This window comes from Stenotrophomonas tumulicola (assembly GCF_014117215.1).
Taxonomy (GTDB): Bacteria; Pseudomonadota; Gammaproteobacteria; order Xanthomonadales; family Xanthomonadaceae; genus Stenotrophomonas; species Stenotrophomonas tumulicola.
This window is the reverse complement of sequence record NZ_JACGXS010000005.1, coordinates 230,040-287,202: the sequence shown is the minus strand read 5'-3', so window position 1 is coordinate 287,202 and position 57,163 is coordinate 230,040. Positions and strand designations below refer to the sequence as shown.

Genomic DNA, 57,163 nt, shown 5'->3' with positions numbered 1-57,163 from the left:
AAGCCGAGCTACCAGCGTGGCACGCCGCGCAAGCTGCCGGTGCACGCCCTGACCAAGGGCCAGCTGAACATCCCGCCGCCGGCCGTCACCCAGGTCCAGCACAATTCACCGGCGCCGATCCGCGAGGAAGCAGCCGCACCTCCGGCTCCTGCTCCGGTGGCGGCGCCGGCAGCGGCTCCCGCCGCCAGCGGCGGCGTGGTCGGCTGGTTCAAGCGCGTCTTCGGTGGCGAGCCGGCCGCTGCGCCAGCCCCCGCGCCGGCCGCACGCACGCCGCAGAACGACGGCGGCCGCAAGGACCGCAACAAGGATCGCAACAAGGACCGCAAGGGCCGCGGTGACGAAAGCCGTAACGCCGGCAACGGCAATGCACAGGGCCAGGGTCGCAACAAGGAACGTGGCGAGCGTCGTGAACGCGACGAGCGCCGCCAGGGCACTGCACAGGGCGGCAACGCACAGGGCAATGCTGCGGCAGCCACGGGCGGCAATGCCAATGCGCAGCAGCCGAAGCAACGCCAGGAACCCGGCCAGCAGGCGGGCAAGCAGCGCAACGAGCGCGGCGAGCAGGGCCAGCAGCAACCGAAGGTGAAGCAACCGCGCCAGCCGCGGCAGCAGGATGCCGACAAGCCGGCAGCAGAGAAACCGCAGCGCAATGACGTCGAGCAGCTTGATGGCGCTGCAGCAGCCGGCGTGGCCGCCGCGGTGGTAGCCCGTCCTGGGCGGGAGCCCGAAGACAAGGTGGTTGCGCCAGTCGCGGCGGCAGTGGCCGAAGCGGCCACCACGCAGGAAACTGCTGCCCCGGCCAGCGCGGATGCTGCCAGCAGCACGGATGAAACCGTGGCCGTGACCACCGCCGAAACCGAAGCCACCGCAGGTGGTGACGAAAGCACCGGCGAAGGCGCTTCGCGTCGTCGCCGCGGCCGCCGTGGTGGTCGTCGTCGTCGTCGCGGCAATACCGAAGGCACGGCGTCCGATTCGCTGGGCCAGGATGAGTCCGATGAGGACGAAGGCGAAGACAACGCCACTGCCTCCGGTACCGACACGCAGGACGCAGGCGGTACGGAAAAGAACGAGGCCAAGGCATCACGCCCGCAGCCGGAGTTCGATTTCGATGACGACGGCGACGCGCCTGCTCCAGCCGCGCGCGAACGGCAGGCTGCTGCCGCGCTGACGACTGCAGCGATCGTGCCGGTTGCCGCCAGCACCGTGGTAGCCTCGCCGGCACCCGTCGTGGACGCACCGAAGGTGGAAGCACCGGTCGCTGCTGCTCCGGTGCAGGCTGTGCCGGTCGAGAAACCGGCTGTTGCGGCACCGGTTGTTTCGGCTCCGGCGGCCGCTCCGGCTCCCGCTCCCGCTGCACCCGCTGCACCCGCCGCGGTGGTCGAAGCGGCTGCCGCACCGTCCGTCGCCAGTATCCAGCAGGCGCCTGAGGCAGCGGCACCGGTACAGGCCAGCATGCTCGATGCGATCGATGCCGCCACGCCACGGCAGCCGCCGCAGCAGGTCGCCCCGAGCGTTGCCGAGACGCCTGCCGTCGTTCCGGTCGTTGAAACAACCGCCCGGGTTGAACCGGTTCCGGCAACAGAGGCTCCGGCCGTGACGGAAACCCCGGTCAAGGTGGAGGCACCGGCAGCGGTCGTGCAGGCACCCGCAGTGACCGAGGCAGCGGCTCCGGCCGAGGTGGTGGTTGCCGAGCCGGCAGTCCAGGCCGGCGGCACCGACGCCGCCGGACAGGCAGCGGTCGCCGCCCAGCCTGAAGCCGTCGAAGCCGGGACCAAGGTCACCGAAGACGAGGACGAGGACGCCAAGGCCGGCAACCCGCCGCAGGGCTGATTCCAGCGCCAGCGGAAAAAAAGACAGCGGCCTTCGGGCCGCTGTTTTTTTATTGTCCTGAAGGTCCGGTAGAGCGGGGCCATGCCCCCTGCCCTGCACGCCCCCCGCAAGGTCCGGTAGAGCGGGGCCATGCCCCGCTGCCGTGCACGCCCCCCGCAACGAAGATCAGCGGGGCATGGCCCCCGGAGCCGGAGCAAACTGCAGGCGCGTCCACACGCCGTAGTGGTCCGACGCCCAGCGTCCGCCTTCATCGGGCGTATCGAACAGCAGCCGCGCTTCACGCGCCACCATCGCATCCTGCTGGAAGAAGATGTGGTCGATGCGCGAAGGCGCCTGGTAGTAATGGCTGTTGAGCGTACTGACCGAATCCAGGTCATTGTTGACGTGCACGCTACCGTAACTGTCACCGTAGCGGCTACGCAGTTCGCTCAGGTCGCCCGCATCCACCAGCGCATTGAAATCGCCTGCGATCACCACCGGCTCCCCACCCGACGTGGCGCTGACGAAGCGCAGCAGGTCCTCGACCTGTATGCGCCGGGTGCGCTTGCCGGCGTCATCGGACCGTTCATTGAGATGCGTCGCGTATACGTTCACCGGGCGCCCATCGACATCGATGCGCAGGTGGCCGACGGTACGGTAATCCCGCAGGGGCTGCAGCAGGTGCTGGTTCCGGGCCACTACCGGACGCCGGGTCAACAGCGCGTTGCCATATCGCTTGGTGACGCCCAACGGATCGGTGGAAACGAACAGGTATGAGTAGCCGAGCTGGGTGGCCAGCCATTCGGCCTGGTTGCGCACGTTGCGCTTCTGGATCACTTCCTGCAACGCGATCGCGTCCGGCTGCAGCCGCTGGAGCTCGGCGAGGATGGTCTTGCGCCGCTCCGGCCAGTTCTCGCGGTCGTGGTGCAGGTTGAAGGTGACCATGGTCATGCCGGCCCCGGCCGCCAGCGCGTTCCCGCCATCGGCAACCTGCCCCGGCTCGGCGGCCGCCACGCTGGCCTGCAGCATGGTGGCGGGTACCAGCAGCACCAAGCCCATCGCACAGGCAAGCCTTCGCCCGAGTGCACTCCCTGCACGCATTCCTTCCCTCACCCGCACCCTCATGGTTACTGTCCCTTGCGCTCGGCCCGGCGCACGCTGGCGGGGACTTCCATCACGACCGTTGCCGGTACCTGGTGCACATGCAGCTCGCCGCCGATCCATTCGACAGGCTCACCATCCACCGTTGCCGCGCCAGGCTCTCCGGCATAAGGCCACGGCAGCACCAGGCCACCCGCGGGCGGCACCACGCCGGCATTGACCTGCAGCATCAATTGCTTGTCGCTACGCTGCAGCCGGTAATCCAGCTGGCCCTGCGGCGTGCGCAGCCCCTGCACGGCGATGCCCTCCCCTTCGAACCAGCGCACCGGCACGCCGGCGGCCAACACCAGCGCCTGGTCCAGGTCGCGGTTGTAGGCGAACATGTCCAGCGCCGAGCGCACGAAATCCGAGGCCACCCATGCGTGCGGCAAGTCACCGACGAAGAACGGCGTGCGCGGCGTGCGCGAAACCACTTCGGCCCACTGGTTCCAGGCCTGCGGCGAGCGGTCCTTGAAGAAGAACTCCGTTGCCTGCCACGCCCGGTCGCGCCAGCCCAGGCGGACAAAGGCGGCGACGTTGCGCCACTCATAAGGCGTGTAGTCCTTCCAGTCACGCGTGCCATCCCGGCGCGCCACGAACTCGGTCCAGTAGCGCTGGAAGGTGTTGTCCAGCTGCGGTTGCGGCAGCCGGCCCTGCTCGCCGCCGGGGGCCAGCGCGATGGTGGTGGACGTCGCGTCGAAATCGCCGAGTTCGGCCGAACCGGGCAGGAAATCGATGCGGTGCTGGTCCATCGCCGAATACAGCGATGCCTGCAGGTCGCTGCGGAACTCGTCGCGCGCGCCAGTGATCGCCAGCACTTCCATCTTCTGCAGGCGCTCGGCGATGATCGCTGCGTCCTTGTAGCCGCGCAATGCCCAGAAATTGTCCCAGTACGAATGCATCGGCTTGGCCGAATAGCCTTCATGGCTGATCGAAGCCGGCATCATCCCGTAGAAAGCCGGATTGCGTGCGCGGTTCTCCTCGGTGCGCTCGCTGGCACGCAGGCGTTCCATGTAATGGAATGCACCCGCCACGTGCGGCCACATCGCCTCCAGGAAGGCATCGTCGCCGGTATAACGCCAGTACTCGGCGATGTTGTAGATCAGCTCGCCATGGCTGTCATTCTCCGGCACCGGGTCGCTGCCACGGTCGTCCACGCAGCACGGCACCTTGCCGTTGTCGAACTGGTAGGGCGCATACCACTGCACGTATTCGCGTACTGCATCGCTACGTCCCATGCGCAGCAGCCCCTCGGAAATCATCGCGCCGTCGCGGATCCAGCTGCGTCCATAGGAACGCGTGCCTGGCTGCAGGCGCGGGCCGACGCGCGAGATCAGCATGTGTGCCAATGCCGTGCGCAGCGTATCCGCCAGCGCTTGTCCTTCGCGCGGCAACTGCAGCTGCATGCCATCCAGCTTCTGCCGCCACATCGCCGCGACCTGTGCCTGCGCCTTGCCGGCATCGAATCCACGTGGATTGAAACTGCCGACCTGCGGGAACACCAGGTCGACCTCACGGCTCTGGCCAGGTTCCAGGCGCATCGTATACAGCAGTGCGCCCGATGCCATGCCGGTCGGGTCCTTCACCGCCGTGGTCGTCGGCAGCATGCCGCTGGCCAGGTGCATCACCTCCAGCTTGCCGTCGAACGGCGTGGCGAAGCGGGCATCCGGCGCCTGGACCGGATACAGCCGTGGCTCGCCGTTGACACGCACCAGCCCGTCGCCCAGGTCCAGGCTGTCGATGCGGCTGAAGCCACCGACGGTATTGAGGAACTGGGTGGGCGGGTTCACCTGCCACGGCCGGATGGCCAGGGCCAGCGTGTAATCGTGTGCCACCTTGTCCGGGTTCTTCAGCGAATAGCGCGCCACCAGCTGCGCCTTGTCCGGCGTGCCCTGCACGAAACCCGTCACCGCCAGCGACGCCTTGTCGTGCTGCCAGTCGACGCTGGCAATGGGCAGGTAGCTGTCCTGCAACGACTGGATCGGGCTGACGTCCGCCCAGCTCAGCAGCGCGCCGTCCAGCTTCACGAACGGTTCGACGCTGAAGCTGCCGCGCGCCATCTCCAGCGCGCCATCCTCGCTGATGAGCGCCTGCTGGCGCCCACCGTCCAGGCCCAGCAGGGTCCAGCTAGGCTGTTCTCCCACATAGGCGCGTGGCAGCGAACCGCGCGGCAGGTCGGCGGCCACCGACGACAGGAAGGCATTCGGCGTGGCCGCGAAGGCCAGCGGCTTCAAGGAGATATCGCGGATGCCATAGCGCCAGTTGGGGCCGCCTTCCAGGTCGAAACGCAGGTAGCGCGCATCGGTCTCCGGCAATGCAAGCCAGTCGCGGCCTCCGCTACCGGCCGTCACCTCGCGCACGGTGCGCCAATCGCGTCCATCCTGCGACGCACGCACGGTGTAGCGCGTTGCCTCCAGCCCCGGCAGCCAGTCGACCACCGCACCGCCCACTTCGCGCGGCTTGCCCAGGTCCAGGCTCACGGTCTGTTGCTTGACCCCGCCGCTTACCCAGAACGTGTCGGACTTGCCATCGACCATGCGGTCCTGCAGCGCGGTAGCCGTGTCAGCCAGCACGCTGGCCTGCAGCGGCGAATCATCCTGGGCCGGCAACCCCTGCAGGGTGAGCTTGTCGAAACATACCGTGCCGCGGCCGCCAACCTTGCTGTAGATCGTGAACTCCATCGCCGCACTGCGCTTGAGCTCCTTCTCCGGCGAGGGACCCCATGCCTTGTCGATGTGCCGCTTGCGGAACTCCACCGGTGTCCAGTTCTTCGGGAAATCGTACCCGGGCCGGTTCACCCACCACACGTTGTCGCCGCTGGCATCGAGCAGCTTGAACTGCAGGTCGTTGCCCGGCGAATCCCCGCGCAACTGGAAGCCGAAGCGATAGTTGGCCGGGTACTGGATGTCCAGCGCGCGGCGCACGCCGACATAGCCGGAGACATCATGGAAGTCGTAATCCAGGCACATCGCGCGGCCGCCGCCGGCACCGGCCACTGGCCGCAGCGAACCACTGACCTGGTCGGAGAGCACCAGCTTCCATTGCGCAAGGTCGTCGAAGTCGTCGATGACCTTCGGCGCCGGTGCGACAGGAGGCGTGGCAGCTGCTGCCATGCAGGACCACGACAACGCCAGCCCGGCGACGATTCGACGATTCACCCTTTGACACTCCCCAGCAGAAGACCCTGGATGTAATAGCGTTGCAGCACGAGGAAAAGCAACAGCACCGGGACCACGGTGACCACCGCGCCGGCCATCATCATCTCCACGTCCATGATGTGCTCGCGTGACAGCGTGGCCAGCGCTACCGGCAGGGTGTAATGCTCCTGGTCGGTCAGCACGATCAACGGCCACATGAAATCGTTCCAGGCGCCCATGAAGGTGAAGATCGACAGGGTGACCAGCACCGGCTTGAGCATCGGCAGCACGATCTGGAAGAAGATGCGCATCTCCCCCGCCCCATCGATGCGCGCGGCTTCCAGCAGTTCATCGGGAATGGAACGCGCGTACTGGCGCACCAGGAAGATGCCGAACACGGTGGCCAGCGCCGGCACGATCACCCCGCCGAAACTGTTCACCAGGCCCAGCTGCTTCATCAGCAGGAACAGCGGCAGCATCGCCACCTGCGCCGGGATCACCAGCGCGGCCATCAACACCTGGAACAGGCGCTCGCGGCCGACGAAACGCAGCTTGGCGAACGCATAGCCGGCCATCGTGTTGAGCAGCAGCGAGCCCAGCGTGATCGCCAGCGATACCAGCAGGCTGTTGGCGAAATTTCCCCCCATGCCGGTGCGCGCGAACAGCTCGTGGTAGTTGGCGAAGGTGACGTGCGAGGGGGTCAGCGGCGGCGGGAACTGCGTGGCTTCGCCGGCCGGCATCACCGATACCGACACCATCCACAGCAGCGGGGCTAGGCTGACCAGCGCCAGCACCAGCAACGCGCCGTTGATCCACCACGGGTGCCAACGCGACTGGCCGATTTCGCGACTCATACCATCTGCCTTTTGCGCCCGAAGCGCAGCATCACCGAGGTCACCGCCAGGATGATCAGGAACAACAGGAACGCCACGGCCGATGCGCGGCCCAGGTTCCACCACTTGAAGCCTTCTTCGAACATGAAGTACAGCACGCTGACGGTGCTCTGCAGCGGGTCGCCACGGGTCATGACGTAAGGTTCCGCGAACAGCTGGAAGTAGCCGGACACCGTGATCACCCCGACCACCAGCAGCACCGGGCCAAGCATCGGCAGGGTGATGTGCAGGAACTGCTTCCAGCGCGATGCGCCGTCGATGCGCGCGGCCTCGTACAGGTCATGCGGGATCGCCTGCAGGCCGGCCAGGAAGATCACCATGTTGTAGCCAAAGTTCTTCCAGACCGCGAACAGCATGATGGTCGGCATGGCCCAGTTGGGATCGCCCAGCCAGTCCACCGGGTCGATGCCGATGTGCCCCAGGCCATAGTTCACCAATCCATAGCTGGTATGGAACAGGTAGCGCCAGATCACCGCGACCGCCACCAGCGTGGTCACCACCGGCGCGAACAAGGCGGTGCGGAACACGGCCTTGAAGCGTGCGGCCGGGGCATTGAGCAGCATCGCCGCGCCCAGCGACACCGCGATCGACAGCGGCACGCCGATCACCACGAAATACGTGGTGTTCCACAGCGACTTCCAGAACATCGGCGTCTGCAGCAGGTCGATGTAGTTGCCCAGCCCGACGAAACGCAGGTTGCTGCCGTCGGCCAGCGAGTACAGATCGAAATCGGTGACGCTCAGCGCCAGCGCCGATGCCACCGGCAGGCCGAAGAACACTCCCAGCACGATGATCGCCGGCGCAGCGAAGATCCAGCCGGCCAGCGAAGAGGAGTAACGGTTCATGGCTGGCCTCCTTCGGCCATTTCGGCGCTGCCATCGGAACGTGCCGGAACCTGCCGCGATGCCTGCTGGCCAAGGGCCTGCTCATGCAACCAGCGGCGCTTGGCCAGCACCTTGTCCACGCGATGGTCCAGCTCGGCCACCGCCGCATCCTGCGACTGGCCACCGCGCACCACCTTTTCAGTGACGATGCGCATTTCCTGCACGATGCGCTCCCACTCCAGCACCTTCGGCGTTGGCTTCACGCGTTCGAGCTGGTCGCGGAAGGCGGCCGCAAGCGGATCATTGGCCAACGACGGCGCCTGCCAGGTGCTGCGGCGCGGTGGCAGGTCGCCGATGATCGAATGGAAGCGCGCCTGGATATCCGGGCGGGACAGGAACTCGATCAGCTTCCAGGACGCCTCTTTCTGCCGCGACTTGCGGAAGATCACCAGGCTGGTGCCGCCAGCGATGCCGGCACCCGGGCCATCCGGCCCTGGCAGCGGCGCGGTACCCCATTGCCCGGCCAGTTCCTTCGGCTCCAGTTTCTTGAACTCACGGATGTTCCAGGGGCCGGAGATGTAGAACACGTTGAAGCCACGGAAGAACTCATCCCAGACGTTGGAGATCTGCGTCTCGGACATTTTCGGCGCCCAGCCCTGCTCGAACATGTTGGCGTAGAACCCCAACGTGCGGCGGAAGCCGGGGCTGCGGAAATTGCCTCGGGTATCGTCGTCGCGCAGCAACGGATCGGGCTGCTGCAGGGCAAAGGACAACTGCTGCTCGAACTCGTTGATCGGCATCAGTACCGCATAGCGGTTCGGGCCCTGCATCTTCTTGATGTCGGCCATCTGCTGGTCCCACTCCGCCCAGGTCCGGGGCGGCGCCGCATGCCCGGCCTTGGCCAGCAGGTCCTTGCGGTAGTACAGCAGGCGGGTGTCGACATACCACGGCACGCCGACCACCTCGCCATGGATGACGTTGGTGTCCCATATGCCCTGGAAATAATCCTCCGGCTGCACCACCGTCGAGGCATCCACGTATGGCTGCAGCGGCGTCAAGGTATCGAGCTCGGCGAACTCCGGGATCCAGGTATTGCCGAGCTGGCAAACATCGGGCAGCCCATCGGCGGCGAACGCGGTCAGCAGCTTTTCGTGCGCGGCCGTCCAGGGGATGTTCTGCACCTCCACGCTGATGCCCGGATTCTCGGCTTCGAACTCGGTGATGAGGTCGGCCACCACTTCGGCCTCGCGGCCCATCGCCCAGAAACGCACGACGGTGCCCTCGTCCTGCCGGGCACAGCCCGCCAGCGCGAGAAGCGCCAGCAGCGGCACGGCCCAGCAGCGCAGGGCCTTGCTGGACTTCCCTGCTGTCCCCGGCTTACTTGCCGGCGTTGTTGTTGCGGCTTGCATTCTTCTGTTCCTGTGCGGCAGCGGCGCGCGATTCTGCGATACCGACCGCGCGTGCGCCGGCGGCCTTCTCGTCCTTCTCCAGCTGCAGCGGCTGCTGCTCGCCTTCGGGGGTCAGCCAGCCACCGGAGAACCCGGCGCGTTCCAGCCCCTTGCGGATGTGCGGGTTCTTCTTCATCACCTCCCACACGAAATCATTGCGGTAGTTGGCGATCATGGTGAGGATCGGCCCCTGGTCGATGCCGATGTAATCACTGGCGACCCAGCCACGGCCGGGCACGGTCCGCCCGGTCTTGATGGGAATGTCATAGTTGAAGCTGGGATTGAACGAATCCAGGAAGCCGTAGCTGGAATAGATGTAATCACCAAAACGCTTGTGCATTTCCTGGGTGGCCGGGATCACTTCCTCCGGTGCAAACACGATCGAAGAGATCGCCGCGGTCGGTGCGATGGTGCCATCGTCGAAATTCTCGCGCAGGCCGGCGCCGCGCGAAGAGTAATGGCGGAACTGGCGCTGCTCCCCCCGGTATTCCTGGGTGGTGTTCTGCGGCCCGTCGCTGGCGGTCAGGCCCCATACGTTCTGCCCGTACTCCTTCCAGTTCATCGGATTGTCGATCGCATATTCGCGCTGCGCCAACGCCGCCGAACGGCTGTTGAGGAAATAGGTGCTGCCCCGCTCGCGCATGTAGGCATCCTGGATGTCACGGAAGTCGATCCAGACATGGCTGTACTGATGGCCGAACAGCGGACCGAACGACAGGTATTCCTGGCCCTGGAAAACGCCCCAGTCGTTGTCGTAGGTGCGCGTCCATACCGTCCACGCATCCGGGCTCACCGGGTGTGTCGGCGAACCCAGCGCGAGGATGTAGACGATCATTGCTTCGTTGTAGCCCATCCAGTCGTGCTCGATGGTGCCGCTCTCCGGGAACCAACCCATCGAGATCAACGGCGAACGCTCCTGCAGCCACGGCCAGTCCACGCGCTTGTACAGGGTGTCGGCGATGCTGCGTATTTCCTTCTCGCGCGCATCGTCGCCGTCGTAGTACGACTGCGCGAACAGCACGCCCATCATCAGCAGCGCGGTATCGACCGAAGAGAGCTCCACCCAGCTGTCGTAGCGGCGGCCTTCCTGCATGTCCAGGAAGTGGTAGTAGAACCCCTTGTAACCGGCCTTGCCGGTACGCTGCGGGCCCATCGGCACGTCACGCAGGAACTTCAGCGTGGTCAGGGTGCGGTCGATCGCCTGGGTCCGGCTGACCCAGCCGTTTTCGATGCCGATCGGATAAGCGGTCAGCGCGAAACCGACCGAGGCGATGCTGGCGAACGGGCGCGAGGGATAGCGGTCCGGGGTCAGCCCGTTGATTTCATTGGACGTATCCCAGAAAAACTGGAACGTGCGGCGTTGGATGTCATCGAACAGCGGCGGCAGTTCAGGTTTCATCGGCCGCGGCGGCACATCGGCCTCGACCAGGATCACCGGCGGCTTCGGTTTGGCCGGCTCCGGCTGTGCCTGCGGTTTGCAACCGGCCATCGCCACGGACAGCAAAGCCAGCGACATCACCCAACGTGAATTCATCGACTACCACCTCTTGCGCATATGCGTACTGGAGAGCATAGCCTCAACCAGACTGAAATCGTTTACAGAAGCCCATATAAAAATCCCGCTGTCGTGTAGCGGGTATGGATGCCCTGCGTTCATCACTGCCCCGACACTTGCCATCGGCCACGCGACAAGGGGCCGTGCCGTCCACCGGCCTGCCAAGGCAAGCCGGCGTGCGGCCCCGGCACCGCCCGAGGGGACGGTGCCGGATATCACGATCAGAAGCGGAAGCCGACTTCCGCCTTGACCTGGCGCGGCGTACCGACGATATCGCCGGTCTCGTTGTAGCTGGCGAGCAGCTTGCCGTCGGGCTTGGTGTAGTTGTAGGTGGAGAAGTTGTCGAAGTTGAACACGTTGATGATGTCGATACGGGCGTACAGCTCGGTGTCGTGTGCCATCTTGAACGTCTTCGTTGCCTGCAGGTCGACCGAACGGTAGCCGAAGATCTTGCCACCGAGCAGGAACTTGCCATTGCCGTTGGGCACGGCGGCGCCCGGGGTCGGCAGGTTGTAGCCACTGGCCTGCATCACGTTGTACCAGTCGTTCGCCGCCGTCGGCGTGGCCAGGGTGACCTTGCCGCCGAAGGTGATGCCCCAGAAGCCGGCATAGGAACCGGTGACCACCAGGCGGTGGCGCGGCGCACCGTTGGAACGGATGGTCGGGTAGTCGCCGATCAGGCCACGGTCAAAGGCGTAATGCTCGTTGATGTCGCGGTTATGACGCGCGTTGGTCCAGGTGTAGGCAATCGACGTGCCCCAGCCGCTTTCCTGGGTGAACGGTTTCTGCGCAGACAGCAGCACCTGGGTTGCACGGGTCTTGATGCCCTGCTGGCCGATGATCAGGCTGCCGAAGCCCGGCACGTTGCAGCTCCAGGCCTGGCCCAGGCCCGCCTCGGTGCCACCGCACAGGCGCGGGTCATCGAAGAACTGGCCGGTCGGGTAGCGGTTGCCGAGGGTGAAGGCGAAGCCGTCGTAGCTCAGCGTGCGGGCGATGGTGGCATCGGTCAGCCAGTCACCGAACTGGTTGCTCATGCCGAGGCTGAACTGGTCGGAGTACGGCACTTTCAGGTTGTTGTTGAGCAGGTCCACTTCCAGGCCGGCATTGCTGGTGGCACCCACCAGGGCCTGCAGGTTGCCGATGCCGTTGAGCAGGTTCGGGTCCCAGTCGTAGCAGGCCGCCTGGCCATTGAGACAGCCGCCGGTGGCCGGGTTGCGGAAGTAGATGGTCGGCTGCGGCAGGGCCAGCTTGGTGGTTTCCAGCTGCAGGTTGTCGAACAGATCGCGGTCATACGAGCGGCCGGCACCACCGTGGAACACGTGCTGCTCGTCGGCGTTGATGTCATACGAGAAGCCCACGCGCGGCTGCCAGGCATCCTTGAACGCCTTGCGGTTGTGCCCGTTGCTGATGTAATCGTTGATGTCCAGGCCGCCCAGCGCCAGCGAATCGGCATAGGACTGGCCGGCGGCGGCGCGCGGATCCTGCGAGTACAGCGCGTCGACCACTTCGGTCGGGGTCACGAAGTCCAGGTAGGACGGAGTCTTTTCGTAGTCCCAGCGCAGGCCGAGGTTCAGCTGCAGGTGATCGTTCACCTGCCAGTCGTCCTGGATGAAGATGCCGATCTGCTTGGACTTCGAGCGCACTTCCGAGCTCACGCCGCCGATGCCGGTCACCGGCTTGACGAACTGCGCCTTGTACGGGATGTCGGACGGGAAGTCCGGATCACCCAGGGTATAGGTGAAAGCCGGATTGATCTGCGCCGCATCCGAGGCGTACAGGTCGATTTCCTTGTACTTCACGCCCATCTTGATGGTGTGGTCACCGGCCCACTGGATGCCATCCAGGGTCAGATTGTCTTCGATCGACCAGCCCTTCTGGCCCTTCACCTGCGAATCCAGCGCCGATGCGCCACCGACCTTCACCACGGTGCGGTCTTCGGTGCCGTCCGGAGCGGTGTAGATGATGCCGTTGGCCAAGGTGATCGGCGTCGGGTTGTTGAACGAATCTTCGTGGGTGACCATCATTTCGTTGTAGTAACGCTCACCGCTGTGGTTCCAGCGCAGTGCGTAACGACGGTCGGTATTGACCACTTCCCTGCCGGCTTCCGGCGAGGTCTGGCCACTGAACTGCTGCTGGGTTTCGTCGCGGTCCTGGAAGGTCAGCTCGATGCGATCGTTGTCGGTCGGCTCGAAGTCGATCTTGGCGAAGATCAGATCCTGCTGGAATGGCTGGCTGGCCGGGCCGAGGCCAGCGGCACCGTCGGCCGGCAGCTGGCCGGCGCTGCCGGTGACCGCGCCATCCGGGGCGATGGTGACCGGCAGGTCGAAGCGCTTGGCTTCGTAGGTCACGAAGAAATGCGCCTTGTCCTGGATGATCGGGCCGCCCAGGGCAAAGCCGTATTCCTTCTCCGCCGAGACCATCTTGGTCTGGCCGGCCTGGCGCTCGGCGGGGGTCTTGGCACGCATGTCTTCGTTGGTATAACGGTAGAAGGTCTCACCCTTGAACTCGTTGGTACCCGACTTGGTCGCCGCAGTCACCGCCGCACTGGACACCTGGCCATACTCGGCCTTGTAGTTGCCACTGATGACCTTGTATTCGCCGATCGCCAGCTGCGGGAACGGGTTGCCGGCGCTGCCGGACTGCCCCGCCACGCCGCCGCCCTTGACGTAGCTCTTCTGGCCCACGCCATCGATGTAGACGTTGGTGCCATCGGAGTTGGTTGCACCACCGCGCAGCGAGGTGTTGCCCTTGGCATCACGGGTGAAGATCATGCCCGGCACCGCGTCGGCGAACTCCAGGAAGTTGCGCGATACCTGCGGGGTGGTCTGGATCTGCTGCAGGCTGACGGTCTTGCCGACTTCGGACGTGCGTACTTCCTGCAGCAGGGTCGGCGCGACCACGGTGACCGCATCGAGTGTGGTCGCATCGCCGGCCGGTGCGGCCGCGCTGCCGCCAGCGAAGTTCAACGTCGATGTCGAGGCCACCGTCACGGTCACTTTCTGGGTCTGGCCATTGGCCACCACGTTGTAGGTGCCAGGGTCCAGGCCCATCAGCGAGTAACTGCCATCAGCGCGGACGGTGCTGCGACGCACGGTACCGGTGGCGATGTTGGTGGCGACCACTTCGCTGCCGGCTTCGGCCTGTGCGACCTGTCCACGCAGCGAAGCATTGGCCGACTGGGCCATCAGATCGGGGGCCGCGCCCAGCATCAGGCAGCTTGCCAGTGCGACGGTAAGCAACCGGCGTGCCGGCGTGCGGTAGCTGGTATTGAACTGCGTCATGAAAATCTCCGGGGGTGGTGGCGGCCGTGTTGGCGGCCCCTTTCATGTCAAACAAAAAAAAAGAATGTCTCCGGCTTCAACGGCCGGATGACGTGTCGGTGCTGGACCTGCCTGGCTTGCTCCTGCTCGAATCACGCACGATCAGTCGTGGCACCAGCGTCTGCTTGTCACCTGCTCCTTCGGTGATCTTTGAATCCATCAACTGCATCAGGCGCGTCATGGCCATGTCACCCAGTCCAGCGATACTCACCTGCATCGTCGTCAACGACGGGTGAACGAAGCGCGCAAGCGGAATGTCATCGAAACCGGCAAGCGCGATATCGTCCGGCACCCGCAGCCCTGCCTGCGCGAATGCGTACAGGCAACCCAGGGCCATCATGTCGTTGGCGGCGAATACCGCATCAGGCAGCGTCCCGGCTGCCAGTAACTCCTGTCCGGCGCGATGTCCGGAAGCCTCGTCGAAATCGCCGGGCAACTCGATGCCTTGTGCATCGCCGCCGAACGCAGCCAGTGCGTCACGGAAGCCACGCAGGCGCTCGCGCGCATCGTAGTTGGAATCCGGGCCTGAAATGAACGCGATGCGGCGATGGCCGACGTCGAGCAGGTGGCGGGTCATGGTGACCGCACCGGCGTGGTCGTCGATGCTCAGCACCGGATGGTCTTGGTCTGGCAGATAGGTGTTTATCAGCACCGTGGGCAGCGACTGCGGCAGGTTGTCGGTAAGGAAGCCGGGGCTTTCGGCATACGGCGAAAGCACCAGCAGGCCGTCCACGCGTCCACGCATGGCACGCAGGGCCGCCCCCTGCTGGACCTGGTCGCCGTGGTAGCTGGATACCAGCAGGTGCTGGCGGCGCGTGCGGGCGACCTGGTCGATGCCGCGCATCAGCTCGGAAAAGAACTCTCCGTACAGGTCGGGCAGCACCACGCCCACCGTGTTGGTGCGACGGCTGCTGAGGCTGCGCGCGGCGGCATGCGGCGTATAGCGCAGGCGTGCGGCAACCTCGAGCACCAGTTGGCGCACCGGTTCGGCGACATTTTCATGCCCGTTGAGCGCGCGCGAAACCGTGGCCACGGAGACCTTGGCTTCCCTTGCGACATCCTTGATTGTGATGGCTGCCTTGTTCACGAAGCCGCCCTCCACGACTTGAGCTTTTCAGCTTGGCGCGGAATGTAATCGTTTCCAATGCCCAATGTAAACACTCCGTTGGTCCTGAATGACACGATGAGGTCCCTCTGCTGTCCTCGGCAGGACGCCCCTTGGGCATCGCCGGACAGGAGCGGACATGGGATCAGCCAGCCTCGGCCGGGGTGCGGGCATGGATGGACAACGCGTGGATATCGGTCTCCATCATGCCGCCAAGTGCGGTGTACACGGCGCGATGCCGCGCAATCGGAGACAAGCCCTGGAAGGCCTCGCTGACCACCGATACGGTGAAGTGCCCGCGCCCGTCACGAGCCCCTGCGTGCCCCGCGTGCAGGTGGCTGTCGTCCTGGATATCCAGATGATGCGGGGCGAGGGATTGCTGCAGTGCAACGCGGATACGGTCGATGCGATCGGCGTTGCTCACGGCAACACCCTGCGGAACGGACGGACCTCGGTCCGCACATAGACGCCGGCCGCCACATAGGGATCGGCGTCGGCCCAGGCGCGCGCTGCGGCCAGCGATTCGAACTCCGCCACCACCAGGCTGCCGCTGAAACCGGCCGCACCCGGATCCTCGCTGTCGATCGCCGGACAGGGCCCGGCCAGCAACAGCCGCCCAGCTTCCCGCAGCGCCTGCAGCCGCGCCAGATGCGCCGGACGCGCCGCCTGCCTGGCGGGCAGGACATCCTGGCCGTCATACCCTTCGATCACGTACCACATGCTTGTCTCCTGGTTGTCCTGCTGGACCAGGCATCGATTCTAGCGGCTGGATCGCCGCCGGACGGTGCCGACTGGACAGCGCGCCGGCAAAGCCGTAACCTATCCCCATTGCACGTGACTGGACGCAACGTCCCGTCGGTCCAGAGGCCCCGCAGGCCGCCGACGATCGACCTGTTGCCACCGACCAGGCCACGTAGACGACCTCCCGTAGTTTCGTCGCTGCCGCCAATGCGGTGCGTCCTGCTTTTTGATGTTTGGAATCGCGCCGATGCCGGCGCGTGCTGGCTCCTTGGCCGCCTGTCCGATACCCGTCGGTGGCACCGGCGGCGCCACGACTGGTCCGTTGCAATCCTGATGTCCATTAGATGACTTCTGAACTCGCGCACGACGCGAACCCGTCAATCCGGTCGCCCGCCCCACAGCAGCAGGAAATGCCGCTGGCCGTCGTGCATGGGCAACCGGTCCTGCAGATTCCGCAGGACCTGTATATTCCGCCGGACGCACTGGAAGTCATCCTGGATGCATTCGAAGGACCGCTGGACCTGCTGTTGTACCTGATCCGCCGCCAGAACCTGGACGTACTGGACATTCCCGTCGCCGAGATCACCCGGCAGTATGTGGAATACATCACGGTGATGCGCGAACTCCGCTTCGAACTGGCGGCCGAGTATCTGGTGATGGCGGCGATCCTGGCTGAAGTGAAGTCGCGCATGCTGTTGCCGCGACCGGCCAGCGAGGAAGGCGACGAAGTCGATCCGCGCGCCGAACTGGTCCGCCGGCTGCAGGAGTACGAACGCTTCAAGCAGGCCGCCGAGGACATCGACAGCCTGCCCCGGCAGGACCGCGACACCACCGTGGTGCATGCCTTCGTGCCCGACCGCGCGGCGATCAAGCTGCCGCCACCGGTGGACCTGAAGGAAATGTTGTCGGCGCTGCATGATGTCCTCAAGCGCGCCGACCTGTTCACCGGCCACGCGATCAAGCGCGAGGCACTGAGCGTGCGCCAGCGCATGGGCGACCTGCTGGGCCGCATGGACGAAGGCGTTTTCTACCGTTTCGAATCGCTGTTCACCGCTGAGGAAGGCAAGCTGGGGGTGCTGGTCACTTTCCTGGCCATGCTGGAACTGGCCAAGGAACAACTGCTGGATATCGTGCAGGAAGCCCCGCTGGCGCCGATCTACGTCAAATCGCTGGCAGCGGGCAACACCAACGAGCCGCTGTCTTTCAGCAGCGAGTTCGATGACATCGACGCCGCCAACCAAGCCGAGTAAGCACCAATTGCCGATGGATCAACTGCTGATCAACCGAATCGTCGAAGGCGCCCTGCTGGCCTCCGCCCAACCGCTTACCCTGGTGCAGCTCAAGGAGCTGTTCCCGGAGGACGAGCCGGCACCTGCCGGCAGCATCGAACGGGCACTGGAGCACCTGCGCGAGGCCTGTGCCGGCCGCGGCGTGGAACTGCTGGAGGTGGCCTCCGGCTTCCGCTACCAGGTCACCGGCGAAGTGCATGGCTGGATCAGCCGGCTGTGGACGGAACGCAAGACCCGCTATACCCGGGCCACGCTGGAGACCCTGGCGTTGATCGCCTACCGCCAGCCGATCACCCGTGGCGAGATCGAACAGGTACGTGGCGTGGCCGTAAGCAGCAACATCATCCAGGCGCTGGAAGAGCGTGAGTGGATCCGCGTGATCGGCCACCGCGACGTGCCCGGCAAGCCGGCGCTGTTCGGCACCACCAAGGGATTCCTCGATTATTTCGGCTTGAAGCGCCTGGACGAACTGCCCCCCCTGTCGGAGTTGAAGGACCTGGGCGAGCTGGAGCCGCAGCTGCCGCTGGGCAACGATGGCCAACCTGCCGCTGCGCTGCCGGCCAGTGCCGCCAGCCCGGATGCGGCGGCAAACGATGATGCGGCCGATGACCGCAACGTCCTGGACGAAGGCAACGCGGCCGCCGATGGCGCCGATGCCGGACCCGATTCCCCTGCCGCGACCACCGCGGCGGATCCTGATGAGCAAGCACCTTCGCCCACTGAAAACGGGCACCCCGAAACCGCGCCGGGAACGCGCGCGGCGCCAGTGAACGAAAGCGAAGACAACGCCGTCGCGACGACGACCGTGGCTGTTGACCTAGCCGATTCCGAACCAGAGGCTGACGACGAAACGTCGGCCGGAGCCAAAGTTAATGAGTGACACCCCCCGTAAGCCTTCGTTGAACAAGCTCTCGCTGAAGCGTGAAGCCACCTCCGAACAGTTCAAGCTCGAAGAACGCCTGCACAAGGTACTGGCGCAGGCCGGCCTGGGCTCGCGCCGCGCGCTCGAACAGCGCATCGCCGAGGGCCTGGTCAAGGTCAATGGCGAAATCGCGCAGACCGGCATGTCCGTGCGCAGCGGCGACCGGATCGAGCTGGATGGCCGTGGCTTCGTCGCCACCGCCCTGGCCGAACCGTCGCGCGTGCTGACCTACAACAAGCCGGAAGGCGAAGTGACCACCCGCGAAGATCCCGAAGGCCGCCCGACCGTATTCGAGTCGTTGCCGGCACTGAAGGGCGCGCGCTGGATCGCGGTCGGCCGCCTGGACATCAACACCACCGGTCTGCTGCTGGCCACCACCGATGGCGAGCTGGCCAACGCCATGATGCACCCCTCCTTCGAGGTGGAACGCGAGTACGTGGTACGCGTGCGCGCCCCGGAAGGCCAGGACAAGGTCGACGACAACACCATCCTGCGCCTGCAGCGCGGCGTGGCACTGGAAGACGGCCCGGCCAAGTTCGACGAAGTCGAGCGCATTGGCGGCACCGATTCACACGACTGGTTCCGCGTGGTGGTCAAGGAAGGCCGTAACCGCGAAGTGCGCCGCCTGTGGGAATCACAGGGTTGCCAGGTCAGCCGCCTGAAGCGTACCCGCTATGGCACGGTGAGCCTGCCGCGCGAACTCAACCGCGGCCATTCGGTGGAGATGCCGACCGCCCAGGTGGAGGCCCTGCGCGCGCAGCTGAAGCTGGAAGAAGGTGCACCGTCGGCACTGACGCTGCAGCCGGTGATCGGCCAGCGCCGCGCCGCCAAGACCACCGTCCGCGTGGGCCGTGATGGCGCCCGTGGCACCGCCTACGTCAATGGACACAACACCGCCGACGAAGGCCGCGAACTGCGTCGTTTCGACAACGTGCGCGAAGATCGCGGCCGTGGCCGTGGCGGCAAGGGCGGCGGCTTCAAGGGCGGCCTGACGGTCACCGGTGAAGCGGCGGCCAAGCAGTCGCAGCGCCCGTTCAAGCAGCGCGCGCAGAAGAACGACCGCGCATTGCCCGATGGCAACCCGGCCGCGTTCCGCAGCTGGTATGTGCCGGAAGGCGTCAGCACCGGTCCGAGTGGCCACCGCAATGCCGGCCCGGGTGCCGCCCGTGGACCGGGTGCACGCGGTCCCGGTGCACGCGGGCCAGGCCAGGGCCAGGGTGGTTATGCCGGCCAGGGCCAGGGCGCGGGCGGGCGCGGCTATGCCAAACCGAAGTCTCCAGGCGCAGGCGCCGGTGCTGGCGGCAACCGCGGCGGCCAGGGCAACAAACATCCGTACGGCCATCCAGGCAACGCCCCGTCGTTCCCGTCCGACCACGCCAATCCGGGCTCCAGCCCGTATGGCAGCACGCGTCCGGCCGGCAACCGCGGTCCGGGCGGCAACCGTTCGGCAGGCGGTCCGGGTGGCAATCGCGGTCCCGGTGGTCCGGGTGGCAACCGTGGCCCGGGTGGCCCCGGCGGCAATCGCGGTCCGGGGGGTCCGGGCGGCAACCGCGGTCCCGGCGGCCCGCGCCGCAGTGGTCCGCGCGGTAGCTGATTGAAAAAAGAAACCCGGCCCAGGCCGGGTTTCTTTTTAGCGTGCTGGTGCCGCGCTGCGCGCGGTTGACGGGCATGGCCCGTCACTACCGGTCCCGTGCAGATCAGGTGGAATGCGTGGACAGCCCGGCGCGCCGGAGGCGTGCCGGGCTGTCAGCGGCGTTCGATGGTGAACGCGGTACCGTCGATGCCCAGGTCCCAGCCCTTGCCGGTGCCGGCCAGTGCCAGTGAGATATCGCCCTTGGTCATCGCCGCCGCCCCGCTGGAACGGACCGCACCGGCATGCGCGCCGACGGCGGCATAGGTACCGAACAGGTCATTGGGCGAATAAGCACCGCTGAAGCGGCCCGTGCCGCCAACGATCTTCGACTTGCCCACGGTCAGCCCCCCGCCCTTGACCTTGATCTTCACCAGCATGCGCGTGCCGTTGTCGCAGGTAATGGTGCCGTTGCCCGACGCCGTCTTGTAGAACAGCGACCAGCCGGCCATGTCATAGCGCAGGTTGCATTCGATGTTGCCGGCGGCCTGCGCTGCAGGTGCCACCATGGCCGATGCCATCAACACGGCCATCAGGGAAAGCGTCTTTTTCATATCGCAGTGCTCCGCGTTGCAGGATGCGCCGAATCTACCAGCGCCCCTGCCGACACGAACAGGGGCACAGGCGCCATGCCAGCCGTGCGTTCAGCCAGCCGATCCGTCGTCCAGCTGGAAGCGGTCGGCATCCAGCATCGCCGGGAAGCGCGCACGATGCGCAGCCAGCGCGTCACCCGACAACGTCGTGGTGACCACCTGTTCACGTTCGCGGATTTCCACCTGCGGCTGCCCGAGGAAATCGATCACCGCGCTGTCTCCGGCGTAATGCAGGCCGTTGCCATCCACGCCGACCCGGTTTACCGCCGCCACGAAGCACAGGTTCTCGATCGCCCGCGCGCGCAGCAGGGTCTTCCACGCATATGCCCTTGCCGATGGCCAGTTGGCGACGAATATCTGCAGGTCGAAATCCAGCTGGCCCGCCCGCTCCACGTCGAACCGGTTGCGGCAGAAGACCGGGAAGCGCAGGTCGTAGCAGACCTGCGGATTGATCCGCCAGCCCTTCCAGTCCACGCACAAGCGGTCGCGGCCGGCGGCATAACGCTCGTGCTCGCGCCCGTAGCGGAACAGATGGCGTTTGTCGTACTGCTGCAGTCCGCCATCCGGGGTGGCGAACAGCAGTCGGTTGTAGACCCCATCGCCATCACGCAGCTGCACGCTGCCGGTTACCGCAGCGCCCAGCGTCGCCGCCTGTTGCCGGATCCAGGCCACGCTGGGCCCGTCCATGTCCTCGGCCTGGCCAATGGCATCATTGGAGAAACCGCTGGTGAAGGTTTCCGGCAGCACCACCAGGTCGGTGGTGCCGGCCAACGGCGCCAGCAGCGCAGCGTAGTGCGCACGGTTACCGTCCGGATCGTGCCAGCGCGTGTCGCCCTGCACCAGGCTGACGCGCAGGTCCTGCGGGATCACCGCCGCGCTCGCGCCCCGCTCGCTCACAGCACGCGCAACCGTTCGATGGCCGCGTCCAGCGTGGCTTCGTTCTTGGCGAAACACAGCCGCACGATGCGCTGCCCGGCCGGGGGCGTTTCATAGAATGGCGACAGGGGAATGGCAGCGACCCCCTTCTCGACGGTGAGCCATTTCACGAACTCGTGGTCCGGCAGGTCGCTGATTTCCGAATAATCCACCAGTTGGAAATATCCGCCCGGCACCGGCAATGGCTTCAGCCGGGTCTGTGCAAGCTGCTCCCTGAAACGGTCGCGCTTGGCCTGGTAGAACGCGCCCAGTTGCAGATGGTGCTCCGGCTCGTCGCGGATCATCGCCGCGAACCCATGCTGGGCCGGGCCAAAACTGGTGAAGGTGTTGTACTGGTGCACCTTGCGGAACTCGGCGCTCAGCGCCGGCGGCGCGATCGCGTAACCGATCTTCCAGCCCGTGCAGTGGTAGGTCTTGCCGAAGCTGGAAATGACGAAGGCGCGCTCGCGCAGCTCCGGATACCGCAGCGCCGATTCATGGCGACGGCCATCGTAGATGATGTGTTCGTAGACTTCGTCGGAGACCAGGTAGATGCCGGTGCCGCGCAGCACGTCGGCCAGCGCCAGCATGTCCGCCTCGGCCAGCATGGCGCCGGAAGGGTTATGCGGGGTATTGACCATCAGCAGGCGGGTGCGCGGGGTGATCGCCGCGCGCACACGGTCCCAGTCGACCGCGAAGGTCTGCGGGTCCAGCGGCACGTGCACGGCACGCGCGCCAGCAAGGTCGATCGCCGGTTCATAGCAGTCATAGGCGGGGTCGAGCACGATGACTTCCTCGCCCGCGCGCACCACGGCGTGGATGGCGTTGAAGATCGCCTCGGTGGCACCGCTGGTCACGGTGATCTCGGTATCGGCATCGACCTGCGCGCCGTAGCAATCCAGCACCTTCTGCGCGATGGCCTGGCGCAGCGGTGCCACGCCGGTCATCGGCGGATACTGGTTCAGGCCATCGGCCATGGCACGGGTGGTGGCATCGAGCAGGCGCTGCGGTGCACTGAAGTCGGGAAAGCCCTGGCCGAGGTTGACCGCACCATGCTCGGCAGCCAGCTGGGACATCACGGTGAAGATGGTGGTGCCCACCTTGGGCAGTTTGGTCTGCAGTTGCATTGGCCTTGGGTGCGCGCGTGACGGACAAGCCAGTGTACGAGATGCCGCCGGGCGTCGGTAGCGCCGGAGGCATGGCCCGGCGCTACCGACGGTGCAGCCCAGCCGATACAATCAGGCCCCACCTCCGGCGCAGAGATAGAAGCCTCTTGAACACACCTGCGCTGCTGGCCGCTCATGGCCTTTGTTTCTCACGAGATGAAGAAACCGTCTTTGGCCCGCTCGACCTGCATGTCGATGCCGGCGAGGCACTGCTGGTACAGGGCGACAACGGTGCCGGCAAGACCACCCTGCTGCGCGTGCTGGCTGGACTGCTGCGCCCGGTTGCCGGCGAGGTGCGGATCGATGGCCGCGCCGCCAGCACCGCCGAACGTGCCCGCTTCGTGGCCTATCTCGGCCACCTGCCCGCGTTGAAAGCAGACCTGGGCACGCTGGAGAACCTGCATTTCCTGTGTGGCCTGCATGGCCGCCGTACACGGCAGATGCCTGGCAACGCGCTGGCCGTGGTCGGCCTGGCCGGCCATGAGGCCACCCTGGTGCGGCATCTGTCTGCCGGGCAGAAACGGCGACTGGCGCTGGCACGGGTCTGGCTGTCGCCGGCGCCGGTATGGCTGCTCGACGAACCCTATGCCAACCTCGACCTGGACGGGATCACCCTGGTCAACCGGATGATCTCCGCACACCTGCGTGGCGGTGGCGCTGCGCTGGTCACCACCCACGGCGCCTATGCCGCGCCACCGGTGCGCACGCGCCAGCTGCAGTTGCAGGTGGCTGCGTGATCGCCCCTGGCACCGAGCCTGGGCTGTGGCGTACCGCGCGCGCCCTGGCAGCTCGCGACCTGCGGCTGGCCTGGCGTCGGCGCGGCGACGCGCTGCAACCGGTCTTGTTCGCGGTGCTGGTGGTGGTGCTGTTCGCACTGGCGCTTGGCCGCGATCCGCAACGCCTGGCAGCCGACGCCATCGCCGTGTTGTGGCTGGCGGTGCTGCTGGCAGGACAACTGGCGCTGGATTCGCTGTTCCGGTCCGACGCGGAGGATGGATCGCTGGAGCAATGGCTGCTGGCCCCGGTTCCCCTGTCCTGGCTGGTGCTGGCAAGGGTGACGATGCATTGGCTCACCACCGCACTGCCGTTGATCGCAGTCAGCCCGTTGCTGGCGGAAATGCTGCATCTGCCACATGACCAGCTGCCGATGTTGCTGGCATCGTTGCTGCTGGGAACGCCGCTGCTGAGCCTGATCGGCGGTATCGTGGCGGCGCTTACGGTAGGCATCCGCCGCTCTGGTATCCTCGTGTCGTTGCTGTCGCTGCCGCTGTATGTACCGGTGCTGGTGTTCGGTGCAGGCAGTGTCGCCGCCGCCGCACGCGGCCAGGATCCGGCAGGTGCGCTGCTGATGCTTGCCGCCGGACTGGTGGTGGCACTGGTGGTGGCGCCGCTGGCAACCGCGGCGGCGATCCGCATCTCCTTGAGCTGAGCCACACCGACCAACCGGGATAGCCGCTACCGCATGCAACCGATCGTCCGCTGGTTCCACCAACTCGGCTCGCCGCCCACCTTCGACCGTTTCGCCCGTCGCTGGTCCCGCATCTTCCATGTCGCGGCCCTTCCGGTACTTGCACTGGGCCTGTGGCAGGCGCTGTTCGTGGTGCCTGCCGATTACCAGCAGGGCGACAGCTTCCGCATCCTGTTCGTGCACGTGCCCAGCGCGTGGATGAGCCTGTTCGTGTTCGCGCTGATGGCGCTGTATGCCGCCATCGCGCTGGTCTGGAAGATCAAGACCTGCGAAGTGCTGGCGATGGCCTGCGCACCGATCGGCGCCGGCTTCACCGTGATCACCCTGCTCACCGGCAGCATCTGGGGCCGGCCGATGTGGGGCACCTGGTGGGATTGGGACCCAAGGCTGACCACCGAACTGATCCTGCTGTTCCTGTACGTGGGCGTGATCGGCCTGTACATGGCCATCGAAGACCGGCGCAACGCCGCGCGCGCGGCGGGCCTGCTGGCCATCGTCGGCGTCGCCCTGCTGCCGGTCATCCGTTATTCGGTGGACTGGTGGGGCAGCCTGCACCAGGGCCAGACCATCCGCCTGTTCGGCCCGACCACCCTGGATGCCAGCATGCAGCTGCCGTTGTGGTTGATGGTGATCGGCACCAAGCTGTGGTTCGTCGGTTCGCTGCTGGCCAAGGCACGCGCCGACAACCTGCAGCGCGAGGCCGGCAAGGACTGGGTGCAGCGCCAACTGCAGGAGGGCGCATGAGTTACCTGGGTTACGTGGTCGCCGCCTATGCGGTGTTCGTCCTGGTGCTGGCCATCGATGCCATCGGCTCGCAGCTGCGCCTGCGCCGGGCGTTGCAGGCCGCGCGGCAACGCCTGCAGCGCCAGGCCGCACGCAAGGCCGCTGCAGCCGCCCCGTCCTTGCAGGAACTTGAACGATGAACCCGCAGCGCCGCCGTCGCCTGCTGTGGGTGCTGTTGCTGGTGGCCGCTTCCGGGCTGGCCACGGCATTGGTTGCGATGGCCCTGCAGCGCAATGTCGCCTACCTGTATACCCCTGCCGAAGTACTGCGCGGCGATGCCGGGCATGCGCAACGGTTCCGCCTTGGCGGCATGGTGGCCAAGGGATCGCTGCAACGCGAGCCGGGCTCGCTGGTGGCCTACTTCACCGTGACCGACGGTGATGCGGACATGCTGGTGCGCAGCGAGCAGATCCTGCCGGACCTGTTCCGCGAAGGGCAGGCCGTGGTGGTCACCGGGAGCCTGCAGGGCGACCGGTTCGTCGCCGAGGAAGTGCTGGCCAAGCACGATGAAACCTACATGCCACAGGAACTGGCCGACAAGATGGGCAAGGCGCACGTCAAGCATGACGTGCCCGTGCCGGCCCCCGAGGTGCGCTGAGTGCTGCCCGAACTGGGACAGATCCTGCTGTTGACCGCCCTGCTGTCCGCCCTGCTGCAGGCCAGCCTGCCGTTGATCGGCGCGCAGCGCGGCATCGGCAGCTGGATGCAGGTGGCGCGGCCAGCGGCGCTGGCACAGCTGCTGCTGGTGGCGGGCGCGTTCGGCGTCCTCACCGCCGCGTTCGTGCAACAGGATTTCTCGGTGCGTTACGTGGCCGAGAATTCCAACACGCTGCTGCCACTGGTGTACCGCTGGTCGGCGGTGTGGGGCGCGCATGAAGGCTCGCTGCTGCTGTGGGCGCTGGTACTGGCCGCCTGGACCGGCGCGGTGGCATTGGGTTCGCAGCGCCTTCCCGATACGGTGCAGGCGCGCGTGCTGGCCGTGATGGGACTGGTCAGCGTCGGCTTCCTGGCCTTCCTGATCTTCACCTCCAACCCGTTCACCCGGCTGCTGCCGGCACCGCTGGAAGGCCGCGACCTCAACCCGCTGCTGCAGGACCCGGGCCTGATCATCCACCCGCCGATGCTGTACCTGGGATATGTCGGCTTCTCGGTGCCGTTCGCCTTTGCCGTGGCCGCCCTGCTCGATGGCCGCGTCGACACGCGCTGGGTGCGCTGGACGCGGCCGTGGACCAACGTGGCATGGGCCTTCCTTACCCTGGGGATCGCGCTTGGCAGCTGGTGGGCGTACTACGAGCTTGGCTGGGGCGGCTGGTGGTTCTGGGACCCTGTGGAGAACGCCAGCTTCATGCCCTGGCTGGCCGGTGCGGCCTTGATCCACTCGCAGGCGGTCACGGAAAAGCGCGGTACGTTCGCCAGCTGGACCTTGCTGCTGGCCATCGCGGCCTTCGCCTTGTCGCTGCTCGGAACGTTCCTGGTGCGTTCGGGGGTACTGACCAGCGTGCACTCGTTCGCCGCCGACCCATCGCGCGGCATGTTCATCCTGCTGTTCCTGGCCATCCTGGTCGGTGGCGCGCTGCTGCTGTACGTGCTGCGCGCCGGCCGGCTGGGCGTGGAGAGCGCCGACCCGCGCCGCGGCTTCACCGCCACCTCGCGCGAGACGCTGTTGCTGGCCAACAACCTGCTGCTGGCCAGCGCCTGCGCGATGGTGCTGCTGGGCACCTTGTATCCGCTGCTGGCCGATGCCCTGGGGCTGGGCAAGATATCGGTCGGCCCGCCCTACTTCGGCAGCCTGTTCCTGCTGCTGATGGCACCGTTGGTCCTGCTGCTGCCGTTTGGCCCGCTGGTGAAATGGCAACGCGACCATCCCTCGCGCGCCATGGCCCTGCTGGCCCCATGGCTGCTGCTGGCGGTGCTGCTGGGTGCGCTGGCATGGTGGCGCGCGCCACAGAATGGCTGGAAGGTCGGGCTGGGCATCGCCGCTGCCGCCTGGGTCGCACTGGGCACCGGGTATTTCATCTGGCAGCGGTTGCGCGGCAATGGCCGCTTCACCGCGGAAATGTCGGGCATGCTGCTGGGCCACGCCGGTGTCGCGGTATTCCTGGTCGGCGCCCTGCTGGTGGAAGCGTTGAACGTGCAGCGCGAGGTTGCCCTCTCGCCCGGGCAGGCAGTGACCGTGGGACGCCATGAGATCCGCTTCGAAGGCGTGGACCATCGCGAAGGACCGAACTTCAGCGCTGACCGCGGGCACCTGCGCGTATTCCGCGACGGCAACGAGCTGGCGCTGCTGCATCCTGAGAAACGCGCGTACGCCAGCGGTGGCCAGGTCATGACCGAGGCCGGCATCGATGCACGCCTCTCCGGCGACGTGTACGTGGCAATGGGCGAGCCGCTGGGCAACAATGCATGGGCGGTGCGCGTGCACATCAAGCCGTTCGTGCGCTGGATCTGGCTGGGCGCGCTGCTGATGGCGCTGGGCGGCCTGGTCGCCGCCGCTGATCGTCGTTTCCGCCGTCCGTAGGAGTCCAGTCGTCCATGTCCGAGTCCCCCGCCCCCCGCCCGTCCCGCCCGCTGCCGCCGGTAGCCATCGTGATCGGCGTGCTGTTCTTCTTCGGCCTGCTGGGGCTGATGGTGTACGGGGTGATGAAGAGCGGCGACCCACAACGCGATGTATTGCCTTCGGCCTTGATCGGCAAGCCTGCCCCGGCGTTCGACCTGCCGGTGCTGCACGACCCGCAGGCCCGCGTACATAGCGAAGACCTGCGCGGTGCGCCGTACCTGCTGAATGTATGGGGCAGCTGGTGCGCTGCCTGCCGTGAAGAACACCCGGTGCTGACCCGGTTCGCCGAGAGCAAGCGCGTGCGCGTGATCGGCTACAACTGGAAGGACGAACCGGCCGATGCCCTGCACTGGCTGGAGCAGTTGGGCAACCCGTTCATGGTGGTGCTGAGCGATATCGAAGGCCGCACCGCCATCGACTGGGGCGTGACCGCCGCCCCCGAAACCTTCCTGGTCGATGGCAGTGGCGTGGTGCGCTGGAAATACAGCGGTGCGATGACCCAGGCCGTGGTCGACCAGAAGCTCATCCCCGCGCTGGAACAGATCGAGAAGGCCCATGCCGATGCCAGCAATACGCTGCGCGCCACGCCCTGACCGCATGCACCGGCGCAGCGCGGCATCGAGCGTGCTGATGGCAGTGATGCTGGTGGCTTCGCTGTTCTGCAGCGTCGCACGTGCGCAGCAGCCAGTACACGATGCGCGCCCGCTGCAGTTCACCGACGCCGCCGAGGAAGCCCGCTTCCATGCCCTGGCAGCGCAGCTGCGCTGCGTGCAGTGCCAGAACCAGTCACTGGCCGATTCCAATGCGCAGATCGCGCAGGACCTGCGACGGGAAGTGCTGGTGCTGCTGCAGCAGGGCCACGACGATGCGCAGATCAAGGGTTTCCTGGTGCAGCGCTATGGCGAGTTCGTGCTGTACCAGCCGCCGCTGCAGCCGGGAACCTGGCTGTTGTGGGGTGGTCCGCTGCTGTTCCTGCTCGCCGGGGCCCTGTTGCTGTGGCGCCTGGTCCGCCGTCGCGGGCAAGCGGTGGCCGTCGATGATGCACGTGGAGACGGCTGGTGACGCTCGGGCTTTCCCTGCTGGCCGGCCTGTGCGGGGTGTTGCTGGCACTGGGCGTGCTGTGGCCGCTGCGCACCCGCGGGCGTGCAGGCTTCACCGCCGCCTGCCTCAGCGTCGGCGTGGTGGCCGCCAGCCTGTACCTGCTGGTCGGCGATCCGCGCGCCGCGCGGGAGGCTGCCGCGACGCCGACCCTGGCCGACCTGCGCCAGGGCGTGCAGGCACTTGAACAATCGTTGCAGCGCGATCCGCAACGCGCCGACGGCTGGGTGCTGCTGGGACGTTCGCGCAGCGAACTGGGCCAGGCCGACGGTGCTGCCGATGCATTCGCGCGCGCGGCGGCGCTGGCACCGGACGATGCCGGCGTGCTGGTCGAAGCCGCCCAGGCGCGTGCGCAGGCCGATGCAGGCAAGCGTTTCGATGACACCGCCCTGCAGTGGCTGCGGCATGCGATGGCGGTGCAGCCTGATGCCGAGCGCGCCGCATGGCTGATGGGCATCGCGCTGCGGCAGCGCGGGCGCGACGCTGAAGCGGTGCAGGTGTGGTCGGCCTTGCTGCCCCGGCTGCAAGGCGGTGCGGCGACCGCGCTGCAGGAGCAGCTTTCGATCGCACGCGCGGCCGCAGGGGAACAGGCCCCCTCTCCTGCGGACAAGGACACGTCCCCGTTGAAAGTGCGCATCGTCCTGCCGGCCGGATTCGATGTTTCGCAGTGGCCCGACGGTACGGCGTTGTTCGTGCTGGCACGCGCCGTCGGTGGCACCCCGATGCCGGTCGCCGTGAAGCGTTTCCCGCTGTCCGCGTTGCCGGAGACGGTAGAGCTGGACGACGCGGACAGCCCGATGCCGACCGCGCCGTTGTCGGCACAGGCGCGCGTTGAAGTCGTCGCGCGTCTGTCGCGCACCGGCAACGCCACCCGCGGCGACGATGACCTGGAAAGCGACCCGGTGGCGGTGGACGTGCCACACCATGGCGAGGTGACAGTGCGGCTGCGCTGAGGAGCGGACGCTTCCCGGTGCGCGGAAAGCACCAGGCCCCATGGCAAAAAAAGCCCGGCCAAGGCCGGGCTTCTTCAGTGCGGTCGCCGCCGAGGCAGGTCAGTCGCCCTGCTGCTTCTGCAGGTGCTCCCAACGCTCCTGCGCGTCGATGGTGCGTTCTGCGGTGAGGCGTGCTTCCAGGCGGTCCAGGCCAATCTCTTCGCCGGTATCCACGCAGTAACCGTAGTCGCCTCCTTCCAGGCGCTTGAGCGTGCTGTCGATCTTGCCGATCAGCTTGCGGTAACGATCACGGGTACGCAGTTCCAGCGAGTTCTCGGTCTCGCGGGTCGCACGTTCGGCTTCATCGCCGATGTCACGCACTTCCTCGCGCAGGTTCTCGATGGTCTGTTTGGATTCCTCCACCAGGTCGGCCCGCCAGTTCTGCAGGCGCTGGCGGAAGTACTCCTGCTGCAGCGGGCTCATGTATTCCTCTTCCGCACCGGGCTTGTAGCCGGCGGGCAGGATCGGGCGGCCGGTGGCCTCGTCGGTCTTGTACTCGACCACCTTGTACTTGCTGCGTGGCGCCGGAGCGGACGAGCGTGCGGTCACTGCCACGGCAACCTTGCCCACCGGGCGGGTTGCGATCTTCGGGGCGGCATCGGGTTTCACAGGGGTTTTCGCGGACGATTTCGAAACGGGCACGGGATTCTTGATTTGCGGGGCCGGTTTGGCGGTCGCCGTGGCAGCCTTTTCAGGTGCCTTGGCAGCCGTTTTGCTGGCCGGGACAGACTTGGCCGGAGCCGGCGTAGCCGACTTCGGTACGGACTTCACTACGGGCGCCGCCGCCGGCCGGGTCGCCGGCCTGCTGGCGGCCTTGCCGACTGCCGGCTTGGCCGGGGCGGACTTCTTCACCGCAGGACGGGCCTGCGGCTTGCTCGCGGACACCTTGCCGGAAACCGGCTTGGCGGCCTTGGCCGCCTTCGCGACCGTGGAAACTTTCTTCGCCGGTGCCGGCTTGGCCACGGCCTTTTTGGCCGCAGCGGGCCGGGTGGCAGCGACGACCTTGCTGGCCGGCTTCTTGATGGCCTTGGCCGGCTTCGGCGCTGCCTTGGCAACCTTGGCAACCTTGGCCGGCTTGCCGGCAACCTTCACCACCTTGGCCGGTGCCTTCTTTGCCGGCGCCTTCGCCACCGGAGATTTCTTTGCCGTGGCCTTCCTGGCCGTTGATTGCTTGCTCGCTGTCTTGACCACCGGCTTGGCCGGCTTCTTCGCAACAGTCTTGGCCGCCGTCTTCTTCGCAACAGGGCTGGCGGTCTTCTTGGCGGCCTTGACGGCCTTCTTTGCAGTTTTTTTAGCAGCCACGAAACGCTCTTCCTTGGATTCCCCGGGGCCCGGGAAAGCGGGCCTTTATAGCCTACCCGACCGGCAGCAGCAACCGCGTGACAGAGCGCCCGTACAGCCCACGACGTCCGGCTGGACGGAGCACCGGACACGCGCGACCACCTGCGCGGCACGGAACCTGGCCAGCGGACATCCCGCCGGCATGGCTGCCACGCATAACGCATGCGGCAGCCAACGGCCCATCCTGCGACAAATGCGCGCCGCTGCCAACCATGCCCGGGAGGGCGGCACCGATGAATGGGCAGGGCCACGACGACCGCATGCCTGCCCTGTCGTCCTGATTCACCCCAAAGCAGGCCAGCACGCTCTACTATGAACGCGTGATCTCACAACTGCTCATCGCCCTGCTGCGCTTCTACAAGCGCTTCATCAGCCCGCTGCTTGGGCCGCGTTGCCGCTTCGTCCCCAGTTGTTCGGAATACGCCATGCAGGCCATCGCCAGCCACGGCCCGCTGCGCGGCAGCTGGCTTGCCGCACGCCGCCTCGGCCGCTGCCATCCCTTCCATCCCGGCGGATTCGATCCGGTCCCCGAGCGCACCGACGCGTCCGCCTGCCGCTGCAAAGGAAACCACTGACATGCCATCGATCCTGATCACCAACGCCCGCCTGGTCAACGAAGGCCGCGTCCTCGATGCCGACCTGCGCATCGAGAATGGCCGCATCGCACGCATCGACAGCGGCCTGGCCGCGCGCGACGGCGAACAGGTGGTGGATGCCGCCGGACGCTGGCTGCTGCCGGGCATGATCGACGACCAGGTGCACTTCCGCGAACCCGGGCTGACCCAGAAGGGCGACATCGCCACCGAGTCCGCGGCGGCGGTTGCCGGTGGCCTGACCACGTTCATGGACATGCCCAACACCAATCCACCTACGCTCAACGCCGAGGCGCTGCAGGCCAAGTACGATGCCGCCGCCGGCCGCGCGCGCGCCAACTACGGCTTCTACATGGGCGCCAGCAACGACAACCTGGAACACATCCAGCGGCTGGACCCGAAGACCGCGCCGGGCATCAAGGTGTTCATGGGCGCCTCCACCGGCAACATGCTGGTCGACAACCCGGAAACGCTGGATGCGATCTTCCGTGATGCGCCGACGCCGATCATCACCCATTGCGAAGACACACCGATGATCGACGCGCTGATGAAGCAGTACCAGGCCCAGTACGGCGACAACCTCAGCGCTGAACAGCACCCTGACATCCGCTCGCGCGAGGCCTGCCTGAAGTCCTCGCAGCTGGCGGTGTCGCTGGCGAGGAAACACGGCACCCGCCTGCACGTGCTGCACATCTCCACCGCCGATGAACTGGCGCTGTTCGAGCGTGGCCCGCTGATCCGTGCCGACGGCAGCCGCAAGCAGATCACCGCCGAAACCTGCATCCACTTCCTGCGCTTCGACCGCACCGATTACGCACGGCTGGGCAACCTGATCAAGTGCAACCCGGCGATCAAGGACGTAGCCGACCGCGAGGCACTGACGCGGGCGCTGGTGGAGGACATCATCGATGTACTGGCCACCGACCACGCCCCGCACACCTGGGAAGAAAAGCAGAAGCCCTATGCACAGGCCCCTTCCGGCCTGCCGCTGGTGCAGTACGCGCTGAACGCCGCGCTGGAACTGGTGCATGAAGGCAAGCTGGACATCACCCAGGTGGTGCAGAAATTCGCCCACGCCCCGGCACAGCTGTTCGACGTGGCCGAGCGTGGCTACCTCCGCGAAGGCTACTGGGCCGACCTGGTGCTGGTGGAAGACAAGCCGTTCACGGTCAAGCGCGAAGACGTGCTGTCCAAGTGCGGCTGGTCGCCGTTCGAAGGCACCACCTTCCACTCGCGCATCGCTTCGACCTGGATCAATGGCCAACTGGCCTGGGACGGCAGCCAGGTCGTCGGTGCCGCCAACGGCCAGCGCCTGGCGTTCGATCGCTGATGCGGCCGGCAGTCGTTGCGCTGGCCTTGGCCGGCGTCCTGCCCGCCTTGCTTGCGCTGCCGGCTGCGCCGGTGGCTGCACAGGCAACCGATGCCCGCATTGTTTTCCCATCCAGCGCCTCGCAGGGTGCGATGGTGATCGGCAAGGTGCCGGCCGGCAGCAGCGTGCAGTACGCCGGCCGCCAGTTGCGCGTGAGCGGTTACGGCAGCGTGGTGTTCGGCATCGGGCGCGATGAAAAGGGGCCGCTGCGCGTACAGGTACAACGCCCGGATGGCAGCGGCGAGACCGCAACCATCGCGGTCACCCCGCGCGACTGGCCAACCGAGCGTGTCAACGGCGTGCCGCCGAAGACGGTCAATCCACCGCCAGCCATCGCCGCGCGGATCAAGCGCGAACAGGCGCAGGTGACTGCCGCCCGAGCACGCGACGACGACCGCGCCGATTTCGCGCAGGCCTTCATCTGGCCGGTGCAGGGCCGCATCAGCGGCCGCTTCGGCAACGCACGCGTGTACAACGGCCAGCCGGGTGCCGGCCATTCCGGCATGGACATCGCGGTGCCGACCGGTACCCCGGTGAAGGCACCGGCCGCCGGCGTGGTCACCTTCGCCGGTCCGGACCTGTACCTGACCGGCGGTACCCTGCTGGTCGACCACGGCTTCGGCGTCAGCTCGAACTTCCTGCACCTGTCACGCATCGACGTGAAGGTCGGCGACCGCGTCGAGCAGGGCCAGGTGATCGCCGCCGTCGGCGCCACCGGCCGTACCACCGGCCCGCACCTGCACTGGGGCATGAACTGGTTCGATACCCGCATCGATCCGTTGCTGGTACTGGAGCGGAAGTAACGCGACCACGCGTTCGCCGGGCATGGCCCGGCGCTACCCAAGCACCGCGCACCGTAGCGCCGGGCCATGCCCGGCGGAATCCAAGCACCGCGAACGCCACCACCGGCCCATGCCCGGCGGAACCCAGGCACCGCGAACGCCAACACCGGACCATGCCCGGCGGAATCGAAGCACCGCGAACGCCAACACCGGGCCATGCCCCGCAGAACCCAGACACCGCGAACGCCAACACCGGGCCATGCCCCGCAGAATCCAGCACCGCGAACGCCACCACCGGACCATGTCCGGCGGAACCCAAGCACCGCGAACGCCAACGCCGGGCCATGCCCGGCGGAACCCAGCCACCGCGAACGCCAACACCGGCCCATGCCCGGCGAAATCCAGCACCCCGAAGGGTAGCGCCGGGCCATGCCCGGCGAGCGCAGCGGCCTACGGGCTCAGCCGCGCGCCGCCCACCACACGCGCAACAGCGTGCGCACCGGCGTCGCCTCGACCGGCTTGCCTGCGGCCTGCGCCGCCAGACGCGCACGCGCCAGGCTCGACCACACGCGACGTGCGCGCGGACCCGGCACGCGCGTGCCCCACCCTTTCAGCAACTGCCGCGCCCAATCCTGGGCGGCAGAACCAGCGTCCTCCTCCAGCAGGCTGCGCGGGATCCCCGCCACGCCGGTTTCATGCAGGCGCTGGGCCAGGGTCTGCAGCAGCACCGCGCGCGCCGCGCCTTTGCGCGGCGTGTCCTTGCCTGGCGTATCCAGGAACAACGCGGCTTCCACTGCGGCAACCGCCCCGGCGTAGTTGGCCAGCGCGCGTTCGGCGTTGGCCGCATCCAGCGCAGCCGTGCGTGCCTCGACCAGATCCGGCAACGCCTCGGCCAACTGCGCCCACGGCGCGCGGATCGGCTCCAGCACACGGCCCAGTGGATGTCGCGAGCGCTGGCCGGCCCAACTGCGCAGTTCCTCGCCCCACCAGGCCAGCTTGGCATCGGCCGGCAGCGGGTCGCCGCCGGTATTGAGCATGTCGTCGAATTCCTGCAACAGCGCGAACCACGCCACCGCGAGCTCGCGTTGCGATTCGGCCACGAACGGGGCAGCCACCGACCATTCAGGCCAACGGCTACGCCACTTGTCGAGGAAACTATCCAGCGCGGTACTGCTCACATGTTGTTCCTTACGGCTGGGCCGGGGCTGCCGGCCGGGTCGGCCAGGGATCGGCCAGTTGCAGGAGTTCGGCGTTCTCGACCAGCACGTCGGCCTGCCAGGTCAACGGATCGTCGCCATGCAGGCGATAGCCCCACAACGCGGCCACTGACGGCATGTTTGCCGCACGCGCAGCCAGGATGTCACGCTCGTCATCGCCGACGTAGACGCAGTCCTCCGCTGCCACGCCGATCCGCTGCGCGGCATGCAGCAGCGGCAACGGGTGCGGCTTGCGTTCGGCCAGGGTGTCCCCGCCGACCAGCACCGCGCAGCGTTGCTGCCACCCATGCTGCGGCACGATCAGCCGCGCCAGGTACTCGGGCTTGTTGGTGACGATGCCCCACACGGTACCTGCCGCGTCCAGCGCATCGAGCATGCCGGCGACACCGTCGAACAGCGCCGCGTGCTGGCCAATCAATGCTTCGTAACGCTGCAGGAATTCGGGAATCAGCGCATCGCGCTCGACCGCTTCCAGTTCAGCGAACGCGACCGACAGCATCGCCCGCGAGCCTTTGGATACCACGGGCCTCAGCTGCGCGGGATTGACCGGCGCACGGCCGCGCTCGACCAGCATCGCATCGAGCGTGGCAACGAAGTCCGGGGCGCTGTCCAGCAGCGTGCCATCCAGGTCGAACAGCACCGCGCGCGGAAACCGCGCCGGCGTCATGCTGGCGTGCTTTGCGACGGCTTGGTCGCGTGGGCCAGGTAGTTGATGTCGGTTCGGCTGCCCAGCCGCGCGCGGTTGCGCCACGGTTCGTAGGCCATGCCGCTGACATCTTCCAGTTGCAGGTCCGCCTCGCGCAGCCAGCGCGACAGCTCGGCCGGCTTGATGAATTCCTGATAATGATGGGTGCCCTTGGGCAGCAGCCGCGCCACGTACTCGGCACCGACGATCGCCACCGCAAAGGCCGCTGCGGTGCGGTTGATGGTGGACAGGAACAGGTGGCCGCCGGGCTTGAGCAGGCGCTTGCAGGCATCGATGATCGCTGCCGGGTCGGGCACGTGCTCCAGCATTTCCATGCAGGTCACCACGTCGAAGCTTTCCGGCTGCTCGTCAGCCAGGTCTTCGGCCGCCTGCACGCGGTAATCGACCGTCACACCACTTTCCAGCGCGTGCAGGCGAGCCACCTTGACCAGTTCCGGCGCCAGGTCGATGGCGGTCACCTCCGCACCGGCCTGGGCCAGTGCTTCGCTCAGCAGGCCCCCACCGCAACCGATGTCCAGCACGCGCAGGCCACGCAGTGGAGCGCGCGCGGCGACATACTGCAGGCGCACCGGGTTCAGGGCATGCAACGGCTTCTGCGGACCGTCGGCATCCCACCAGCGCGTCGCCAGCGCGGCGAATTTATCCAGTTCGGCCTGGTCGAAATTGGAGGAAAGGTGCGGAGCGTTCATTTCGGATTCCTTGCGACGCCCAAGGCGCACGCGGTGGGGTCAGGCACGGACGTGGCGGATGCGTTCGCGCCACTGGCGCGCGTTGGCGACGATGCCCGGCAGGTCCATGTCGACCAGCTCGCGCTGCACCAGCTTCGGTTGCCCGGCGATCCAGACATCGGTCACCTGCTGGCGGCCGGTGGCATACACCAGCTGCGACAGCACGTTGTGCAGCGGCTGGGTTTCCAGCGCGGACAGGTCCACGCAGGCCAGGTCGGCCTGCTTGCCGGGTTCGATCGAACCAATCCGCTCGCCGAAGCCCAACGCACGTGCGCCGCCGAGCGTGGCTGCACGCAGCGTGGTGGCGGCATCCAGCGCGGTGGCGTCGTTGGCCACGGCCTTGGCCAGGATGGCCGCGGTGCGGTTCTCGCTGAACATGTCCAGGTCGTTGTTGCTGGCACAGCCATCGGTGCCGATCGCCAGGTTCACCCCCGCGCGCTGCAGGGCACAGGCCGGGCAGAAGCCCGAAGCCAGCTTCAGGTTGGATTCGGGACAATGCACCACGCTGACGCCACGCTCGGCACACAGGTGGATTTCCGCTTCGGTCAACTGGGTCATGTGCACCGCGATCAGGCGGTCATTGACCAGCCCCAACCGGTCCAGCCGCGCCAGCGGGCGCTGGCCATGCAGCCGGATCGAATCGCTGATTTCCTGGGCCGTTTCGTGCGTGTGCAGGTGCACCTGCATGTCCAGCTGGTCGGACAGCATGCGCACCCGTTCGAAGTTGGCATCGTTGACCGTGTAGGGCGCGTGCGGGGCAAACGACGTACCGATCAGCGGATCGTTGCGCCACTGGTCATGCAGCTCGCCCGCCTTGGCGAAGTACTCGTCATCGCTACTGGCCCAGGCGGTGGGGAAATCGATGATCACCGCACCGACCAGCGCGCGGAAACCGTGTTTTTTGTAGACGGCGGCCTGCACGTCGGAAAAAAAGTAGTTCTCGTTGGCGCAGGTGGTTCCCCCGCGCAGCATCTCGGCGATGGCCAGGGTGGTGCCATCGGCGACGAACTCCGGCCCGATCACCGCCGCTTCCACCGGCCAGATGTGCTGCTGCAGCCACACCATCAGCGGCAGGTCGTCGGCGACGCCCCGCAGCAGGGTCATCGGGTTGTGCGTATGCGCATTGACCAGGCCGGGCATCAACGCCGCGTCCGGACGGCTGACCACCTGCGCAGCACTGAAGCGCGCACGCGCTTCGTTGCGCGGCAGGACCGCGACGATCTCCCCGTTGCGCACGGCCACGGCATGGTCTTCCAGCACCACCGCATGCGGTTCGATCGGGACGACGTAGCCGGCTTCGATCAACAGGTCACAGGTTTCGGGACTGCTTGCGGTAGGGCTCATGCGGACTCACTGGCTGGGGGCTGAAACCACGATCCATCTGGACGGACCGTGGTCATGTAGAGCCGAGCCCTGCTCGGCTGCTTTTCGTTCCGGCGCCACCGGGGCCGGAGGTAAAGCCGGGCATGGCTCGGCTCTACAACAAGGTCGGCCCGCGGCCGGAACCTTATTTGACGCGCGCGGAGTACTCGCCCGAACGCGTATCGACCTTGATGATTTCATCCTGGTTGACGAACAGCGGCACGCGCACCACCGCACCGGTTTCCAGGGTGGCCGGCTTGCCGCCACCGCCGGAGGTGTCGCCACGCACGCCCGGGTCGGTTTCGGTGATCTTCAGTTCAACGAAGTTCGGCGGCTGCACGAAGATCGGCGAGCCGTTCCACAGGGTGACGATGCAGGATTCCTCGCCCTTCAGCCACTTCTCGGCGCCGCCCATGCCGGCCTTGTCGGCCTGCACCTGCTCGAAGGATTCCGGGTCCATGAAGTGCCAGTACTCGCCATCGCTGTACATGTAATCCATGTTGGTGTCGACCACGTCGGCCACTTCCACGTCATCGGTCGCCTTCATGGTCATTTCGACCGTGCGGCCGGACTTGATGAAGCGGTACCTGACGCGGGTGAAAGCCTGGCCCTTGCCCGGCTTGATGAACTCGGTTTCCGAGATGACCGCCGGTTCATTGTTGACCAGGATCTTCATCCCGTTCTTGACATCGTTCATGCCCGCAGTGGCCATGCTCACGCTCCTGGATTGGCAAATCCGCCGCGGGTGCGGCGGGCCGGATAGAATGGAAAGCCCACCGGAGGCCGGTGGGCGCTGATTTATGCCCCCATGATAACCGCAGGCCCCCTGTCCATGCAGCTCTCCGCCCTTTCCCGGCCCGTTCCAATGCGCCCTGCAGCCTCCCGCTGGCAGCAGATCTGGCGGCAGGCGATCCGCGACCCGGGCGAGCTGTTGGCACGGCTGGGGCTGGAGCCGGCCGCGCTGGGCGTCTCCGACGCGGCGCTGCAGCAGTTTGCGCTGCGCGTACCGGAAGGTTTCGTCGCACGCATGCGCCACGGTGACCCGCTGGATCCGCTGCTGCGCCAGGTATTGCCGATCGACGAGGAGATGCGCCAGGTCGAAGGTTTCAGCTTCGATGCGGTTGGCGATGGCGCAGCGAAGAAGGCCACCGGGGTGATCCAGAAATATCGCGGTCGCGCCTTGCTGGTGGCAACCGGCAGCTGCGCGATCAACTGCCGGTACTGCTTCCGTCGCCATTTCGATTACGGCGCGGAGAATGCGGCCAAGGGTGGATGGCAGGAGGCGGTACAGGCGATCGCCGCTGACCCGGACATCGATGAGGTGATCCTGTCCGGCGGCGATCCGCTGTCGCTGGCCACGCACAAGCTGGCTGAACTGACCGATGCGCTGCGGCAGGTCCCGCACCTGCGCCGCCTGCGCATCCACAGCCGTCTGCCGATCGTGCTGCCCGAACGCGTGGACGATGAACTGGTGGCCTGGCTGGATGGCCTGCCTTGGCCGCTGGCAATCGTGGTGCATGCCAACCATGCCAACGAATTCGATGCCGATGTCGACACCGCGATGGCCCGCCTGCGTACGACGGGCGCACACCTGTTGAACCAGGCGGTGCTGCTGCGCGGGGTGAACGACAGCGTGCAGGCGCTGCAGGATCTCAGCGAGCGCAGCTTCGCTGCCGGCGTGCTGCCCTACTACCTGCACCAGTTGGACCGGGTGGAAGGGGTCGCCCACTTCGAGGTCGACGATGCCCGTGCCAAGGCGCTGGTGGCTGGCCTGACCGCCCGCCTGTCCGGCTACCTGGTACCGAAGCTGGTCCGCGAACTGCCCGGCGACCCCAGCAAGCGCCCGGTGTAAAAAGGGGACGGAGGGGATTAAGGCGCAATGGGCCTAAGGCGGCCAATTGCGCCTTAATCCCCTCCGTCCCCTTTTTCGATCATCTGCACGATCGTCGTGGCGGTGACCGGGCGGCTCAGCCAGTAGCCCTGGGCCAGGTCGCAGCCGCGCTGGCACAGCAGATCGAACTGGGCCTGCTGTTCGATGCCTTCGGCCACCACGGTGATGCCCAGCGCGTGGGCCATGGCGATGATCGCGGTGGTCAGCGCCAGGTCGTCCGGGTCGCGCTGCATGTCGGCAACAAAGCTCTTGTCGATCTTCACCCCGTCCACCGGCACCTGCCGCAAGTGGCTCAGGCCGGAAAAGCCAGTGCCGAAATCATCCAGCCATACCTTCACCCCGGTTCGATGCAGCTTGTCCAGCAGCTGTGCCGCCAGCAGCTCATCGCCGATCACCGCCGTTTCGGTCAGCTCCAGATGCAGCCGCGCCGCAGGCAGGCCCGATTCGAGCAGGCATTGTGCGACCAGGCTAGGCAGCTCTCCCCCGCGCAGCTGGCGCGGCGACACATTCACCGATACAAACAAGCCTTCACCGTCCACGCTGCGCGGCCACTGTGCCGCCTCCATGCAGGCTGCGCGCAATACCTTCGGACCGATCACTTCGATCAGCCCACTCTGCTCGGCGACGTCGATGAAGACTGACGGCGGAATCGTCCCCAAGGCGGGATGCTGCCAGCGCAACAGCGCTTCGGCACCGACCAGGCGCCGGTCGCGGGTGCGGAAGATCGGCTGGTAGGCCAACCGCAGCTCGCCACGTTCCCAGGCGCCCCGCAGTTCCTGCTCCATGTGCACGCGACGCTCCACGGCGTGGTCCATGGCACGGCTGTAGTAGCGGTAACAGTTCTTGCCCGCCATCTTGGCCTGGTACATCGCGATGTCACCGTTCTTCAACAGCGTCGTCGCGTCGGCAGCGTCGTCCGGGAACAGCGTCACGCCAATCGAGGCGCCCATGTACAGCTCCCTGCCCTGCACCATCAGCGGCTTGCCCAGTTCGCGCACCAGCACATCGGCCAACGCGCGTGCCTGCACTGCCGCATCGCCCTCGCCCAGCAGGATCACGAACTCATCGCCGCCGAAACGCGCCAGCAACGCCTCGTCGCCACCGGCCTGCGCGACGGCGTCGCTTATGCGCTGGACGAACTGGAGCAGGGCTTCGTCACCGGCCTCATGGCCCAGCGTGTCGTTGACCCGTTTGAAATCATCGATGTCGACGAACAGCAAGGCGAGGCGATGGCCGGACGCACGTGCCGCCATCAACCGATGATCCAGTGCTTCACGGAAGGCGAGCCGGTTGGTGAGGCCGGTCAGCGCGTCGGTGTATGCCATGTGCCGCACGTCGCGGTCGTGGCGGGCGATCGCATCACGCATCCGTGCAAAGGCCCGCACCAGCTCACCCACCTCGTCGTCACGATCGTTCTCGCGCAGCGGGACCTGGTAGTCGCCGGCCTCGATCTGCCGCGCCGCCATCGCCAGGCCGCGGATGGGGGTCACCAACATGCGTTGCACGTAGACGATGACGACCACGCCAATGGCCGCCAACAGGCCGAGCATCAGCAGCAACCAGCCCAGGTGGCGGGTACCGACCTGTTCCAGTCGCTGCGCCAGGCCCTGGCTGGCCTGGGCTTCCAGGGCCTGCACCTGCTCCAGTGCCATGCCGACCCGCACCCCGCCCAGCCGTTGCTTGCCGAGCATGATCGGCAGGCTGTTTTCCAGCACATCATGCGACTCCTGGACGCGCGCGCCCGTGGCCGACACCGCGCCCGCCGCCAACGGGTCGGTCATCGGCCGGCCATACCCAGGCACCTCCACCGAGCCGTCATGCAGCAGGCGGCCCTCGGTATCGAACACCAGTACATACCCCACCGCGTCCTGCCGCGCGCTGTTCCGCACCAGCGCGCCGACCTGCTCCAGGTCGTTGTAATACAGCGGATTGACCAGCGCGTCCGCCAGCTCACGCGCAATGGCTTCACCACGGCTGCGCGTGCTGCGATCGAACAGTTCGTGGATCACCGTGCCACTGAGGCGGGTGACTTCGCGCTGCGTTGCCGCCTGCCGTCCCAACAGCACGCCCAGGATGGCCACCACCACCAGGATCGCCCCGCCCATTGCCAGGACGAAACGCGCCTGCATGCCCGATCCCAGCCTCCTCATTCCACTTCCATCCGCACGCGCACCAGGCTCCGTTTCAAACCATCCAGTCGCCGCTGCATCCGCGCATCGACGCGGTGGAAGCCGGATGTACCAAAAAACCGTTCCAGCGCATCATGCGCGCGCGGGTCCCGGGCGGCATCAAGCAACACCTGCTGCAACCGGTCGCGCACGCGCGGATCCAGGTCCGAACGCACCAGTTCCACTGCGCGCGGAAATGGTTCGGTACGCAGGATGACCCGCAGGTCGCGCTTGAACGAAAGTGGCACCCGGCGCTCGTCATCCCAGTCCACGCTGCTGACCACGCCGGCATCGACTACGCCCTTGTGCACGTAGGTGGCGATGTTCAGCTCGCTGCGCGCGAAGATGTAGCCCACCGCACCGGCAGGCGGCATGTCGTCGGCGGATTGCAGTATCTGCGGTGCCAGCCCCTGCTCCAGCAGGGTAATTGCCGGGACCAGGTAGGCGCTGGTGGACGCCACGTTCTGCAGCGCCAGGGTACGTCCGCGCAGGTCCTGGAGCCGTTGCACCGGGCTGTCGCGGCGCACGAAGAAGATGCTGTGGTAATCACTGACACCGCTGCGCTCGGTCAGCAGCAGCGGGCGTGCATCAGCGCGCTGGCCCAGCGCAACCGCAGTGCCAGCGGTCTCCGTGACCCAGTCAACGCGTCCGCGCCGGAGATAGCTGGCCATCTGCTGCGCATCGCGTGCCATCAGCACGCGCCCCTCGCGTATCCCGACGTCATGCATCTGCGCTACCACGTAATCCAGCAATGGCTGCAATTGGCCATGATGGGCGCGGGGATCATCGCTGATCCGCCCCAGCACCAGCACATGGTTGCCGTCGGTACCGGCAGGCGCCGACGCCGCGCCTGCCGCACCCGCCAGCAGCAGGCACGCCAGGCCCAGCAGCCCCCACTGCATGCGTCCCAGCCAACCGTCCACGGCGTGCCCCCTGTGATGTGAAGGGAAGACTACTCGAAAAAATGAGAACTGCGTCAGGCTACTTCTTATCGTCGTGCGCTATCCGTGCCATGCGCTGCGCATCAGCCAGGATGCCGCGCAGCAGGCGCAGTTCCTGCTCGCTGGGTTCGCTGCGCAGGAACAGCCGGCGCAACTTGCGCATCGCCGATTCCGGCGCGCGCCCCTTGTGGAACTCGATTTCCTCCAGCGTCTCGCCCAACTGGCCGAAGAAGCCCTCCAACTGTTCATGGCTGGCGGGCTGCTCGCGCAATCCCGGTTCGACCGTCGGTGCGGCAGTGTCTCCAAGCAGCCGCATGCGCACTTCATAGGCCAGTACCTGCACGGCGGCAGCCAGGTTCAGCGAACTGAAGGCGGGATCCGAGGGAATGTGCACGGCCGCATGGCAGAGCTGCAGTTCCTCGTTGGTCAGGCCGGTGCGCTCACGCCCGAACACCACCGCGACCTCGGCCCCCTCGGCCGCCTTGTCGGCCACGCGGGCGGCGGCGGCCGTGGGCAGCAGCTCTTCCAGCTGTACCCGACGCGCGCGGGCCGTACAGCCCAGCACCAGCCGGCAATCGGCCACGGCTTCGGCCAGGGTGGCCACCACCGGCGCATCGCCCAGGACATCCTCGGCCCCGGCCGAACGACGGAACGCCTCTTCGTCCAGTGGTTTCTCCGGCGCCACCAGCACCAGGCGGGCCAGGCCCATGGTCTTCAGCGCGCGGGCGGCGGCCCCCATGTTGCCGGGGTGCTGGGTCCCGACCAGGACAAAACGGATGCGAGCGGCTAGCGATGGATCGGACATGAACGAAATAGTCGAGCTGGACGGGCTGCAATGGTAAACTGTGCAGCCGGCCACTGCGCCGGGCCTGCTCTTTTCCCCCGCCAATCCCCCCTCTGCCCTCCCGGGAGCTCACGCCATGCAGAAACCCGCCGTCACCGTCATGGTCAAGGCCGCCCGCCTCGCCGGCAACGTATTGTTGCGCAACATCAACAAGCTCGAGGCGCTCAACGTGGTGCAGAAGGGGCGCATGGATTACGCCAGCGAGGTGGATGCGGACGCGGAAAAGGTCATCGTCAAGGAACTCAAGCGCGCCTACCCGGAGTATGGGGTGATCGGCGAGGAAGGCGGCGTGCAGGGCGCGAACCGCCACATGTGGGTGATCGACCCGCTGGACGGCACCAGCAACTACCTGCGGGGTTTCCCGCACTACTGCGTGTCCATCGCACTGGTGGAGAACGGCGAGCCGACCGACGCGGTCATTTTCGATCCGCTGCGCAATGAACTGTTCACCGCCAGCCGCGGCGCCGGCGCGGTGTTCAATGACCGCCGCATCCGCGTGGCGGACCGCAAGGACCTGGAAGGCACGATGATCCACACCGGTTTCGCACCGCGCGAGCGTGCCCGTGCCAGCGCACAGCTGAAGACGGTCGATACACTGCTGGTGCAGGCCGAGGACGTGCGTCGCACCGGTTCGGCTGCGCTGGACCTGGCCTACGTGGCCTGTGGCCGTGCCGATGCCTACTTCGAAGCGGGCGTGAAATCCTGGGACATCGCGGCCGGCATCCTGCTGGTGCGCGAAGCCGGCGGCAAGGTGTGCGATTACAAGGGCGCGGCGCTGGGCCGCATGGACAGCCGCGGCCCGGAGAACCACCAGGTGGTGGCCGGCAACATCAAGGTGGCCGAGTCGCTGCAGAAGGTGCTGGTCAACACCGGCTATGCCGCCGAGTTCGACGCGAAGTTCTGATTCCCGTCGCGGGACAGGGTTGATCGAACGGCGCCTGCGGGCGCCGTTTCGCTTCATGGCAAGAGCAGAAACTTCGACAGGTCCATGGGAGCCATGGACAGAGCGACGGGTAGTGGAACGGAGATGGCCAGGGGCTTTTTGACCCGTTCGATCAACCTGCCTTACACCACCGTCGAAGCACGCAGTGCGGCGATACGCTCGTCCAGCGGCGGATGGCTCAGCATCAGCTTGCGCATGCCCTGGCCGATGCCACCGGCAATGCCGAATGCCGCCACCTGGGTCGGCAAGGTGCTCTGGCCGTGGTTGAGCTTCAGGCGCTCCAGCGCGGCGATCATCTTCTGCCGGCCAGCCAGCTGCGCACCGCCGCTGTCGGCACGGAACTCGCGGTGGCGCGAGAACCACATCGCGATCATCGTGGCGAAAATACCGAACACCATCTCCAGCACGAACACGATGATGTAGTACGCAAAGCCACGGCCACCGCCTTCGCGGTTACCCGACATCGCGCTGTCGATCACTCCGCCGACCACGCGCGCCAACACGATCACGAAGGTATTCAGCACGCCCTGCAGCAGGGCCATGGTGATCATGTCGCCGTTGGCCACGTGGGCGATCTCGTGGCCCAGCACCGCCTCGGCTTCATCCTCGCTCATGTTGTGCAGCAGGCCGGTGGACACCGCCACCAGGGCGTTGTTGCGGTTCGCACCGGTGGCGAACGCATTGATCTCCGGGCCGTCGTAGACCGCCACTTCCGGCATGCCGATGCCAGCGGCCTGGGCCTGGCGCTGGACCGTGCGCAGCAGCCAGCGTTCGGTATCGTTGCGCGGCTCGGTGATGACCACTGCACCGGTGGAACGCTTGGCCATCCATTTGGACAGCAGCAGCGAAACCAGCGAGCCACCGAAACCAAAGATTGCCGCCATGACCAGCAGGCCACTCATCTGGTTGGGGTTGACCCCCAGCACCGACATTACGATACCCGCCAGCACCAGCACCGCAAGGTTGGTCAGAAGGAACAGGGCAATGCGACTGAACATGGGGAAAGTAAGCTCTGGTATGGGTGTCGATGCTCAATCTGCGGTGACTTCAGCTTGAATTCAAGCGCCAACCTGACCGACGATTCAGCCAGCATGACTTCCCCCATTCATTGCGGCCGCTTCGCGCCCTCGCCCACCGGTCCGCTGCACGCCGGCTCGCTGCTGGCTGCCTTCGCCAGCTGGCTGTTCGTACGCCAGCGCGGCGGACGGTGGCTGGTCCGGGTCGAAGATGTCGACCCACCACGAACGGTGCCCGGCGCGGCCGAATCGCAGCTCCAGGTGCTGGAACGTTTTGGCCTGCACAGCGATGCACCGGTGCTGTGGCAGAGCCAGCGCCAGGCGGCGTACCAGCAGGCACTGGACCTGCTGCTGGCCGACGGCCTGGCCTTCGTCTGCCACTGCAGCCGCAGCGACCTGGCGGGCAGCGGCGGCATCCACCGGCATTGCGTGGCACGGCAGCCACGCCCGGACCCGGCGATACGCCTGCGCGTGGCACCCGGCAGCCGGGTCGATTTCATCGATGCGCTGCGCGGCCCCCAGCACCAGGACGTGCACGCCCAGGTCGGCGACTTCGTGCTGCGCCGTGCCGACGGTTGCTGGGCCTACCAGCTGGCGGTGGTGGTGGACGATGCCGCACAGGGCATCACCGAGGTCGTGCGTGGCGCCGACCTGCTCGATTCGAGCGCGCGCCAGATCCTGCTGCAGCGTGCGCTGCGGCTGCCTACCCCGGCCTATGCGCACCTGCCCCTGCTGCTCGACGCCGGCGGCCACAAACTGTCCAAGTCAGCGGCGGCATTGCCGGTGGACGAAGGCGACCCCACCGCCATGCTGAAGCAGGCCTGGCAGTGGCTCGGGCAGGCCCCCGGTGCGCTCGATGCCGCCACCAGCCAGGCGGAGCTGCTGCAACGTGCCGCAGACAGCTTCCAGCCACATCGCGTGCCGGCACATGACATTTCCATCGCATGAAGCGCACGCGGGGCGCCGATGTTGCAGAATCACGCCCTCCCTCCTGATTTTCGGAAGCGCAGCATGACTTCACGCGTCGCACTGGTCACCGGCGGCACCGGCGGCATCGGTACCGCCATCTGCCAACGCCTGGCCGACCAGGGCCACCAGGTCGCCACCAACTACCGCGACCACGCCAAGGCACTGGCCTGGCAGCAGGCCATGGCCGCCCGCGGGTATGCCATCACCCTGGTTCCCGGCGATGTCGCCAGCCCGGACAGCGCCGAGGCCATGATCCGTGCGGTGGAAGCCGAGCTCGGCCCGGTCGAGATCCTGGTCAACAATGCCGGCATTACCCGCGACACCACCTTCCACCGCATGCGCGCCGAACAATGGCACGAGGTGATCAACACCAACCTCAATTCAGTGTTCAACGTCACCCGCCCGGTGATCGAGGGCATGCGCCGCCGGGGCTGGGGCCGGGTCATCCAGATCAGCTCCATCAATGGACTGAAGGGCCAGTATGGCCAGGCCAACTACGCCGCGGCCAAGGCCGGCATGCACGGTTTCACCATCTCACTGGCGCGCGAGAATGCTGGTTTCGGCATCACCGTCAATACGATTTCACCCGGGTACGTGGCCACCGACATGGTCATGGCGGTTCCGGAGGAAGTGCGCGCGAAAATCATCGCCGACATCCCCACCGGACGGCTGGGCAAGCCGGAAGAAATCGCTTACGGCGTCTCCTTCCTGGTAGCCGATGAAGCCGCCTGGATCACCGGCAGCAACCTGGACATCAACGGCGGCCACCACATGGGCTGGTGAGCCATCGGCCACTGCCTGCGCGGGTTGGCACCGGCCCGGCGGCGATGGCGCCCACTGGACCGCCATGGAAAATGCTGCGCAGCATGGAAAGCCTTGCTGCGCAACATGAAATGCGGCAAAAAGCCCACCACCAGGTCCGATGGCCGTTGCAAGAGCTGCTGCGCTGCGCCATGCTGCGCGTCTACTGTGACGAGTGCTTGCTTCATGGCTGCTACACGCATCATCAAGAAGTATCCCAACCGCCGTTTGTACGACACCGAGATCTCCAGCTACATCACGATAGAGGATGTGCGCCAGCTGATCCTCGACGGCGAAGATTTCGAGGTCCGCGACGCAAAGAGCGGCAACGACCTGACCCGCTCGGTGCTGCTGCAGATCATCGCCGACCAGGAGCAGGACGGTGAGCCGATGCTCTCCACCCAGCTGCTGAGCCAGTTGATCCGGTTCTATGGCGATTCCCTGCAAGGCTTCATGGGCAACTACCTGGAGCGCAGCATGCAGGTGTTCCTGGACCAGCAGCAACAGTTCCGCCAGCAGATGGGCAACTTGCTTGGCCAGACGCCGTGGGCGATGATGAACCAGCTGACCGAGCGCAACCTCGAACTGTGGCAGGAGTTCCAGCGCAACATGGGCAGCGGCTTCGGCGCGCGCCCGGGCGGTACCGGAACCGGTGCGGGCATGGGCGGCGCTCCGCGTCCCGCTCCTGCTGCCGGCGAGCGCAAGCCCACCGAGACTGCCGGCCCGACCGGCAGCAAGGGCCGTGGCCGCTGATCCAGCGGGAACCGCCGCACGCCCGGCCGATGGCCGATGCATGCCGGGGAAAAACAGAACGGCGCGCCATCGGGCGCGCCGTTCCTGCTTCAGGCCCACGGATACTCAGCGCTTGCTGCGCACCCGCTCCACCTTGTAGCCCTTGGCGCGCAGCTTCTCCACCACGCCATCGCTACCCAGCAGGTGCAGGCTGCCCACCACCACCAGCGTGCCGCCCTGCCCGGCCTGCAGCCAGCTTTCCAGCTTCGGCAACCAGGCGTCATTGCGGTCGCTGTTGATGCGCTGGTACAGCTGCGGATACTCAGCCTTCATCTCCATTGCCATCCGGTTCCACATCACCGCATCATCGCCACGCCGCCAGGCGTCGTGCAGTGCACGGATCTCCGCATCGCCCTTGTCGGCCTGCTCCAGGGCCTCTTCGACCATCTGCTTCTGCTCGGTCTCGCCCATGCCGGACAGCACCGCTATCTGGGTGTCGATGTTCTCCAGCCCGACCACCGGCTTGCCGGCCTTGGAAGCCCGGTCCATGAAGTGCTTGTCCAGCCCGAGTTCCGGGTCCAGGCCCATCTTCTGCATCTGCGCGATGCTGATGCTGAGGCCGACGAACCAGGGCTTGAGGCCCTGCATCTGTGCCAGCGGCAAGGCATTTTTCGTCGCATAGTCCTGCAGCCGGGCCCAGGTCGCGTCGCCCAGGTCGCGGCGCAGTTCGCTGCCATCGGTGCGCATCGCCGCCTGCACCATCTTGCTGGCAAGGTCCGGAGAGGCCATGTCCTCGGCCGACAATTCGAACACCACCCGGCGCGCGGCGTCGAAGGCCTGGTCCGCTTCAGGCGCCAGCGGATAATCGTCCGCGCTCAGCAGGTGGAACGAGCCCAGCAGGTACAGCCGCGCATCGCCGGCCCCGCTTACCGTCCACAGCAGGGGTTCCGGCGCGGCCTGTCCTGCTGCCGGCGATGGGGTTGCCGGCGCCGCGTGCACGCTCGCGCACAAGCAGGTGGCGAGCAACAGCAGGGATGACAGCGTCCATCGCGAAACGACACGCATCATGGCGCGTTCTCCTTGGGTGGGTGATAAGCACGCTCACCCGCTTCCACGCGCAGGTCCAGCCGGTTTTCCGGTGGTGCCAGGGGACAGGTCGCGAACGGAGTGAAGGCGCAGGGGGGATTGTAGGCGTGGTTGAAGTCCACCATCACATGGCCATCTGCCGTGGGTGCCGCGGTATCCAGGTAGCGTCCGGCAGGATAGCTGCCGTGGCCGCTGGTACGGTCGGCGAAGATCAGGAACAGCGGCGCCCCCGGTTCGGCAATGGCTTCGATGCGATAGTGCTGGCCGCCGTGTTCGAACTCCACCGCGCCCGCGTTGGGCATGGCAGTGGTGAGGCCGGTGATGTCCACGATGGGCAGGGTGCGCCCCGGCGGATGCGGCAGGAACCGAGCGTGCACCTGCCAGGCGCTGCCGCCGGGCCAGTATTCCAGGCCGGTGAAGCCAAGGCGCGACGCCGCATCGGCATGCTTCACCCGCAGCGCGGCACGCCCGCCGCGCTGGATCAGGCTGAGCTGGCCCTTGCCATCATCGAACGTGATCCGCGTCGGCGCAGCATCGTGGTCGCCACGGAAGGCGACAGGGCCGGTCAACGCCGCGCCTTCGATGCTCGCAGCCACGCCGTGCTCGGGCGTGAACGTCCAGCCATCCCCCTGGCGGCGGACCATGCCGAGTTTGTCCGGCCCTACCGCCAGCCGGATGCCGTTGCCCGGGCCGTGGCCGATGTAGTGCGCCTTGTGCTCGAGCCAATGCAGCCCGACCAGCGCAGTCCAGCCATCAGCGGCCGTCAGCTCGGTGTAACGCTGCATGCGCCATTGCTGTTGCGCGGTCTCGAATGCCGGATCCTCCATGACGGCAGGCCCGGTTTCCGCCGGCGACCCACCGCAACCGGCCAGCAGCAGGGCCAGCAGCAGGCCGCCCCCTGTCCTCTTCCCCATCGTCATCCCCTTCAACGTCCGCGCAGGAACCAGCGGTCGATCTCCGCCAGCGAAAAGCGTGCCCATGTCGGCCGGCCATGGTTGCACTGGCCTGAGCGTTCGGTGATTTCCATGTCGCGCAGCAGCGCGTTCATCTCTGGAACCGTCAGCCGCCGGTTGGCGCGCACCGCACCGTGGCATGCCATCGTGGACAGCAGTTCATCGCGCGCGGTGGCGATGCGCCGGGACTGCCCATGCTCACGCAGGTCGGTCAGCACGTCGCGCAGCAGGCCCTCGGGCTCGGCATTGGCCAGCAGTGCCGGAATGCTGCGCACGTGCAGGGAACCTGGACCGGCGCGGGTCACGTCGAAGCCCAGCGCGACCAACGTTTCCGCTTCGCGCTCGGCGGTATCTGCATCGCGCTCGCCGACCGCCAGCGTGATCGGTACCAGCAGCGGCTGGGCGTGCAGGCCGATGCCATCGTGCGCCGTCTTCAGGCGCTCGTAACCGATGCGCTCGTGCGCGGCATGCATGTCCACCACGATGAGGCCTTCCGCATTCTCGGCCAGGATGTAGATGCCATGCAGCTGCGCGATCGCATAGCCGAGCGGCGGCACCCCGGCTTCCGCACTGGTCACCGGCAGGCCGTGCTCGCTTGGCATCGGCGGCAGCGCCGCAGCCGGCCCTGCCCCGGTTCCCCCTGCATACAACGCAGCATAGGCTGCAGGCGCGTCGGCCACCTGCAGGCCCAGTGGCGACTGTTGTCCGCGCCAGTTGCCAAAGCCGCCTCCGCCCGCAGCTGTGCCCAGGCTGGACGCACCGCCGCGGGCCAGTTCCCAGCCTGCCGCCGCGGCAGCTCCGGCGGCCGCCTCCGGTGCCACGCTGCCCGTACCGATCTCGTGCGCGCTCATGCCCGCCCGGGTATCGGCCAGCGCATCCTTCAAGGTGCGGTAGACGAAATCATGCACCAGGCGCGAATCACGGAACCGCACCTCGTGCTTGGCCGGGTGCACGTTGACGTCCACACGGGTTGGATCAAGCTCCAGGAACAGCACATAGGCCGGGTGGCGTCCGTGGAAAAGCACATCGCCGTAGGCCATTTTCACCGCGTGGGCGACGCTACGGTCGCGTACCGAACGGCCATTGACGTACAGGTACTGCTGGTCGGTGCTGGCACGCGAGTAATGCGGCTGTGCGATCCAGCCATGCAGGCGCAGGCCGGCCCCGCCGTGGTCCACGCGCAGGGCCTGGGCCGCGAAGTCCTCGCCCAGCGTCTCGCCCAGCCGCGCATCCGAATACAGATCGCCGGGCTTGTAGCGGCGCGACGCCTTGCCGTTGTGCGACACCCGCAGTTCCACGTCGGGACGCGCCAGTGCCAGCGAACGCAGCCACTCTTCGATATGCCCCAGTTCGGTGCGTTCGGCCCGCAGGAATTTACGGCGTGCCGGCACGTTGTAGAACAGTTCGCGCACTTCCACCGTGGTGCCTGGTGCATGCGCGCGCGGCAGTACGTCGCCCAGCTTGCCGCCTTCGATCTGCAACGCAGCACCATGTTCATCGTCAGCCCGCCGCGAGGCCAGGGTGAAACGGCTGACCGATGCGATGGAAGGCAGCGCTTCGCCGCGAAATCCCAGCGTGGCCACCGCCTCCAGGTCGTCCAGGCTGGCGATCTTGCTGGTGGCGTGCCGCGAGACCGCCAGAGGCAGCTGCGTGGCGGCGATGCCACTGCCATTGTCGCGGATGCGGATCAGGCGTACGCCACCTTCCTCCAGGTCGATGTCCACGCGGGTCGCGCCGGCATCGATGGCGTTCTCCACCAGTTCCTTGACCACCGATGCGGGCCGCTCTACCACCTCACCTGCAGCAATCTGGTTGATCAGGATGTCCGGCAGGGGCCGGATGGTCGCGCTCATTTCCCGCCCCGGCCGGAGCGGCGGACAGGAAGATGCGGAATCGGGAAGGTGCATGCTGGCGTCATGCACCGATGATAGCGGAGCCAGGACGCGCCCGCCGGGCGCGCCTTACTTGCTGCCGCCGGCCACGGTGCTGGCCGCTTCCATCTCCGCCTGCGCACGGGCGGCATACAACGTGCCCGGCGGTGGCTGGCGGGTAAAGAATACGTTGACGCCATCCAGCACTGCCGCGGCGATCTTGCGCTGGTAGGCCGGATCCATCAGGCGGCGTTCCTCGTCCGGATTGGAGATGAAGGCCGTTTCCACCAGCATCGCCGGCATGTCCGAGGTACGCAGCACGGCGAAGTTGGCGCGCTCGATGTTCGGCTTGTGGTTGTTGCCGATGCGCTTGAGGCCACCCAGCACATGCGTTGCGGCGTCTTCGGAAGCTTTCATGTAGCCACTCTGGGCCAGGTCCAGCAATACGTTGGCCAGGGTGCCTTCGGTCCGCTGCAGGCTGACACCACCGATCAGGTCGGCGGCGTTTTCCTTGTCCGCCAGCCAGCGCGCACGCTGCGAGGAAGCGCCCTTGGTCGACAGCACATACACCGACGAACCGCGCGCGGCACGATTCTCCGCCGCGTCGGCATGGATCGAGACGAAGATGTCGGCCTTGGCCGCGCGCGCCTTCTGGGCGCGCATCGGCAGTGGAATGAATACATCGCTGTCGCGGGTCAGGTAGGCCTTCAGGCCCGGCATGGCATTGACCTGCCGCGCCAGTTCACGGGCCACCGCCAGGGTGATGTCTTTCTCGCGCTTGCCGCTGGGCCCGACCGCACCGGGATCCTGCCCGCCGTGGCCGGCGTCGATCGCCACCACCAGCGGACGCATGCCGGTGGTCATGCGCACGCGCGAGGCATCGCTGGGCATGCTCGGCCGCGGCGGAGCGGGCGCGCTTTCCGGTGCCGGCGCCGCACTGGCGACATTGGCCGCGGCACCGGTCCGGGTCGGCATGGTGCCGGCAATGGTGGTCCCGGGTGGCTGCTGTGGCGTCGCCTGCCCGGCAAGGATCGCTGCCGGCGAGGGTGCCGACGGGCTGGCCGTGGCCGTGGCGCCTGCGGCGGCCGCGTTGGCGGCTGTCGTGGAGGCCGTCGGGGCGGAAGGAGACGCTGGAACGGCCGCGCTGGCACTGGCCTGTTGCTGCACCTGCGCGGTCAGCAGCGCGGTGGCACGGGCGGCATCGCTGCGCGGCTGCGGGGCGGTGGGCATGGGCGCTGCCGGGGCCGCGCTGGCCACGCTGGCCGGCGCATCGCCCGGCCATTCGATGACCAGCCTGGATTCGTTGCCCTGCCGCTGCATCTGCGGCTTGAACGGAGCGACGTTGTCGGCCAGGTCGAACACCACCCGGAACGTCCCGGGAACCGGCTGGCCGGTGCGCACGGCGGTCACCACACCCTGCGCGGCAGGCAGCTTCAGGCTGCGCACGGCGCTGGAATCCGGGAAATCCACCACCAGGCGGTTCGGACCGGCCAGTGAGATGGTCTTGTAGCCGCCACTGCCAGCCAGGGAAATTTCCGCACGGGTACCGGTCGCACCGACATCCAGCCGCACCTGCTGGACCTCTCCTGCCCACGCAGCAGCGCTCGCCAGAGCGAATCCGGCGGCGGCAAAAAGGGCGAGGGTTCGGGAGCCAAGGCGCATGGCTCAGGATTCAATCACTGCGCTGAACGAATTGCAAACCTTTTCCCTTAATAATCCGTAACTTTCATCGTTTTGTTCTGGTCAATCGACAGAAAGGGCTTGCAACTCGCCTTTTGACTGCATCCGTGTCACCCATTCCTGCCCTGCGTCGCTTAGGGGGATGAGACGCGCATGGCGTCCTGCGTCCTGGATGGCCAGCTCCAGCCGCAGATCGGTTGCCGGCAGGGCACCGGCGCCGCGCTCGGGCCATTCCACCAGCCACAACGATGCGCTGCCTTCGTCCAGGCCGAGGAAATCCAGTTCGCCCGCGCCGCCGATGCGATACAGGTCCAGGTGCCAGGCCTCGCTGCCATCGGCCAGCGGGTAGCGCTCCACCAGCGTATAGGTCGGGCTGCGGATCGCCCCGGCAACCCCCAGCTCGCGCAGCAGCGCACGCGCCGTGGTCGATTTGCCGGCGCCCAGGTCGCCTTGCAGCTCCAGCAGTGCCTGCCGTGGACGGGTCCGGGCCAGCACCTGGCCAAGCAGGTCGGTGTGGTCGGGATCAGGGAGATAGAGCTCAAGCATGGGGCGGTTCCGGATTGCAGAGCCGGCGCAACGGCGCCAGCAGATCGGTGGGAAGCAGGCCCCGGGCGCCGTCGAGCGCAGCGGCATCGCCTGCCAGGGCATGCAGCAGCGCCCCCGTGGCAGCGGCGTCGAAGGCCGCCAGCCCCTGCGCACGCAGGGCCGCGATGATGCCGGTCAACAGATCGCCCATGCCACCGACCGCCATGCCGGGGTTGCCGGCGGCGATCAGGGCGGTGCGGCCGCTGGGCGCGGCGACCAGGCTTCCGGCCCCTTTCAGCACGACCACCGCACCATACCGCCGGGCCAGCGCGGCAGCGGCAGCGAACCGGTCGTGCTGCACCCGGGCGGTGGTGGTTTCCAGCAGCCGGGCGGCTTCCCCGGGATGGGGGGTCAGGACGGCCTGCGGCAGCGCCTGCGGATCAAGCGCCAGCAGGTTCAATGCATCCGCATCGACTACCAGCGGCTTGCCGCAATCGCGCACGTCCCGCCAGAGCGCCTGCGCCCATGCGTCCTGGCCCAGGCCCGGCCCGACGGCCACCACGCTGGCACGCTGCAGCAATGGCTGCAGTGCTGCATCGCTGTCCACCGCATGGCACATGGCCTCCGGCAGGCGCGCCAGCGCTGCTGCGACGTGCTCGGCACGGGTGGCCAGGCTGGCCAGGCCGGCGCCGGCACGCAGCGCTGCATGGGCGCTCAGCAACAGCGCGCCACCACTGCCGTGGTTGCCGCCCACGCACAGCACGTGGCCGGATGTTCCTTTGTGGGCATTGACGGCCCGCGGCGGCAACAGCGCCCGCAGGCGGTACTGCCGCCAGCATTCGGCGGCCGGCCCCACGCCTTCCCATGCAGCGGCCGGCAACGCCAGCGGTGCAAGCCCGCGCTCGCCCGCGTGCTCCAGCCCATCCCCGGTGTACAGGCCACGGTGGGCCACGATGAACTGCAGCGTCACCGCTGCGCGCACCGCCACGCCGGGCACGCTGCCACGATCGGCATCCACGCCGCTGGGGACATCCAGCGCCAGCACCGGCGCCGCCAGCGCGTTGATGGCGTCGATCAGCAACGCCGCATCACCACGCGGCGCGTCCTGCAGCCCCAACCCAAACAACGCGTCGACCAGCACGTCGGCTTCCGGCAGGTGGCCATCGAATTCGCTGCGATGCCCCCCTGCCGCTTCAAATCCGGCCGCAGCGCGCCGCGCCAATGCCGTCGCCGGTGGTTTTCCAGGCAGGCCGACCACATGGACACGGCGGCCGGCCTGCAGTGCATGCATGGCCAGCACCAGGCCATCGCCGCCATTGTTTCCGGACCCCACCACCACGCACAGCGTCGTCGCCTGGGGCCAGTGCTGCAGCACGCACTGCCAGGCCGCCTGGCCGGCGGCAGCCATCAGCGACCAGCCCGCGTCTCCGGCCAGCGCCGAAGCGCGCGCGTCCAATGAACGTGCGGCAGCGGAATCGAACAAAGCGGAAGGGTCTGGCATCCGGGGATTCTATACTTGCGCGCATGTCCCCCGTTTCCCCCGCCATCGATCCGCTCCAGGCCGTGCAACGCATCCGTGCGCTGGCCCGTGCGCATGGCTTCCAGCGTTGCGGCATCGCCGGGGTCGACCTGCGCGAAGACGAGGCGCACCTTGCCGACTGGCTCGGCCAGGGCCTGTACGGAAGCATGGACTGGATGGCGCGCCATGGCACGCTGCGCGCGCGCCCGGCCGAACTGCTGCCGGGAACGGTGCGGGTGATCTCGCTGGGCATGGATTACAGCCACAAGGACGACACCGAGGCCTGGGCTACGCTGGCCGATCCGGGCCGGGCCTACGTGGCGCGCTATGCGCTGGGCCGCGATTACCACAAGCTGATGCGCAATCGCCTGCAAAAGCTGGCGACGCAGATCAGCGAGGAAGTGGCGCCACTGGGCTTCCGTGTCTTCGTCGATTCGGCGCCGGTGCTGGAGCGCGCGCTTGGCCGCGATGCCGGCTTGGGCTGGATCGGCAAGCACACCTGCCTGATCGACCGCAACGGCGGCTCCTGGTTCTTCCTCGGCGAGATCTACATCGACCTGCCGCTGCCGATCGATGCACCGGCCAGTGCGCATTGCGGTACCTGCACGCGCTGCATCGACGTCTGCCCAACCCAGGCGATCACCGCGCCACACCGGCTGGATGCGCGCCGCTGCGTTTCCTACCTGACGATCGAACACGACGGCGCCATCCCCGAACCCATGCGTGCGCTGATCGGCAACCGCATCTACGGCTGCGATGACTGCCAGCTGGTGTGTCCCTGGAACAAATTCGCCAAGCGCACCGACGAAGCCGATTTCCGCGCGCGCAACAACCTTGACCGCGCACGGCTGGACGAACTGTTCGCCTGGGATGAGGCGGAATTCCTGCAGCGTACCGAAGGCAGCCCGATCCGCCGCAGTGGACACCAGCGCTGGCTGCGCAACATCGCCGTGGCACTGGGCAACGCACCCACCTCCGAAGCGTCCGTGCAGGCACTGCGGTCACGACGCGATGACGACTCGGCACTGGTGCGCGAGCACGTGCAATGGGCACTGGGCCAGCACGGCGCGGGGTGATCGTCCCGGGCGGACGTGCGACCATGGCCACCTGCTCCAATGCCAGCCCCTGGTCCGTCCATGCAACAGCGCAGCATAGAAGTCCTCACTCCCAGCCAGCTCAATACCCTGGCGCGCGACCTGCTGGAAGGCAGCTTCCCGGCGATCTGGGTAGAGGCCGAACTGGGCAGCGTGGCGCGACCGTCGTCCGGGCACATGTACTTCACCCTGAAGGACCCGCGCGCCCAGCTGCGCGCGGCGATGTTCCGGATGAAGGCGGCCACGCTGCGCTTCGTGCCTCGCGAGGGCATGCGCGTGCTGGTACGCGGCCGGGTGACCCTGTATGACGCGCGTGGCGAATACCAGATGGTGCTCGACCACATGGAAGAAGCCGGCGAAGGCGCACTGCGCCGCGCATTCGAGGACTTGAAGGCAAGGCTGGAAGCAGAAGGCCTGTTCGCCACCGAGCGCAAGCAGGCGCTGCCTGCGCACGTGCAGCGCCTGGCGGTGATCACCTCGCCCACCGGGGCTGCCGTACGCGACGTGTTGAGCGTGCTGTCGCGGCGTTTCCCACTGCTGGAAGTCGACCTGCTGCCGAGCCTGGTGCAGGGCGACTCGGCTGCACCGCAGATCACGCGCCTGTTGCAGGCGGCCGATGCCAGCGGACGCTATGACGTGATCCTGCT

52 protein-coding genes (2 of these 52 only partly in view) are annotated in these 57,163 nt (G+C 67.0%); 23 read left to right on the top strand and 29 right to left on the bottom strand.

Annotated elements, in window-relative coordinates:
• On the top strand, positions 1–1,830 hold the 3' portion of the coding sequence (locus H4O11_RS12285) for an Rne/Rng family ribonuclease (RefSeq protein ID WP_182339706.1). 1,488 nt of this gene lie to the left of the window's left edge; the window shows 1,830 of its 3,318 coding nt (coding positions 1,489–3,318); its start codon lies beyond the left edge, outside the window; the stop codon is at positions 1,828–1,830.
• Positions 1,831–1,995: 165 nt separating this feature from the next.
• Here H4O11_RS12285 and H4O11_RS12280 read toward each other — a convergent pair whose 3' ends face one another.
• From H4O11_RS12280 to H4O11_RS12235, 10 genes are all read right to left on the bottom strand, one after another.
• The gene (locus tag H4O11_RS12280; RefSeq protein ID WP_425506048.1) at positions 1,996–2,910 is read right to left on the bottom strand and encodes an endonuclease/exonuclease/phosphatase family protein; all 915 of its coding nucleotides are present in this window, start codon (positions 2,908–2,910) and stop codon (positions 1,996–1,998) included.
• Positions 2,911–2,936: 26 nt separating this feature from the next.
• Complete coding sequence (locus H4O11_RS12275) at positions 2,937–6,062, bottom strand: discoidin domain-containing protein (RefSeq protein WP_182339740.1); 3,126 nt, start codon at positions 6,060–6,062, stop codon at positions 2,937–2,939.
• Positions 6,063–6,103: 41 nt separating this feature from the next.
• Positions 6,104–6,940, bottom strand: a complete 837-nt coding sequence (locus H4O11_RS12270; protein ID WP_182339704.1) for a carbohydrate ABC transporter permease — start codon at positions 6,938–6,940, stop codon at positions 6,104–6,106.
• A complete protein-coding gene (locus H4O11_RS12265; protein ID WP_182339703.1) occupies positions 6,937–7,824 on the bottom strand; it encodes a carbohydrate ABC transporter permease in 888 nt (295 codons plus the stop codon). The genes H4O11_RS12270 and H4O11_RS12265 overlap by 4 nt, the downstream gene beginning before the upstream one ends.
• Positions 7,821–9,134, bottom strand: a complete 1,314-nt coding sequence (locus H4O11_RS12260; RefSeq protein ID WP_461020726.1) for a sugar ABC transporter substrate-binding protein — start codon at positions 9,132–9,134, stop codon at positions 7,821–7,823. Before H4O11_RS12260 ends, H4O11_RS12265 begins: the two co-directional genes overlap by 4 nt.
• 46 nt (positions 9,135–9,180) lie before the next feature.
• Entirely contained in the window at positions 9,181–10,785 is a 1,605-nt protein-coding gene (locus H4O11_RS12255; RefSeq protein WP_182339701.1) for a glucoamylase family protein, read from the bottom strand.
• 242 nt (positions 10,786–11,027) lie between these two features.
• Positions 11,028–14,087 (bottom strand): TonB-dependent receptor, encoded by a 3,060-nt coding sequence (locus H4O11_RS12250; RefSeq protein WP_182339700.1) that lies wholly within the window; start codon positions 14,085–14,087, stop codon positions 11,028–11,030.
• Between the two features lie 76 nt (positions 14,088–14,163).
• The gene (locus tag H4O11_RS12245; protein WP_182339699.1) at positions 14,164–15,228 is read right to left on the bottom strand and encodes a substrate-binding domain-containing protein; all 1,065 of its coding nucleotides are present in this window, start codon (positions 15,226–15,228) and stop codon (positions 14,164–14,166) included.
• Positions 15,229–15,376: 148 nt separating this feature from the next.
• A complete protein-coding gene (locus tag H4O11_RS12240; RefSeq protein ID WP_343042825.1) occupies positions 15,377–15,655 on the bottom strand; it encodes a BolA family protein in 279 nt (92 codons plus the stop codon).
• Positions 15,652–15,951: a YciI family protein gene (locus tag H4O11_RS12235; RefSeq protein WP_182339698.1), complete on the bottom strand. Its 300-nt coding sequence runs from the start codon at positions 15,949–15,951 to the stop codon at positions 15,652–15,654. Before H4O11_RS12235 ends, H4O11_RS12240 begins: the two co-directional genes overlap by 4 nt.
• Positions 15,952–16,316: 365 nt before the next feature.
• Between H4O11_RS12235 and H4O11_RS12230 the strand changes: the two genes are divergently transcribed.
• From H4O11_RS12230 to H4O11_RS12220, 3 genes are read left to right on the top strand one after another with little or no spacing between them, the layout of a single operon-like run.
• Entirely contained in the window at positions 16,317–17,222 is a 906-nt protein-coding gene (locus H4O11_RS12230; RefSeq protein ID WP_182339697.1) for a segregation and condensation protein A, read from the top strand.
• 13 nt (positions 17,223–17,235) lie between these two features.
• A complete protein-coding gene (gene scpB, locus H4O11_RS12225; protein WP_182339696.1) occupies positions 17,236–18,141 on the top strand; it encodes an SMC-Scp complex subunit ScpB in 906 nt (301 codons plus the stop codon).
• On the top strand, positions 18,134–19,777 hold the full coding sequence (locus H4O11_RS12220) for a pseudouridine synthase (protein WP_182339695.1): 1,644 nt from the start codon (positions 18,134–18,136) through the stop codon (positions 19,775–19,777). Before scpB ends, H4O11_RS12220 begins: the two co-directional genes overlap by 8 nt.
• A 152-nt stretch (positions 19,778–19,929) precedes the next feature.
• Here the strand turns inward: H4O11_RS12220 and H4O11_RS12215 are convergent, their stop codons facing one another.
• From H4O11_RS12215 to H4O11_RS12205, 3 genes are all read right to left on the bottom strand, one after another.
• Positions 19,930–20,367 carry a hypothetical protein gene (locus tag H4O11_RS12215; RefSeq protein ID WP_182339694.1) on the bottom strand — a complete coding sequence of 146 codons (438 nt, stop codon included), beginning with the start codon at positions 20,365–20,367 and terminating at the stop codon, positions 19,930–19,932.
• Positions 20,368–20,457: 90 nt separating this feature from the next.
• The gene (locus H4O11_RS12210) at positions 20,458–21,276 is read right to left on the bottom strand and encodes an amidohydrolase (protein ID WP_182339738.1); all 819 of its coding nucleotides are present in this window, start codon (positions 21,274–21,276) and stop codon (positions 20,458–20,460) included.
• Positions 21,277–21,299: 23 nt separating this feature from the next.
• Complete coding sequence (locus H4O11_RS12205) at positions 21,300–22,448, bottom strand: pyridoxal phosphate-dependent aminotransferase (protein WP_182339693.1); 1,149 nt, start codon at positions 22,446–22,448, stop codon at positions 21,300–21,302.
• A gap of 146 nt (positions 22,449–22,594) precedes the next feature.
• Between H4O11_RS12205 and ccmA the strand changes: the two genes are divergently transcribed.
• The 9 genes from ccmA to H4O11_RS12160 are packed head-to-tail and all read left to right on the top strand — an operon-like array spanning position 22,595 to position 29,346.
• Positions 22,595–23,224: a heme ABC exporter ATP-binding protein CcmA gene (gene ccmA / locus H4O11_RS12200; protein ID WP_246333448.1), complete on the top strand. Its 630-nt coding sequence runs from the start codon at positions 22,595–22,597 to the stop codon at positions 23,222–23,224.
• Positions 23,221–23,916 carry a heme exporter protein CcmB gene (gene ccmB / locus H4O11_RS12195; RefSeq protein WP_182339692.1) on the top strand — a complete coding sequence of 232 codons (696 nt, stop codon included), beginning with the start codon at positions 23,221–23,223 and terminating at the stop codon, positions 23,914–23,916. The genes ccmA and ccmB overlap by 4 nt, the downstream gene beginning before the upstream one ends.
• Positions 23,917–23,949: 33 nt before the next feature.
• Entirely contained in the window at positions 23,950–24,699 is a 750-nt protein-coding gene (locus H4O11_RS12190) for a heme ABC transporter permease (RefSeq protein WP_182339691.1), read from the top strand.
• The gene (ccmD, locus tag H4O11_RS12185; protein ID WP_182339690.1) at positions 24,696–24,878 is read left to right on the top strand and encodes a heme exporter protein CcmD; all 183 of its coding nucleotides are present in this window, start codon (positions 24,696–24,698) and stop codon (positions 24,876–24,878) included. The genes H4O11_RS12190 and ccmD overlap by 4 nt, the downstream gene beginning before the upstream one ends.
• Positions 24,875–25,336: a cytochrome c maturation protein CcmE gene (ccmE, locus tag H4O11_RS12180; RefSeq protein ID WP_182339689.1), complete on the top strand. Its 462-nt coding sequence runs from the start codon at positions 24,875–24,877 to the stop codon at positions 25,334–25,336. Before ccmD ends, ccmE begins: the two co-directional genes overlap by 4 nt.
• Positions 25,337–27,256 (top strand): heme lyase CcmF/NrfE family subunit, encoded by a 1,920-nt coding sequence (locus tag H4O11_RS12175; protein ID WP_182339688.1) that lies wholly within the window; start codon positions 25,337–25,339, stop codon positions 27,254–27,256.
• Between the two features lie 14 nt (positions 27,257–27,270).
• Positions 27,271–27,888: a DsbE family thiol:disulfide interchange protein gene (locus tag H4O11_RS12170; protein ID WP_182339687.1), complete on the top strand. Its 618-nt coding sequence runs from the start codon at positions 27,271–27,273 to the stop codon at positions 27,886–27,888.
• A gap of 37 nt (positions 27,889–27,925) precedes the next feature.
• Positions 27,926–28,357: a cytochrome c-type biogenesis protein gene (locus H4O11_RS12165; RefSeq protein WP_246333447.1), complete on the top strand. Its 432-nt coding sequence runs from the start codon at positions 27,926–27,928 to the stop codon at positions 28,355–28,357.
• The gene (locus tag H4O11_RS12160) at positions 28,354–29,346 is read left to right on the top strand and encodes a tetratricopeptide repeat protein (protein WP_343042823.1); all 993 of its coding nucleotides are present in this window, start codon (positions 28,354–28,356) and stop codon (positions 29,344–29,346) included. Before H4O11_RS12165 ends, H4O11_RS12160 begins: the two co-directional genes overlap by 4 nt.
• Before the next feature lie 99 nt (positions 29,347–29,445).
• Here the strand turns inward: H4O11_RS12160 and dksA are convergent, their stop codons facing one another.
• Positions 29,446–30,687 (bottom strand): RNA polymerase-binding protein DksA, encoded by a 1,242-nt coding sequence (dksA, locus tag H4O11_RS12155; protein WP_182339685.1) that lies wholly within the window; start codon positions 30,685–30,687, stop codon positions 29,446–29,448.
• 359 nt (positions 30,688–31,046) lie between these two features.
• Here dksA and yidD point away from each other — a divergent pair, with 359 nt between their 5' ends.
• From yidD to H4O11_RS12140, 3 genes are read left to right on the top strand one after another with little or no spacing between them, the layout of a single operon-like run.
• Entirely contained in the window at positions 31,047–31,301 is a 255-nt protein-coding gene (gene yidD, locus H4O11_RS12150) for a membrane protein insertion efficiency factor YidD (RefSeq protein ID WP_182339684.1), read from the top strand.
• A gap of 1 nt (position 31,302) precedes the next feature.
• Entirely contained in the window at positions 31,303–32,649 is a 1,347-nt protein-coding gene (locus H4O11_RS12145; RefSeq protein WP_182339683.1) for a dihydroorotase, read from the top strand.
• Positions 32,649–33,491: a M23 family metallopeptidase gene (locus H4O11_RS12140; protein WP_182339682.1), complete on the top strand. Its 843-nt coding sequence runs from the start codon at positions 32,649–32,651 to the stop codon at positions 33,489–33,491. The genes H4O11_RS12145 and H4O11_RS12140 overlap by 1 nt, the downstream gene beginning before the upstream one ends.
• A gap of 437 nt (positions 33,492–33,928) precedes the next feature.
• On the opposite strand, the gene H4O11_RS12135 is transcribed toward H4O11_RS12140, so the two are convergent.
• The 5 genes from H4O11_RS12135 to efp all read right to left on the bottom strand — a co-directional run bounded on the left by H4O11_RS12135 (position 33,929) and on the right by efp (position 38,195).
• The gene (locus H4O11_RS12135) at positions 33,929–34,648 is read right to left on the bottom strand and encodes a squalene/phytoene synthase family protein (protein ID WP_182339681.1); all 720 of its coding nucleotides are present in this window, start codon (positions 34,646–34,648) and stop codon (positions 33,929–33,931) included.
• A gap of 10 nt (positions 34,649–34,658) precedes the next feature.
• Entirely contained in the window at positions 34,659–35,354 is a 696-nt protein-coding gene (locus tag H4O11_RS12130; protein ID WP_182339680.1) for a phosphoglycolate phosphatase, read from the bottom strand.
• Positions 35,351–36,082 (bottom strand): bifunctional 2-polyprenyl-6-hydroxyphenol methylase/3-demethylubiquinol 3-O-methyltransferase UbiG, encoded by a 732-nt coding sequence (gene ubiG / locus H4O11_RS12125; RefSeq protein ID WP_182339679.1) that lies wholly within the window; start codon positions 36,080–36,082, stop codon positions 35,351–35,353. Before ubiG ends, H4O11_RS12130 begins: the two co-directional genes overlap by 4 nt.
• A 39-nt stretch (positions 36,083–36,121) precedes the next feature.
• Positions 36,122–37,465, bottom strand: a complete 1,344-nt coding sequence (locus H4O11_RS12120) for a TRZ/ATZ family hydrolase (protein WP_182339678.1) — start codon at positions 37,463–37,465, stop codon at positions 36,122–36,124.
• A 163-nt stretch (positions 37,466–37,628) separates the two neighbouring features.
• Positions 37,629–38,195 (bottom strand): elongation factor P, encoded by a 567-nt coding sequence (gene efp / locus H4O11_RS12115; protein ID WP_182339677.1) that lies wholly within the window; start codon positions 38,193–38,195, stop codon positions 37,629–37,631.
• Between the two features lie 120 nt (positions 38,196–38,315).
• Here efp and epmB point away from each other — a divergent pair, with 120 nt between their 5' ends.
• The gene (gene epmB / locus H4O11_RS12110; RefSeq protein WP_182339676.1) at positions 38,316–39,335 is read left to right on the top strand and encodes an EF-P beta-lysylation protein EpmB; all 1,020 of its coding nucleotides are present in this window, start codon (positions 38,316–38,318) and stop codon (positions 39,333–39,335) included.
• A 53-nt stretch (positions 39,336–39,388) separates the two neighbouring features.
• Here epmB and H4O11_RS12105 read toward each other — a convergent pair whose 3' ends face one another.
• The 3 genes from H4O11_RS12105 to H4O11_RS12095 form a co-directional block, all read right to left on the bottom strand.
• Positions 39,389–41,524, bottom strand: a complete 2,136-nt coding sequence (locus H4O11_RS12105) for a putative bifunctional diguanylate cyclase/phosphodiesterase (protein ID WP_182339675.1) — start codon at positions 41,522–41,524, stop codon at positions 39,389–39,391.
• Positions 41,521–42,444, bottom strand: coding sequence for a phosphate/phosphite/phosphonate ABC transporter substrate-binding protein (locus H4O11_RS12100; RefSeq protein ID WP_182339735.1), 924 nt, complete (start codon positions 42,442–42,444; stop codon positions 41,521–41,523). The genes H4O11_RS12105 and H4O11_RS12100 overlap by 4 nt, the downstream gene beginning before the upstream one ends.
• A gap of 79 nt (positions 42,445–42,523) precedes the next feature.
• On the bottom strand, positions 42,524–43,288 hold the full coding sequence (locus H4O11_RS12095) for an RNA methyltransferase (RefSeq protein WP_182339674.1): 765 nt from the start codon (positions 43,286–43,288) through the stop codon (positions 42,524–42,526).
• Between the two features lie 115 nt (positions 43,289–43,403).
• Between H4O11_RS12095 and H4O11_RS12090 the strand changes: the two genes are divergently transcribed.
• The gene (locus tag H4O11_RS12090) at positions 43,404–44,231 is read left to right on the top strand and encodes an inositol monophosphatase family protein (RefSeq protein ID WP_182339673.1); all 828 of its coding nucleotides are present in this window, start codon (positions 43,404–43,406) and stop codon (positions 44,229–44,231) included.
• Positions 44,232–44,392: 161 nt separating this feature from the next.
• On the opposite strand, the gene htpX is transcribed toward H4O11_RS12090, so the two are convergent.
• Positions 44,393–45,268, bottom strand: coding sequence for a protease HtpX (gene htpX / locus H4O11_RS12085; RefSeq protein ID WP_182339672.1), 876 nt, complete (start codon positions 45,266–45,268; stop codon positions 44,393–44,395).
• A gap of 93 nt (positions 45,269–45,361) precedes the next feature.
• On the opposite strand from htpX, the gene gluQRS reads away from it, so the two are divergent.
• The 3 genes from gluQRS (at position 45,362) to phaR (ending at position 47,809) form a co-directional block, all read left to right on the top strand.
• Entirely contained in the window at positions 45,362–46,234 is an 873-nt protein-coding gene (gluQRS, locus tag H4O11_RS12080; protein WP_182339671.1) for a tRNA glutamyl-Q(34) synthetase GluQRS, read from the top strand.
• A gap of 63 nt (positions 46,235–46,297) precedes the next feature.
• Positions 46,298–47,038 carry an acetoacetyl-CoA reductase gene (phbB, locus tag H4O11_RS12075; RefSeq protein ID WP_182339670.1) on the top strand — a complete coding sequence of 247 codons (741 nt, stop codon included), beginning with the start codon at positions 46,298–46,300 and terminating at the stop codon, positions 47,036–47,038.
• A 204-nt stretch (positions 47,039–47,242) separates the two neighbouring features.
• Positions 47,243–47,809 (top strand): polyhydroxyalkanoate synthesis repressor PhaR, encoded by a 567-nt coding sequence (gene phaR, locus H4O11_RS12070; RefSeq protein ID WP_246333446.1) that lies wholly within the window; start codon positions 47,243–47,245, stop codon positions 47,807–47,809.
• A gap of 105 nt (positions 47,810–47,914) precedes the next feature.
• On the opposite strand, the gene H4O11_RS12065 is transcribed toward phaR, so the two are convergent.
• The 6 genes from H4O11_RS12065 to H4O11_RS12040 form a co-directional block, all read right to left on the bottom strand.
• Positions 47,915–48,853 (bottom strand): TraB/GumN family protein, encoded by a 939-nt coding sequence (locus tag H4O11_RS12065; protein WP_182339734.1) that lies wholly within the window; start codon positions 48,851–48,853, stop codon positions 47,915–47,917.
• Positions 48,853–49,788 carry a DUF1684 domain-containing protein gene (locus H4O11_RS12060; protein ID WP_182339669.1) on the bottom strand — a complete coding sequence of 312 codons (936 nt, stop codon included), beginning with the start codon at positions 49,786–49,788 and terminating at the stop codon, positions 48,853–48,855. Before H4O11_RS12060 ends, H4O11_RS12065 begins: the two co-directional genes overlap by 1 nt.
• An 11-nt stretch (positions 49,789–49,799) precedes the next feature.
• Positions 49,800–51,680 carry a DNA mismatch repair endonuclease MutL gene (mutL, locus tag H4O11_RS12055; RefSeq protein ID WP_182339668.1) on the bottom strand — a complete coding sequence of 627 codons (1,881 nt, stop codon included), beginning with the start codon at positions 51,678–51,680 and terminating at the stop codon, positions 49,800–49,802.
• A gap of 108 nt (positions 51,681–51,788) precedes the next feature.
• Positions 51,789–53,360 carry an N-acetylmuramoyl-L-alanine amidase gene (locus H4O11_RS12050; RefSeq protein ID WP_182339667.1) on the bottom strand — a complete coding sequence of 524 codons (1,572 nt, stop codon included), beginning with the start codon at positions 53,358–53,360 and terminating at the stop codon, positions 51,789–51,791.
• An 81-nt stretch (positions 53,361–53,441) separates the two neighbouring features.
• Positions 53,442–53,924 carry a tRNA (adenosine(37)-N6)-threonylcarbamoyltransferase complex ATPase subunit type 1 TsaE gene (gene tsaE, locus H4O11_RS12045; RefSeq protein ID WP_182339666.1) on the bottom strand — a complete coding sequence of 161 codons (483 nt, stop codon included), beginning with the start codon at positions 53,922–53,924 and terminating at the stop codon, positions 53,442–53,444.
• Positions 53,917–55,404: an NAD(P)H-hydrate dehydratase gene (locus H4O11_RS12040; RefSeq protein ID WP_182339665.1), complete on the bottom strand. Its 1,488-nt coding sequence runs from the start codon at positions 55,402–55,404 to the stop codon at positions 53,917–53,919. The genes tsaE and H4O11_RS12040 overlap by 8 nt, the downstream gene beginning before the upstream one ends.
• Before the next feature lie 23 nt (positions 55,405–55,427).
• Here H4O11_RS12040 and queG point away from each other — a divergent pair, with 23 nt between their 5' ends.
• Together queG and xseA are read left to right on the top strand one after the other, a co-directional pair.
• Complete coding sequence (queG, locus tag H4O11_RS12035; RefSeq protein ID WP_182339664.1) at positions 55,428–56,498, top strand: tRNA epoxyqueuosine(34) reductase QueG; 1,071 nt, start codon at positions 55,428–55,430, stop codon at positions 56,496–56,498.
• Between the two features lie 60 nt (positions 56,499–56,558).
• A protein-coding gene (gene xseA / locus H4O11_RS12030) for an exodeoxyribonuclease VII large subunit (protein WP_182339663.1) crosses the window boundary here: on the top strand, positions 56,559–57,163 show its 5' portion. It continues 739 nt past the right edge of the window; only the first 605 of its 1,344 coding nucleotides appear in the window; it begins with the start codon at positions 56,559–56,561; the stop codon falls past the right edge of the window.

Bases quoted from the DNA above. Each gene is read 5' to 3' on its own strand.
- H4O11_RS12280 (WP_425506048.1), bottom strand. From the start codon at position 2,910: ATGCGTGCAGGGAGTGCACTCGGGCGAAGGCTTGCCTGTGCGATGGGC.
- H4O11_RS12275 (WP_182339740.1), bottom strand. From the start codon at position 6,062: ATGGCAGCAGCTGCCACGCCTCCTGTCGCACCGGCGCCGAAGGTCATC.
- H4O11_RS12270 (WP_182339704.1), bottom strand. From the start codon at position 6,940: ATGAGTCGCGAAATCGGCCAGTCGCGTTGGCACCCGTGGTGGATCAAC.
- H4O11_RS12265 (WP_182339703.1), bottom strand. From the start codon at position 7,824: ATGAACCGTTACTCCTCTTCGCTGGCCGGCTGGATCTTCGCTGCGCCG.
- H4O11_RS12255 (WP_182339701.1), bottom strand. From the start codon at position 10,785: ATGAATTCACGTTGGGTGATGTCGCTGGCTTTGCTGTCCGTGGCGATG.
- H4O11_RS12250 (WP_182339700.1), bottom strand. From the start codon at position 14,087: ATGACGCAGTTCAATACCAGCTACCGCACGCCGGCACGCCGGTTGCTT.
- H4O11_RS12235 (WP_182339698.1), bottom strand. From the start codon at position 15,951: ATGTGGTACGTGATCGAAGGGTATGACGGCCAGGATGTCCTGCCCGCC.
- H4O11_RS12230 (WP_182339697.1), top strand. From the start codon at position 16,317: ATGACTTCTGAACTCGCGCACGACGCGAACCCGTCAATCCGGTCGCCC.
- scpB (WP_182339696.1), top strand. From the start codon at position 17,236: ATGGATCAACTGCTGATCAACCGAATCGTCGAAGGCGCCCTGCTGGCC.
- H4O11_RS12220 (WP_182339695.1), top strand. From the start codon at position 18,134: ATGAGTGACACCCCCCGTAAGCCTTCGTTGAACAAGCTCTCGCTGAAG.
- H4O11_RS12215 (WP_182339694.1), bottom strand. From the start codon at position 20,367: ATGAAAAAGACGCTTTCCCTGATGGCCGTGTTGATGGCATCGGCCATG.
- H4O11_RS12205 (WP_182339693.1), bottom strand. From the start codon at position 22,448: ATGCAACTGCAGACCAAACTGCCCAAGGTGGGCACCACCATCTTCACC.
- H4O11_RS12190 (WP_182339691.1), top strand. From the start codon at position 23,950: ATGCAACCGATCGTCCGCTGGTTCCACCAACTCGGCTCGCCGCCCACC.
- ccmD (WP_182339690.1), top strand. From the start codon at position 24,696: ATGAGTTACCTGGGTTACGTGGTCGCCGCCTATGCGGTGTTCGTCCTG.
- ccmE (WP_182339689.1), top strand. From the start codon at position 24,875: ATGAACCCGCAGCGCCGCCGTCGCCTGCTGTGGGTGCTGTTGCTGGTG.
- H4O11_RS12170 (WP_182339687.1), top strand. From the start codon at position 27,271: ATGTCCGAGTCCCCCGCCCCCCGCCCGTCCCGCCCGCTGCCGCCGGTA.
- H4O11_RS12165 (WP_246333447.1), top strand. From the start codon at position 27,926: ATGGCAGTGATGCTGGTGGCTTCGCTGTTCTGCAGCGTCGCACGTGCG.
- H4O11_RS12145 (WP_182339683.1), top strand. From the start codon at position 31,303: ATGCCATCGATCCTGATCACCAACGCCCGCCTGGTCAACGAAGGCCGC.
- H4O11_RS12140 (WP_182339682.1), top strand. From the start codon at position 32,649: ATGCGGCCGGCAGTCGTTGCGCTGGCCTTGGCCGGCGTCCTGCCCGCC.
- H4O11_RS12130 (WP_182339680.1), bottom strand. From the start codon at position 35,354: ATGACGCCGGCGCGGTTTCCGCGCGCGGTGCTGTTCGACCTGGATGGC.
- ubiG (WP_182339679.1), bottom strand. From the start codon at position 36,082: ATGAACGCTCCGCACCTTTCCTCCAATTTCGACCAGGCCGAACTGGAT.
- H4O11_RS12120 (WP_182339678.1), bottom strand. From the start codon at position 37,465: ATGAGCCCTACCGCAAGCAGTCCCGAAACCTGTGACCTGTTGATCGAA.
- efp (WP_182339677.1), bottom strand. From the start codon at position 38,195: ATGGCCACTGCGGGCATGAACGATGTCAAGAACGGGATGAAGATCCTG.
- epmB (WP_182339676.1), top strand. From the start codon at position 38,316: ATGCAGCTCTCCGCCCTTTCCCGGCCCGTTCCAATGCGCCCTGCAGCC.
- H4O11_RS12105 (WP_182339675.1), bottom strand. From the start codon at position 41,524: ATGAGGAGGCTGGGATCGGGCATGCAGGCGCGTTTCGTCCTGGCAATG.
- H4O11_RS12100 (WP_182339735.1), bottom strand. From the start codon at position 42,444: ATGCAGTGGGGGCTGCTGGGCCTGGCGTGCCTGCTGCTGGCGGGTGCG.
- H4O11_RS12095 (WP_182339674.1), bottom strand. From the start codon at position 43,288: ATGTCCGATCCATCGCTAGCCGCTCGCATCCGTTTTGTCCTGGTCGGG.
- H4O11_RS12090 (WP_182339673.1), top strand. From the start codon at position 43,404: ATGCAGAAACCCGCCGTCACCGTCATGGTCAAGGCCGCCCGCCTCGCC.
- htpX (WP_182339672.1), bottom strand. From the start codon at position 45,268: ATGTTCAGTCGCATTGCCCTGTTCCTTCTGACCAACCTTGCGGTGCTG.
- gluQRS (WP_182339671.1), top strand. From the start codon at position 45,362: ATGACTTCCCCCATTCATTGCGGCCGCTTCGCGCCCTCGCCCACCGGT.
- phbB (WP_182339670.1), top strand. From the start codon at position 46,298: ATGACTTCACGCGTCGCACTGGTCACCGGCGGCACCGGCGGCATCGGT.
- phaR (WP_246333446.1), top strand. From the start codon at position 47,243: ATGGCTGCTACACGCATCATCAAGAAGTATCCCAACCGCCGTTTGTAC.
- H4O11_RS12065 (WP_182339734.1), bottom strand. From the start codon at position 48,853: ATGCGTGTCGTTTCGCGATGGACGCTGTCATCCCTGCTGTTGCTCGCC.
- H4O11_RS12060 (WP_182339669.1), bottom strand. From the start codon at position 49,788: ATGGGGAAGAGGACAGGGGGCGGCCTGCTGCTGGCCCTGCTGCTGGCC.
- mutL (WP_182339668.1), bottom strand. From the start codon at position 51,680: ATGAGCGCGACCATCCGGCCCCTGCCGGACATCCTGATCAACCAGATT.
- H4O11_RS12050 (WP_182339667.1), bottom strand. From the start codon at position 53,360: ATGCGCCTTGGCTCCCGAACCCTCGCCCTTTTTGCCGCCGCCGGATTC.
- tsaE (WP_182339666.1), bottom strand. From the start codon at position 53,924: ATGCTTGAGCTCTATCTCCCTGATCCCGACCACACCGACCTGCTTGGC.
- H4O11_RS12040 (WP_182339665.1), bottom strand. From the start codon at position 55,404: ATGCCAGACCCTTCCGCTTTGTTCGATTCCGCTGCCGCACGTTCATTG.
- queG (WP_182339664.1), top strand. From the start codon at position 55,428: ATGTCCCCCGTTTCCCCCGCCATCGATCCGCTCCAGGCCGTGCAACGC.